Raw genomic sequence first — 56651 nt, forward strand, 5'->3', positions numbered from 1 at the left:
CAGCATCACCGGCAATAGCGGCGCGAACCGGATCGATGGCGGCGGCGGCCTGGATACGCTGACGGGCGGCGGCGGCGCGGATACGCTGATCGGCGGCGCGGATAATGATGTGTTCGACTATAATGCGCTCGCCGACAGCCGCGGCACGGCGATCGATTATATCGTCGATTTCACGCCCGGCGCCGATCGTATCGATCTTTCGACCATCGATGCGGACAGCGGCACTGGCGGCAATCAGGCGTTCAGCTTCATCGGCACGGGTGTCTTCAGCAGCGCGGCGGGTGAGCTGCGCATCGATACGGGCCTTGGCGACCGGGCCCGTGTGCTTGCCGATGTCGATGGCGATGCGATTGCCGACATGGAAATCCAAGTCGAGGGCAGTCTCGCTCTGGCCCAGGCGGATTTCGTGCTCTGATATGCCGCCAGCTCTGAGCGCCCGGCATCGGCGGGACCGTCCGCCGATGCCATGGACGCCGGACATTCGCCCGGACGGGATCTGCCGGATCCCGTCCGGGCGATTTCATGCCGAGGATGTGGAACGGAGGTCCATTCGCATCGCATGCATCTACCTATCGTCGAGCCAAATTTGAACATTGCGAGTGGGAATAAGTTGCATTGTTGAACGCCCTCCCTCCCCCCTTCCTCCCTCCCCCTCCCCCCATTCCGTAGGGATCTGTATAAGGATTTGGCGGTGTCGCTCGCCGCTATCGCGATCCCGACGGCGCAGGCGCACCAGCAGGGTGGCGATGTGGCGCAGAGCTTTGTAGCGATGATGCCGATCTGGCATGTTTCGGAAGCCGAGCGTGGCAGAGCTTTCAGCTGCCGATCAGTACCCGCAGTCATAACGTCGTTCAGACATCAACTGAGCGTGATCCCATTGGTGCGAGGACCGACAAGCAGAACCGTCGCCCCTCCTGTTGCGAGCAGTACCATGGTGGCGGCGAAGACTCCGCCGAAGCCGAGCGCCGGATAGAGCGCCCCGACAAGGATCGGCGAGACCATCGCACCCACGCGCGAGGTAGCGGTGGCGATCCCTTGCGCAGTGGCGCGCACCGCCGTCGGAAACAGCTCGGGCGTATAGCTATAGAGGCCCGAGTAGACGCCGTTCAGCGCAAAGGAGAGCATCACGCTGGCCCACAGCAGGCCGGTCGGGGTCTGTACTTGCGACAGGAACAGCGCACCCGCCGCGCCGAGCGCGAGGTAGAGGGCTATGACGTTGCGACGGCCGATGCGGTCGTTGGTCCAGGCAGCGGAGAAATAGCCCGGCACCTGCGCGCCATAGATCGCGATGGTGAAGCCGAAGCTCTTGGTCAGCGTCAGCCCGCGCGCGACGAGCAGGCCAGGAATCCAGGTCATGAAGGCATAGTAGCAGCAGCCCATCACGCCCCACAGCGACCAGCGTAGAGCGCAACAGCGGCGCACGAAACAGTCCGCCGATGCCGATCTCCTCGAGCCCGGATGCGCAGGAGGCCGCGACGGCGGTCGGCGCGGGCGGCACGTCCGCCTCGTCACGGCCGCATTCACCTTCAATGGCATCGACGATGGCGCGTGCCTCGGCCTGCCCGCCGCGCATCTCCGGCCAGCGCGGGGACTCAGGCAGCGAGCGACGCCACCACAGCAGCAGCACGATCGGCAAGGCGGTAATCGCCAGCGCCCAGCGCCAGCCACTGTCGCTCATCGGCACGACCAACCATCCGACTTCTTGATCTGCTTCTGAGGTAGCTCCCAAAATCACCTGACAGGTCGTCGCTCTTAGATAAGAGTGAGGCATATGACTGACGATATTCCTAGATGCCGTAATGGGCCGGCATCTCAAGAGTAGCCATGCTGGGTGGCTGTTCCTCAGAATGATGGTGTTGGAAACGAGGTCCGAGCGATCGGCCTCAAGCATCATGAGAGGAACAGCCATGGAGCATTATGCAGGGATCGACGTCTCTCTGAAAGAGAGCAGCGTGTGCGTCGTCGATGCGAAGGGCAAGGTCGTCCGAGAGGTCAAGGTCGCCAGCGAGCCGGAGGCCCTGGTCGAGTGCTTCGATGAGCTGGAACTGCTGGTGGTCCGCATCGGCCTCGAGGCCGGTCCGCTCTCGCAGTGGCTGCATGCGGCTCTTGTCGCGGCGGGTCATGAGGTCGTTTTACTGGAGACACGTCACGTGAAGGCGGCCCTTTCGGCGATGACGGTGAAGACCGACCGGAAGGACGCGCGCGGGATCGCGCAGCTGCTGCGGATGGGCTGGTATCGCCCGGTCCATGCAAAATCGGCAGCGTCCCAGGACAGCCGTGCCCTGCTGGTTGGACGCAAGCTCCTGCAGAGCAAGCTTCTTGATGTCGAGCTCAGCATCCGCGGCATTTTACGGGGCTATGGACTGAAGGTCGGTGAGGTCAGCCGCGGACGGTTTGAGGCGCGCATTCGCGAGCTGATCGCCGGGCATGTGACATTATCGATGGTGATCGGCGGGATGCTGGCGGCGCGAGCGACGCTGTGGAGCGAGTTTACGAAGCTTCATCGGGAGATGCTCAAGATCGCGAGGGGCGACAAGATCTGCCGACGGTTGATGTCGACGCCCGGCGTCGGTGCGCTGGTTGCCCTGACCTATCGCTCCGCCGTGGATGATCCCGCACGATTTGGGAAATCCAGCACCGTCGGCGCCTACTTCGGACTCACACCGAAGAAATATCAATCCGGCGAAACCGACCGGGACGGAGGCGTCACCAAAGTCGGCGACGCGATGGTACGAACCGCGCTGTTCGAGGCGGCGCATATCATGCTGACGCGGGCGACCCGCTTCTCAAGCCTGAAGCGCTGGGCGCTCGACGTGGCGCAGTGCCGCGGCATGAAGCGCGCCAAGGTCGCTCTCGCCCGCAAACTGGGCGTGGTGCTCCATCGCATGTGGGTCGACGCGACCGACTTCCGCTGGGGGGCTGTGCCGATGGCCGCGTGAGGACAAAATATGTGATTGAGGCGGCGGACCAAAAGAAGAACCGCCTCTATTGAGGTCCCGTCGCTGGGGCGAGGGCTTGGCAAGGTCGGGTGTAGTGCTGTGATTGCCTCGGCAAACCACGCTTCCTAGATTGACCTGCCGGCTCGAGCATTTGATGGCATGGTGTGGTAGCCCTCGTGCTGACCACGACAGAAGCATGATCCCGGCGACGAGATATCATTCAGAGGGACTTGACGATCAAAGGCCCATTACAGAAGGCGCTACGAGCGCGTGGAGGTCCTCTCCGGTGTCCAGCGCGGGAGGCGATGGACACCGGAAGAGAAAGTCCGAATGGTCGAGGAGACGTACATGCCGGGCATGAGCGTCTCGCTCGTTGCGCGGCAACATGGCGTTGGCGCCAACCAGCTGTTCACCTGGCAGCGCCTGATGAGCCAGCGCGCGCTCACCGCCGCCACCGCCGGCGAGGAGGTCGTCCCAGCTTCCGACTACCGTGCTTTGGAGGCGCAAGTTGCCGAGCTGCAGCGCCTTCTGGGCAAGAAGACCATGGAGAACGAGACGCTACCCGACACCTGATAGGTACAGCGCAGACCATTAGCCGTGATATTCTCACTGCTGTGATCGAAAGTGCGGGAGCCTGACGGCCGCCTCGCATCTCTTGGCTTGAGTGCGGTTCGGTTTCCGTTTCGTGTGCCTGCAGAAGCGCATCTAACATCGAGGTGAGTGTTAACATCACCACTGTTAGATAGGCGAAGAGGCACCCATCGTTAGCTACGCAACGCATGTCGGAACGGTGATTACCTGGTGATTACAATGTCAAATTTTCGGGATCAAAATTATCAAAAACACCGTTTAATATCAAAGTCTTGTTATTATATTTCGCATGATGTCTGGTACTTCCGCTACCGGCGACTGTAAGGCTCAGGGCGGCGACGAGGCAGCAGGGAGACGGAGACGGGCGCACATGCCGCCCAGATCCTCGCTTTCCTCCAGGCTGATCGTGCCGCCATAGATTTCGACCACGTCGCGGACGATGGCGAGGCCGAGGCCCGTGCCGGGCTTGCCCGTATCGAGCCGCGCGCCGCGCTCGAATATCTTCTGGCTCATTTCGGGGGGGATGCCGGGGCCGTCATCCTCGATCAGGAACTCGACGAAGCCCGCCTCGCGCCGGACCGTGACGAACACCCGGCCGCCGCCATATTTTGCGGCATTTTCGACGAGATTGCCGAGCAGCTCGTCCAGATCCTGCCGCTCGACATGGACGGCGGCGTCCTTGTCCCCGGCAATATCGACGGTGACATGGCGATAGAGACGGCTGACGGCGCGCTCGACGGCTTTTAGCGAGGGCCAGACTTCGGCATAGCTTTGCGCGCTGCCGCGACGGCCGACGGCACGCGCACGGGCGAGATGATGATCGACCTGGCGGCGCATCGTCGTCGCCTCGCGAATCACCGTTTCGGCCAGATCGGGGCTGCGCGCGGTCGCCTCGTTCATGATCACGGTGAGCGGTGTCTTGAGCGCATGGGCGAGATTGCCGGCATGGCGCCGCGCCTCTTCCGCCTGCTTCTCATTATGGGCGAGGAGCGCGTTCAGCTCCTCCACCATCGGCGCGACCTCGACCGGCAGGCGCGCATCGACACGGCTCAAGGCGCCGGTGCGGACGAGCGCGATCTCACGCCGGACCCGGCGCAGCGGCCACAGGCCGAAGGTTGCCTGGAGCGCGGCGATCACGAATAGGCCCAGTCCCAATATGACGAAAGAGCGGACCAGCGTGTGGCGGAGCACCCCGATCTGATCGTCGAGCCCGCTGCGTACCTGCGCCACCTGGAAGCGCCACAGCGTAGGCGATCCGGGCAGGCGCACGTCGCGTTCGAGCACACGCAGCGTCTCGCCCGGAAATTCGCGGCTGTCATAGACATGGACATTGCTGTCCGGCCCGGAAGGGCCGGTGGCGAGCGCGCGATCCCAGAGCGAGCGCGAGCGGAACGGCTCATGCCCCTTGCCGGAGACCTGATAATAGAGGCCCGAAGAGGGTTCGAGGAAACGCTGATCGCCCAAGGGCCGGTTGAAGAACACCTCGCCATCCGGCCCGATCTCGGACGAGGCGATCATCGCCGTCATGACATATTCGAGCTGGGCGTCGAAATTGCGGGTGATCGCGCTGTTCAGCACGCGATCGAGCGCCAACCCGCCGCCGACCAGAAGGATGAAGATCCAGAGCGCGGCGATGCCGATCATCCGCCGGGTGAGCGACCCCGTCGTACGCCGGGTGGGCTGATCCCTCCGCCCCTCCTCCGTCGCGGCGACGGGCGGAAGGGACGTGGCGGTGGCTTCGTCAGCCATGCCGCTCACCCAGCGTCAGCATGATGCGTCCGCCTCTTATGCGGCCGGATCTTCGAGGCAGTAGCCGAGGCCGCGTATGGTGGTGATCACATCCGGCCCGAGCTTCTTGCGGATGCGCGTGACGAACACCTCGATCGTGTTGGAATCGCGATCGAAATCCTGATCGTAAATATGTTCGATCAGTTCGGTGCGGCTGACGACCTTGCCCTTGTGGTGGAGCAGGTAGGACAGGAGCTTATATTCCTGCGCGGTGAGCTTCACCGGCTCGCCCGCGAGCGTGACCTTGCCCGAACGCGTGTCGAGCCGCACGTCGCCGGCGATGAGCTCCGAACTGGCATTGCCCGAGGCGCGACGGATCAGCGCGCGCAGCCGGGCGATCAGCTCCTCCGTCTGGAAGGGCTTGGCGAGATAATCGTCGGCGCCCGCATCGAGCCCCGCGACCTTGTCCGACCAGCTATCCCGCGCGGTGAGCACCAGCACGGGCGTTTCCTTGCCCTCGCGGCGCCAGCGATCGAGCACCGTCAGCCCGTCAATCTCCGGCAGGCCGAGATCGAGCACGATCGCGTCATAATTTTCGGTGGAGCCGAGAAAATGGCCATCCTCGCCATCGGTGGCGAGATCGATCGCATAGCCCGCGCCTTCCAGCGTGGCGCGGAGCTGGCGCCCAAGATTCGGCTCATCCTCGACGATCAATACGCGCATATCCTGCTCAATCTCCCGAACGGCCGATAATGGCGCCGGTACGGCCATCCACATCGACCCATATCACCGATCCGTTGCGCATGAACTTCAAACGATAGGTCGCAGATCCCGGATCGAATTCGGGGCCGAGATAGGTGGCGCCGCCCATCCGCGGCAAGACCCGCCCCTCAATCTCGCGCAGCGGGCGGACCTGACCGGTACGCATCGCGGCGAAGGCGGCGTCCTGATCCCGGCGCGGGGGATCGGCCTGCCCGGCCGCGGGCATGAACAGGACTGTTCCCGCAAGCAGGGCGGCAAGAGGCTTCGTCATCGGCATGGGCTTGTGGCATAGGCCCCAAGCGTTGAATAGCGCATGAATAGTCCGCCCATCTTATCTACAACAGTGTTGCATCATGTCCGCACCCATACTCGCTTATGAAAATCTGGGGCTCGTCCAGGGCTCAGGCTGGCTGTTCCGCGGCCTCGATATCCATATCGCCCCGCGCGACCGGCTTGCGCTGATCGGCCGCAACGGCGCGGGCAAGACGACTCTCCTGAAACTCCTGGCCGGCCGGATCGATGCCGATGAGGGGCGGCGGACGATCGTGCCGGGAAGCAAGGTGATCCTGCTGGAGCAGGAGCCATCCATGGCGAGCTATGCAACGCTGCGCGATTTCGCGCTTTCGGGCAACGATGCGCCGCCCGCGCATGAGGTGGAGGCGATTGCCGATCAGATCGGCATCGATCTTTCGCGCGAGGCGGCCACGGCGAGCGGCGGCGAACGGCGCCGCGCAGCGATCGCGCGCGCGCTGGCGCAGGATCCGGACGTGCTGCTGCTCGACGAGCCGACCAACCATCTCGATCTCGCCGCGATCGAATTTCTGGAGAGCTGGCTCAACCGCTACACCGGCGCCTTCGTGGTGATCAGCCATGACCGCACTTTCCTGACGCGGCTCACCCGCCAGACTTTATGGCTCGACCGGGGCAATATCCGCCGCGCCGAGATCGGCTTCGGCGGCTTCGAGGCCTGGACCGAGAAGGTCTATGAGGAAGAAGCGCGCAATGCCGAGCGGCTGGATGCGAAGCTGAAGCTGGAATTGCACTGGCTGCAGCGCGGTGTGACCGCGCGGCGGCGGCGCAATCAGGGGCGACTTGCCAAGCTCAACGAGATGCGCGCCACGCGCAAGGCAATGCTGGGGCCACAGGGAACCGCCAAGCTCGTCACCGCGACCGACGATGTGCGCACCAAGGTGGTGATCGATGCGGAGCATGTCAGCAAGCGCTTCGGCGATCGCACGGTCATCAAGGATTTCAGCTTCCGCGTGACGCGCGGCGACCGGATCGGCCTCGTCGGATCGAATGGCGCGGGCAAGACGACGCTCTTGAAGCTGCTGACGGGCGAGCTGGTGCCCGACGAAGGCAGGGTGAAGCTCGCCAAGACGCTCGACGGCGTGATCATCGACCAGCAACGCAAGCTGATGGCGCCCGACAAGCGCGTACGCGACATTTTGGCGGATGGCGGCGACTGGATCGAGGTGCTCGGCGAGAAGAAGCATATCGCCGGCTATCTCAAGGACTTCCTGTTCGATCCGAACATGGTGGACGCACGCGTGGGGACGCTTTCGGGCGGCGAGCGGTCGCGGTTGCTGCTCGCGCGCGAATTCGCCCGGCGGTCCAACCTGCTGGTACTCGACGAGCCGACCAACGATCTCGACCTGGAAACGCTCGATCTGCTGCAGGAGGTGATCGCGGATTATGATGGCACGGTGCTGATCGTCAGCCACGACCGCGACTTCCTCGACCGGACGGTGACGGTGACACTCGGGCTCGACGGATCGGGTAAGGTGGATATCGTTGCAGGCGGCTATGAGGATTGGGAACGGCAGCGTACGCCCAAAATGGAGCCGAAGAAGGCGCCGGCCAAGGCCCCCGCGCCCGCCCCGGCCAGGGCCCGCACCAAGCTGAGCTACAAGGATCAGCGTGAGCTCGACAATCTGCCCAAGGAGATAGAGACGATCGAGGCGGCCATCGCGCGGGACGAGGCGAGGCTGGCCGATCCGGACCTTTATGCCAAGGATCCGGCCCGGTTCGACGCGCTGATGAGGGCGGTCGAAGCCGCGCGGGCGCGCAAGGAGGAAGCGGAATTGCGCTGGCTGGAACTGGCGGAAATGGCGGAAGCGCTCAACTGAGCCTTAGCCGGCAGAGGAGAGCGATTTCCCTTCCCGGCCGGCCAGCTCGACCACATATTGCCAGGCGACGCGGCCCGAGCGGCTGCCGCGCAGCGTCGCCCAGGCAATGGCGTCCTGCGGATCGAAGGGCAGGCCGTAACGCTCCGCATAGCCGGCGACCATCGCTACATAGGTCGGCTGGTCGCAGACATGGAAGCCGAGGCTCAATCCGAAGCGATCGGCCAACGCCAGCCTGTCGTCGATCACGTCGCGCGGATTGATCGGGCTGTCCTGCTCGCGCAGGTCGCGCGAGACGATATGGCGGCGGTTGGCGGTGACATAGAGGCGGGCATTTGCGGGCCGGGCCTCCGCGCCCCCTTCCAGCAGCGAGCGGAGCAGGCGCGGCGCATCGCTCCCCTCCTCGAAGCCGAGATCGTCGATGAAGAGGATGAAGGCGCGTGGCACATCCGCGATGCGGGCGAACAGCGCGGGCAGATCGTGGAGCCCGTCCCCGGCCAGCTCGACGATCGCGATCGCGGCGCCATCGGCCTGAAGCGCACCGACGGCGGCCTTGACGAGCGCGGACTTGCCCCCCCCGCGCGCGCCCCACAGCAGCACGTCATGCGCGGCATGGCCGGCAGCGAGACGGCGGCTATTTTCAACCAGCGCCGCCTTCTGCGCGTCGATGCCGGCGAGGAGCGGCAGCGGCAGCGGCGCGAAGGCGCGCGCCGCCTGGAGCGTGCCGGAGCGCCAGAGATAGGCGGGATGGCCAAGCGGATCGGCTGAGGGCGGCGGCGGTGGAGCGACACGCTCCAGCGCGGCGGCGATACGGGCGAGCGGATCGGACGGATCGGTCATATTGCTTCCGTTAGCGGATGCGCGCGATGCTGCAAACGGCGAGCACACATGTTCGCGAGTCGCACGCCGGCCGTCTTCGCGGCGAGCGGGACCGATATTTACAAACCTAAGACAATGACGGGAGTTTTTTTTCGTTGAGACTTCGGAAAATCTTGCCGTGCGCGCCGAGGCAGGCATACTGATCTTCCAAGATGGAGTTGGCATGAACAAGACGAGGCCGATTACGCCGGTTATCCTGTCCGGCGGTTCAGGCACCCGCCTCTGGCCGCTTTCCCGGACGGGTCGCCCCAAGCAACTGCTCAGCCTCACCAATGCGGAGACGATGCTGCAGCTCACTGCGCGCCGGAGCGCCGATTCGGCCCGCTTCACGGCACCGATCGTGGTCGCCAATGCCGCACATGCCGAGATGATCGAGGAGCAACTCGAAGCCGTGTCGTTGCCTGCCTCCGCGCTGTTGCTGGAGCCGGTAGGACGCAATACCGCGCCGGCGATCGCGCTCGCAGCACTTTGCGCGGAGCCGGACGCGCTGCTGCTGGTGATGCCGAGCGACCATATCATCACCGATGTCGGCGCCTTTCGCGCTGCGGTCGAGGCCGCGGTTCCAGTGGTGGAGGATGGCTGGCTCGCCACCTTCGGCATCACGCCGACCGCGCCCGAGACGGGCTATGGCTATATCTGCCGCGGCGGGGAGATCGCGCCGGGCGTCCATTCCGTCGAGCGATTCGTCGAAAAGCCCGATCGGGTGACGGCGCAGGCCTATCTGGACCAGGGCTGCTATAGCTGGAACGGCGGCATCTTCCTGTTCCGCGCTGATACCTTTCTGGCTGCACTGGAGGCGAACGCGCCGGAGATGGTCGCCGCCGTGCGCCTGTCGCTGGCAAAGGCCGTCCGGCAGGGCGCGCGCGTCTATCCCGACGCGCAGGCCTTCGCCGCCTCCCCGTCCGATTCAGTCGACTATGCGGTGATGGAAAAGGCCGATCGCGTGGCGGTCGTGCCCGTCGAGATGGGCTGGTCCGACGTCGGCAGTTGGGATGCGCTGCATGAGATCGCGCCGCGCGACGAGGCGGACAATGCCCATCATGGCGAAGTGCTGTCGATCGACACCAGCGGCTGCCTGATCCGCAGCGACGGGCCGCTGGTGGCAGCCGTGGGCGTGAAGGATCTGATCGTGATCGCGACGGGCGATGCCGTGCTGATCCTGCCACGCGGCAGCAGCCAGGAAGTGAAACGCGCCGTCGAGGAGCTCAAGAAGCGGAGCCATATCACGCTCGACCGCGCGCTCTGAGGCCCCGCCGCCCTCCCCGCGCGGGAGGATCCATCAGTCCTCGACGAAGCTGAAGGGGGCGATGCCGCGCTCGCGCTCATTGAGGAGCAGGGCGCGGCCCGCGGGCGGCACGGCGCGTTGGGGACAATCGATGCGCAGGCAGCGGCGGCAGCCAAGCCCGATCGGCGTGGCGGCCTGCTCGCCCAGATCGAGGCCGCGCGCATGGACGAGCGAGCTGGCCTGATCGGCGGCGATGCCGAGGCCGATCGCGAATTCCGCACGCACGCCACCAAGCGAACGGACCTGCGAATGCACGGTGCGGGCGAGCGTGAGCCAGCGGCTGCCATCTTCCAGCAGCACGAGCTGGCGCACCAACTCGCCGGGGCGATCGAAGACGTTGTGCAGCCGCCAGAGCGGGCAGCGTCCGCCGGCCTCGACCAGCGGCGCGGCGGACGCGCCGGCATAGCGTTTGGAGACCTGCCCCGCCCGATCGATGCGGAGCATGAAGAAAGGCAGGCCGCGCGCGCCGACCCGTTGCAGGGTGGTCAGCCGATGCGCCACCATCTCGAACCCGGCGTTGAAGCGGCGCTGGAGCAGCTCGACATCATAGCCCGTCGCCTCACAGGCACGCAGGAAGCGGCCATAGGGCATCATCAGCGCGGCAGCGAAATAGGAAGTGACCGCCCGACGGAAGAGGCGCTCGGCCCCACGCTCGCTGAAGGAGGCCCCCTTCACCAGCGCGTCCAACTCCCCCCGCGCCTCGATCAGGCCGAGCTGGAAGGCGGCCTGGAAAGTGCGCGACGCCGGATCGAGCATCTCGGACAATTGCAATTGCCGGGAATGGAGATCGAGACGGCGGAGCCGATCGGGCATCACATCCACCGGCAGGATGCGGATGGTGAGCTGGTGCCGGACGCGCAGCCGCTCGGCGATCGCGCCATAAAGATCGCCCGCGCCAAGCCGGAGCTCGTCTGCCAGCGCCTCGGCCTGCGCGTCGAGATCGGCGAAATGGTTGCGCCACCGCTCAAGCTCGCGCCGCGCGGCAGCCACCGCATCGCTATCCTCGGTCGGCACCTCGCCGACGCCCTCGCGCAGTCGATCGAAGGCGCGAGCGAAGGCCTCCGCCCCGCCGGGCGCGGCGGCAATCCATTCCTCCACCTCCGCCCGATCGACGGAGAGATCGGCGAAGAGCGGATCGGCCAGCCGCCGGCGGAGCGCATCCGCCCCGCCCCCCGGCTCGTCCGCCACAAGCGCGCGCGGATCGAAATCGAACAGCTCGGCGAAGCGCAGCAGCAACGCCGCCGTCAGCGGACGCTGATTGCGCTCGATCAGATTGAGATAGCTGGGCGAGACCTCCAGCAACTCCGCCATAGCCACCTGGGTGAGGCCACGGTTGCGGCGCAGGCGACGGATATGAGGGCCGGCAAAAAGCTTCCTGTCTGCCATAGATGTGTAAATCCATTTACAATCTGACAGAATGATAGCGCATCTGATCGGACCGCGCGACACGAAATCCAGAACGATCCACTCGCCATAGCCGGATTCGACCGATTATCTCCTTTACCAGGCGCAGCGATACCGCGCGATCTTCCATAATCTTGTAAAGGATGAGACATGGCTGACTTTCTCGATCTCGTCGCCGCTCCTCCGGGCCGCTTCGACGGCATCAGGCGGACCTACAGGCCGGAAGATGTGGAGCGGCTGCGCGGCTCGCTGGCCATCGAACATACGCTGGCGCGCAAGGGCGCGAACAGGCTGTGGGAACTGCTCCACAACGAGTCCTTCATCAATGCGCTGGGCGCGCTTTCGGGCAATCAGGCGATGCAGATGGTCCGCGCCGGGCTGAAGGCCATCTATCTTTCCGGCTGGCAGGTCGCGGCGGACGCCAACACCGCTGGCGCCATGTATCCGGACCAGTCGCTTTACCCGTCCAACGCCGGGCCGGAGCTGTGCCGGCGGATCAACCGCACCCTGCAGCGCGCCGACCAGATCGAACATTCGGAGGGCGGCGCAAAGCGCGACTGGTTCGCACCGATCGTGGCGGATGCGGAGGCCGGCTTCGGTGGGCCGCTCAACTGCTTCGAGATCATGAAGGCCTATATCGAGGCGGGTGCGGCGGGCGTCCATTTCGAGGACCAGCTTGCATCCGAGAAGAAATGCGGCCATCTGGGCGGCAAGGTGCTGATCCCGACGCAGGCGCATATCCGCAACCTGAACGCGGCGCGGCTGGCCGCGGACGTGATGGGCGTGCCGACGATTCTGGTCGCCCGGACGGACGCGGAATCGGCCAAGCTCATCACCTCCGACATAGATGAGCGCGACCATGAGTTCATGACGGGCGAACGAACGCCGGAAGGCTTCTTCCGCCTGCGCGAAGGCACGGGCGTCGATCATTGCATCAGGCGGGGCCTGAGCTTCGCCGAGCATGCCGACCTGCTATGGTGGGAAACGAGCCATCCCAATCTGGAGGATGCCAGGCGCTTCGCCGAGGCGATCCACCGGGATTATCCGGGCAAGCTGCTCGCCTATAACTGCTCGCCCTCGTTCAACTGGCAGGCGAAGCTGGACAAGGAGACGATCGCCAGCTTCCAGCGCGAGCTGGGCGCCATGGGCTATAAATATCAGTTCGTGACGCTGGCGGGTTTCCACCAGCTCAATCACGGCATGTATGAGCTGGCCCATGGCTATAGGGATCGGGGCATGGCGGCCTATTCGGAGCTGCAGCAGGCGGAATTCGCCAGCGAGGCAAAAGGCTACACCGCGACGCGCCATCAGCGCGAAGTGGGCACCGGCTATTTCGATCTGGTCGCGACTGCGGTGAGCGGCGGCACCTCCTCCACCACGGCGCTCGCGGAATCGACCGAATCCGATCAGTTCGCGACGGTGGCTGCCGCCGAATGAGGATCGACCAAGAGCTTTTCCTGGGGAGGAGAAGGACGCCCGCCGGAAATCCGGCGGGCGTTTTTACCTCCGCGACGCATAGGACGTAATCTGCGATTGGCAGGATCGCTACTCCAGGAGGCCGACATATTGGCGATGACGAATTCCGGGACGATGACAGGAGCGATGCGGATCCCGCTTGACCGGTCTGGCTGGCGTCACGCGCCGAGCCTCATCGCATGACGCTGCCGCTCGCGCCGAAACCGGACACGCCAAAGACAGGCACCAGGGTGCTGATCGTGGAGGATGAGCCGATGGTCGCGCTGGCGGCGGAAGAGATGATCGACAGCCTGGGCTGCATCGTCGCCGCGAGCGCTGCCACCCTGGCCGAGGCGCTGGCCGTCGTGGCCGCGGGCGAATTCGACGTGGCGCTGCTCGACATCAACCTGAAAGGGACGCCGAGCCTGCCCGTGGCGACCGCGCTGCGCAAGACGGGCAAGCCGTTCCTCCTCACCACCGGCTATGGCAGCGCGGGCCCGACGGCCGAATATGGCGACGTGCCGCTGCTCGCCAAACCCTATCGGGTAGCCGCGCTCGGCGCCGCGATCGCGGCGCTGCTGGACGACTGAGCGCCGGCGCGGCTGGGCCATCCGCCCAGCGGCGCTCAGCCTGAGCGCGGTGATTTCGGGCTATTTCTTCGCGAGCACCGCCAGCGCCGCGCTGGTCATCGCCTCGGTCGCGGTGCCGACCACGCCTTCCGCATCCGGCGCCCAGAAGGGGCTGTGGATCGACGGCAGCTTGGTGATGTCGCCTTGCGCTGCCTGCCACTTGTCGTGCGGCACGCCGCCGACCCAGAAGAGCAGGCTCTGCACGCTCTTGTCCGCCAGATAGAGCTGGCTGAAATCCTCGCCACCCATCTGCGCGCGCGTCACGACCACGCGATCCTTGCCGAAGCGGCGGACGAACAGATCGGCCACCTGGCCGGTGAAGGGCTGGGTATTGAAAGTGGCGGGGGTATATTCATCCTTGATCGTCACCACCGGCAGCCGGTCCTCCGGCATGCCGGCGGCAAGCGCCTCCCCCTTGGCGATGCGGGCGATGCCATCGAGCAGGATCTTGCGCACTTCCGGCGTATAGCTGCGCACGGTAAGCTGGAGCCGGGCCTCGTCGGGGATGATGTTGTGCTTGGCACCGGCGATAAAGCTGCCGACCGTCACCACCCCCGATTCAAGCGGATCGACCTCGCGCGCGACGAGCGTCTGGAGCGCGGTGACGATGCGCGCGGCGAGCACGATCGGGTCCTTCGCCAGATGGGGATAGGCGCCATGGCCGCCGACGCCCTTCACCACCAGATCAACCGAATCGACATTGGCCATGGCATAGCCATCGGCATAACCGACCGTGCCCGCCGGCAATTGCGCGGAATCATGGAAGGCGATCACCGTCGAAGGCTTGGGAAAGCGGGTATAGAGCCCGTCCGCCAGCATCGCCCGGGCGCCCGAGCCGATCTCCTCCGCCGGCTGGCCGATCATCACCAGCGTGCCCGACCATTGATCCTTCATCGCCGCCAGCCTGCGCGCCGTGCCGATCCAGGCGGTCATATGCGTATCATGGCCGCAGGCATGCATCACCGGCGTCTCCGCGCCTTCGCGGGTGAGCGACTTCGCCTTGCTGGCATAAGCCAGGCCCGTCTGCTCGGGCACGGGCAGCCCATCCATGTCGGCGCGCAGCAGCACGACCGGACCGGGGCCGTTGCGCATCACCGCGACCACCCCCGTCCGGCCCACGCCGGTCGTCACCTCGAAACCGAGCTTCCTGGCCTCCGCGGCGAGCTTCGCGGCGCTGCGCGTTTCCTGGAAGCTGAGCTCCGGATTGGCATGGAAATCGCGATAGATGGCGAGCAGGTCCGGCATGTCGGCCTTGATCGCATCGCGGAGCGGATCGGCGGCGGCGGCCGGCGTGGCGGCAAGGAGCAGGGACAGAGCGATGAGCGGGCGCATGGATACTCCGGTTCAGCCTCGGGATGCGTCACTCTGCCGATTCGATCGCGCAGCGCAACATATCAGTCGCGCGGCAACAGCTCGATCACGTCCAGCGTCGATTCCCAGCGCGGATAGGGCAAGACGAGGCGCCAGCGCCTGGGGCCAACCCGCTCGACCAGCCCCACCATGTCCCGATCGGCATCGCGGCCATAAGCGAGGCCCCGCTTCTCGTCGCCCAGCACCATCGTGCCGAGAAAGATCATGCGGCGATCGCTATCGGGATAGATCAGGCCTGCGGGCCGCTGCGAACCATCCAGCTTGCGCAGGCTGCGCTCCCCATCCGCCCCGGCGATGCGGCAGGCGAAATAGGGATAGGCGATATAATCGGGAAGCCCCGCCGATTGCGCGCCGAGCTTGATGACACGACAACGATAGTCGCCGGGCGGCGGCGCGGGATCGACCAGCGCCGCATCGGGCGCAAGGAGCGCCCCCTGCGCGACGATGCGCATGCCGGCCCCGGCATTTCTCGCCTTGGCAAGCGCGTCCATCCAGGCGGTGCGCCAGTTTCTAAGCCGGGCGCGATCGGCCTCGGTGGCGACCGCACGCCAGCCGCTCACCTGCGGCGGCGCACTCGGCACGGCGAGCGGCGACGGCAGCACGGCCGGCCTCTCCCCCCCGCGATCACCGTGCGAACAGCCCGCTAGTCCCAACGAAGCCGGCAGCAGCGCCGCACACAGCATGCTTCTCAAATCCGGCCTTTCCACAACGGCTATCGGGAAGCCAGAATATCGCGCGCCGCGCCCGCCGCAATCCCGAAGCGCGGATCACCCGATCGGCTATTGCGCGGTCCAGCCGCCATCGACCGACAGGTTGGCGCCGGTGATGCCCCTCGCCTCATCGCGGCAGAGATAGAGGACAAGGCTCGCCACCTGCTCCACCGTAACGAATTCCCGCGTCGGCTGGCCGGCGAGCAGCACATCGTTCATCACCTGCTCGCGCGTCATGTTGCGCGCCTTCATCGTGTCGGGGATCTGCTTTTCGACGAGCGGCGTCCAGACATAGCCGGGGCTGATGCAATTGGCGGTGATGCCGAAGGTGGCGGTTTCGAGCGCGACCGTCTTGGCAAGCCCGGCAAGGCCGTGCTTGGCGGTGACATAGGCCGATTTGAAGGGCGAGGCGACGAGCGAATGGGCGGACGCGGTGTTGATGATCCGGCCCCATTTGCGCGCCTTCATGCCCGGCACGGCGGCGCGAATGGAATGAAAGGCGGAGCTGAGATTGATAGCGATGATCGCATCCCATTTCTCGATCGGAAATTCCTCGATCGGGGCGACATGCTGGATGCCGGCATTGTTGATGAGGATGTCCACCGCGCCGAACCGCCCTTCGGCATCATGGACCATCGCGGCGATCTCGTCCGGCTTCGTCATGTCGGCGGGAGAATAGGTGGCACCCGCGCCGCTCGCCTGCTCCAGCGCCACGCGCTCCGCCTCGATCGCGGCGGCGTCGCCGAAGCCGTTGATCACGATATTGGCGCCCTCTGCGGCCAGCGCCTTGGCATAGGCCAGGCCGATCCCCGAGGTGGAGCCGGTGATGACGGCGGTCTTGCCTTTCAGGAACATATCGATCTCCCACGATTCGACCCCACATGCAGGGAGCCTGTCTGTGCCCCGCAGGTTCAACAAGGGCCGACGCCGCGTCAATCACTTCCGGCGGACGCGCTCACCGTCTGGTCAGATCGAAGGCCGCGGTCTTGCCGTCCAATATGTTGCGCGCCAGCAGCTCGGACTTGGTCATCGTCTGCGCGACCGAGGCGCGGCCGGACATCCAATGTTCCGCCATGGTGCGCGCCGAAAATTCATAGTCGCGCGAGCCGCCTTCCCAGGCATTGGCACGATAGATGAGGTGAACGAGGCTGACCGCATGCTGGCGCGCCGCCTCGCGCAGCAGCGCCGCATCGGGGCGTTGCCGCAATTCCTCGGGCAAGGCATCGAGCAAGCGGGCAAGTGCCTCGCGCTCCTTGCGATAGCGCAGAAGCATATCCGAAACCTGCCTGGTACGGCTGGAAAACTGAATCTCCTTGGCGCGCGAATAGACGTCGGTGATCGTTTTGGGCGCCTCATTCGCGGCAGGGAAGAGATCCACCTGGAAGACGAGCATGTCGCTCGCCTGCCGCTCCAGCACATGGCTGAGCGGCGTGTTGGAGACGAGACCGCCATCCCACCACAGCTTGCCGTCTATCTCCACCGGCGGCAGGCCGGGCGGAAGCGCGCCCGAGGCCATGATGTGCCGCGCGTCGATCCGCCCATTGGCGGTGCAGAAATAGTGGAAGTTACCGCTCTCCACCTCGACTGCGCCGACCGACAGTCGCACTGGCCCGTTGTTGAGCAGATCCCAGTCAACCAGCTCGTCGAGCGTTTCGGCGAGCGGTGACGTATCATAGAAGCTCAAAGCATCGGATGTGCCGGGAATGGCGAGGGTGGGCGGCACCAGACGGGGGCGGAACATGCCGGGCACGCCCAGCGCGGCGACCATCCCGGCGGACCATTCATGGATCAGCTCGCGCCCGAAATCGGCATGCCAGATGGGGAAGCTCGGCTGGGCCGAGGTGACCCTGTCCCAGAAGGCACGAAGCCTTTGCACCCGCAATTCCGGAGGATTGCCGGCTATGATCGCAGCGTTGATGGCGCCGATCGAGATGCCCGCAACCCAATCCACCTCGATCGCCGCCTCGTCCAGCGCCTCATAGACTCCAGCCTGGAAGGATCCCAGCGCGCCCCCGCCCTGGAGCACCAGCGCCACCTGATCCGGCAGCGGAACGGCCCGGGCCACACGCTGGGGATGGGCCGCGCCAGGATGGGGATCCACATCTGCCATGCATGATTGATGCGCCCATTGCTGCAGCGCGACAAGGGCGGAAGTTTCGCCCATGCAACCCCTGCCCCACCCAGGCATTCAGCCCCTGACGAATGGAGACTGGCGATGCGCCTCGACGATTACCGGACCAGCGACAATGTGGAAGATCAGCGGGGCATGAACTTCGGCGGCGGGGGCAGTGGCGGCCTCGGCCTGATCGGCATGCTGCTGGGCGGCGGCAAGATCGGCGTGGCGATCGCCATATTGCTGATCCTCGGCACCATCTTCTTCGGCGGCGACATATTCGGCGGGGGCGGCCAGCGGGCCGTGCCGCAGGCCGGCCAGTCGGCGGGCCGTGATGCTGCCGCGGCCTGCGCGGTCGATCAGGCGAGCACCTTTTCCTGCCGCGTGCTGGCCAGCACCGAAGACACATGGGCACGCATCTTCCAGGAAGAGGGCGGCCGCTATACGCCTGCCAAGCTGGCCTTCTATGGCGGAACGGGCCAATCGGGCTGCGGCGCGGCGCAGGCGGCGATGGGCCCCTTCTACTGCCCGAGCGACAATGGCATCTATCTCGACACCAGCTTCTTCCGGGAACTCGAGCAGCGTTTCGGCGCGGCGGGCGATTTCGCCCAGGCCTATGTCATCGCGCATGAGGTGGGCCATCATGTACAGGCGCTGACCGGCGTCGCTGATCAGGTCCGCCGGGCGCAGGCGCGATCGAACGAGGCGACAGGCAATGCGCTGCAGGTGAAGATGGAATTGCAGGCAGATTGCTATGCCGGCGTCTGGGCGGCACGCAATCGCGACCGCATCGAGCCGGGCGATGTGGAGGAAGGGCTGCGCGCCGCACAGGCGATCGGCGACGATACGCTGCAGAAGGCCGCCGGCCAGCGCCCCGTGCCCGAAAGCTTCACCCATGGCACCTCGGCCGAGCGGATGCAGTGGCTGAAGCGCGGGCTGGACAGCGGCGATCCGGCGCAGTGCGACACCTTCGCCGGATAGGCGCCGGAGAAGCCGCCCCGGCACGCGAAAAGGGCCCGGCCTGACGGCCGGACCCTTCGCGCACAGCGCATGACGCCGTCCGGAGGCCGATCAATAGGTGCCGGAAAAGCTCCGGTTTAGGACATGAGCACCGCCGCGTTCCTGCTCTCGATCACGCTCCGTGTCGCTCCAGAACATGCTGCGCTCCTCGTCCCGCCACTGGGCATGCGCCTCCTCGGCGGTCTTGTTGAGCTCGACCTTGTCGCCGACATTCTTGATCCAGGAGCAGGGGATGGAATGATGATGGCCCGCCGCGTCCTTGTCGCTCTTTGTGAGGATGATCCGGTCGCCACGGACCTTGTCGACCGTGCCAACATGCTGGCCTTCCGAGCCGACGATCTCCTGATGCTCGCGTACCTTGTTCAGCGCGCTGCGCTGCGTCTCGCGATTCTGCCGCCAAGTGCCGAATTCGGTATCGAAACGGGTCTGATGCTCGCGCTGATATTCATCATAGTCGCGATCGAGCATCTCGATCTGGCGATCGCGCCACGCACGATAGTTGGGATCCTGGCCCCGCTCTCCGCGTTCCCGGCTCGCACCATATTCGGCCTGGCCCTGCCTCATCCCGCCACGGCTCCCGCCATAGCCGGCCGTGCCATAGCCCGAGGCGCCATAGCGGCCGCCGCCGCCATATTCGCGCTCAGATTCCCGTTCCCGCTGACCATAGCGCTCATCGGAGCGGCGGCGGCGTTCCGCCTCGTCATCACCGAACCAGGAACGGACCTCGTCCCCGGCCCGCTCGAAAAAGCCGCGATCTTCCTCACCCCGAGGTTGCCGGCCATAATCCCGCTCGCGCCCATAGTCGCGCTCGCGGCCATAATCCCGTTCCTCGCGCCTTTCGCGAGCGCGCTGCTCGTAACGACCACCATAGCCGCGATAGCGATCCTCGTCCGAATAGCGTTCACCGGAGCTGCGTTCGCCATAGTCACGGTCGCGGCCGTAGCGGCGATCGCTGCGTTCATACTCCATCGGATCCTCCTGATCATTTTCGGATGCCGCGCGGAAACGTAAAGGGAGTAAGTCCCCGTACGGCCAGGCGAAAAGCGACCGCGAGAAGGGATGGTTCCAGCCCCAAAGACGAGTCGCCCGCCCAAATCGACGAGCCGCCCATCCACCATGAAATGACCGGAACCGCCGGTAAAGAGAGGCTTTTCCGCCGCCGCCACGATCTTTCGCACACGCCTTTCACGCAGACGTTGCATCGCGCGAAACAGCCCGCTAAAGGGAGCGCCCCGGCGGGTGCGGGGCTGTAGCTCAGATGGGAGAGCGCTGCAATCGCACTGCAGAGGTCAGGGGTTCGATTCCCCTCAGCTCCACCAACCCCGCCGGGACTTTTCCGCCAGATCTGATCGATGAGCCCCAAAGGGCAATCACTTAAATTCCGCCAATCCGGGACCGCCTTGGGACCGCAAATGGGCGGTAGCCAGATGGCGGGGCCTCAAGCCGCCTTTTCGGGCGCGAGCAGCGACTCGAGCTTCTCCAGGCTCTCCGTCCAGCCCTCGATCCTCCCCATCCCCACCATCGCATCACGCAGAGATGCGGATTTGAACAGCGACCGGATCGTCAACTTCGTCCTTTCGCCCTGCTGCTCGAAGATGACGGTGGAAAGCGTTTCGAGCGCGGGCCGGCCCGCCACTCTGTCGCGGCCGGGATTCAACTGGTCGTGCCATTGCTCGGGAAGCTCGGAACAATTGTCGGTCATGACCAGCCGCTCGGGCGGCGCGATCTCGCGATAGACGCCCTTCACCGGATAATCGGTGCCGTCGGGCCCGCGCATGACGATGCGATAGGCGCCGCCCGGCCGCAGATCCAATTCGCAGACCGGAACGGTGAAGCCATGCGGGCCCCACCATTTCATCAGATGCACGGGATCGGTCCACGCCCTGAACAGCCGTTCGCGCGGCACATCGATCAGGCGGGTGATGACGACCTCGCGCTCCGGATTCGATTCCCTCGCCAGGATCATGCGCCCTGCTCCTGTGTCTGGAACTGATCCTGTGCCTGAACCTCGCGGACCCATTCGGCCTTTTCGCAATTGACCATCCACTTGATGCCGAACCGATCGGCCAGCATGCCGAAACGCTCGGCCCAGAAGGTCGGCTCGAGCGGCATCTCGACCGATCCATTTTCCACCAGCGCGTTGAACAGCCGCTCCGCCTCGGCCGGATCGTCGACATTGAGGGTCAGATAGCAGCCCTTCATTCCTTCATAATGTTCGGGTGGGGTATCCGACCCCATCAACACCCAGTCGCCGGCCGTCAGCCGGGCATGCATGATCTTGTCGCGCCGTTCGGGCGGCATCTTCTCCACCTCCGCCCCCGGCATGTCCGACTGCTTCATCATGACTTCGATCTTCCCACCGAGACATTGTTCGTAGAATTTGAAAGCCTCCTCGCACTGGCCGTTGAACATCAGATAGGGGTTCATTTTCATGGGACGCTCCTCTCACTGATCGATTATCGGAATCTTCCTGGTACCGCCGCTCCACGCGCATATCCGCCACGCATGCGCTTCACGGTCCGGATGACCGGGAGCATCACCGGCACCTCCACCAGCAACCCACCGCCGTCGCTGGCCCACCGTCGCCAGCGCCGCGCCCGAATTCAGCCCGAACGGGGGATATGGCGGCAGCCACGGCCAGCTCGAAAAAATTGGACGCCCCGATCAGCGCAGCGGGCGCGGCCGCGCTACGATCTACTCGCTCTGGAAACCGAACAGCAGGGCCAATGTTCCCGGCAGCCGGCTCATTCGACGCCGACCGAGCCATGATTTCATGGAAGATCGGGCGTATTGGTTCCGGCCCCAAACATGCTCGGCGAAAACACCTACAGCTATTCCGTAGTCAAGGATCGGGCGACCCATTACGAGAATGTCGGCTGGCGCTTCCCGTTCGGCAGGCGTGCACGATAATGAAGCGGCGGATCGTTCGGGGCAGCGCCCCGTCTCGGACGACGGGCCCAACTGCGATTATCTGGTTCGAATAGGTTTGCCGTCATGTCGACAGAAGGTTCCAAGACCGTGAAGCTCGAGGATATCGCCCGCAAGGCGGGCGTCTCCGTATCCACGGTCTCGCGCGCGTTGAGCGGCAGTGCGGCGGTGAATGCCGAAACGCGGCAGCGCATCCGCGATCTGGCGGAAGAACATGCCTATGACGCGCCCTCGCGACGCAGCCGGAACGCCGCCAGCCGGCCGATGCCGCCGATCACCATCGTCATGGCCCCGCCCCATTCCGACAGCAGCCAGATGGCGGAGCCCTTCTCGCTCGGCCTGCTCGGCGGGATCGGGAATGCGATGCGCGAATATGAATGCGATTTCACCGTCTCGCATCGCGTTCCCGCCGATCCCGACTCGCTCGTCCGATTCATGGAATCGAACCCGGCCGAAGGCATGATCTTCCTCGGCCAGAGCCAGTTGCACGCCTCGCTCAACCGGCTTGCCGCGCGGGGCCGGAAATTCGTGGTCTGGGGCGCGGAGATCGAGGATCAGGCCTATTGTTCGGTCGGCAGCGACAATCTGCGCGGCGGGCAGCGCGCGACGAGGCACCTCATCCGCCTCGGCCGGCGCCGGATCGCCTTCATCGGCGACGGCGACAGCCGGGAGGTCGCCCAGCGCCAGCAGGGCTATCGCGACGCGCTGGAGGAAACCGGGATCGCGATCGACCACAAGCTGATCCGCCCGACCAGGCTCTATCCGGATTCCGCGGTAGAGGCGATCGACGACCTGATCGACCGGGGCATCGCCTTTGACGGCATCGTCGCCGCCAGCGACATGATCGCGCTCGGCGCGATCCGGGGGCTGGAGCGGCGGGGACGCCGCGTGCCGGACGATGTTTCGGTCGTCGGCTATGACGATATCGACATGGCGGCGCATATGCGGCCGGCGCTGACCACCATCCGACAGGATACCGCCAAGGCCGGCCGGCTGCTGGTGGCGAAGGTCATGCGCATCCTCGGCGGCCATCCGGCATCGTCCGAACGGCTGACTACCGATCTGATCGTGCGGGAATCCTGCGGCGCCTGACGCCAACGCTGCATTCCGGGGGTGAATCCACCCTCTTGCATTGCGCGACATCAAGGGATCGCGGACGGCACAAGCATCCGCATGAATCATTTCTGGTCGACTTCTGATCTTCATGATCCCTGACTGATGCAATTCTTCGCAAATCTGATCCTCTTTTTGTTGCAATTGCAAAAGCCGCTGATAGGATGAGGAGAGTCGACACAGAAGCGACTTCAAGGAAGCGGGGAGGATATGGCGAAGAACTGGCTGGCCGATATGTCGATCGCGGCGCGGATCTGTTCATCCGGCGCAGCTGCCGCTCCCAAGTCCTCCATGCTCCCGCCGCATCAGGTGGAAAAGGCACCGGCATCGACCCGTCCGATCGCCGCTGCGGCCGGGCTTTGATGATGGGCGAGATCGTCACGGTCGATATCGGCGGCACCCATGCCCGCTTCGCCATCGCCGAGGTGAAGGACGGGCGCGTCGTGTCGCTGGGCCGCGAGATCACGCTCAAGACGGCCGAACATGGCAATTTCAGCCTTGCCTGGGAGGCTTTTGCGGGGCGGATCGGACGTCCCCTGCCGCGCGCCGCCGCGATCGCCGTCGCGGCACCGATCAACGGCGAGGCGATCAAGCTCACCAACAATCCCTGGACCATCCGTCCCGCCCTGCTGCGCGAACAATTGGGGGTGGACAGCTTCATCCTGGTCAATGATTTCGGCGCGGTCGGCCATGCCGTGGCGCAAGTCGGACCGGAACATCTGCGCCATCTGTGCGGGCCGGATATCCCTCTCCCGCCCGAAGGCGTCACCACCATCGTCGGCCCCGGCACAGGCCTCGGCGTCGCGCATGTACTGCGCCGGGGGCGCCATTCCGCGATCGTCGAGACGGAAGGCGGCCATGTCAATTTCGCGCCGCTCGATGCGATCGACGATTCGATCCTTGTCCGGCTGCGCGCGCGCTATCGCCGCGTCTCGGCCGAGCGGATCGTCTCGGGCCCGGGCCTCGCCAGCATCTATGAGGCGCTCGCCGCGATCGAGGGACAGCCGATCCAGCCGCTCGACGACAAGAGCCTGTGGACCGTAGCGCTCGAGGGCAGCGATAGCCTTGCGGCGGCGGCGCTCGACCGCTTCTGTCAAAGCCTCGGCGCGGTGACGGGCGATCTCGCCTTGGCGCAGGGGGCGCAGGGCGTCGTCATTGCCGGCGGGCTCGGCCTGCGCCTTGCCAAGCATCTGCCGCGCTCCGGCTTCCGCCAGCGCTTCGTCGCCAAGGGACGGTTCGAATCGCGCATGGCCAGGCTGCCGGTAAAGCTCATCATCCATCCCCAGCCCGGCCTGTTCGGCGCGGCTGCGGCCTTTGCGGAGGCCCATGCATGAGCCATTGGCGGAGGGCGGGCCGATCACGCCCGCCTCCGCCCACCCTGCACGAGGGTAAGCGCCGCTAAAAGAGCGCGAAATCACACAAGCCCTTAGGACGAGGATATAAAACCCATGTCGATCTTTTCCGCGCCCCATCGCCGTTGCCTGCTGCTGCTCGCGGGCGCGCCACTGGCATTCATCAACAGCGGCTGCGCCCAAGCCGTTCCCCCCGCCGCGACGGGCGCGGCCAGACCAGCCCCGACCGTTTCGCAGGACTATGCGCCCTATCCGGGCGATCCGGACGGACGGACGGAGCGCGTCACCGTGACGGTCGATCCGAGCGAGGGTCCGCTCAGAAGCTTCACGCTGCGCTCGACCGCGCCGCAGCGCGACAATGGCCCATCCGAACGGCGCATCGCCGAGCAGGCGGATCGTCCCTCCGTCCATAGCGGCAGCCTGCTGTTCGATGCGCTGTTCGCGCTGGCGCTGGACGATGCTCGGCTCGACAGCGCCAGCAGCATTCGCGACGACGCCTATAATGACGGCAGGGACATTGACTGCAACTGCTTCCAGACGGGCGAGAAATGGCCCTATGTCTGGACGCGCGACCTTTCCTATGCGGTCGATCTGGGGCTGGCCGGGATCGATCCCGCGCGCGCGGTGAACTCACTATTGTTCAAGACGAGCGGCTTCCGCGACGGCGCAGCCATTCCCTCCACCTTGCCGGCCGGATCGACGCAGATCATCCAGGATACGGGGTCGGGCGGAAGCTGGCCGGTCAGCACCGATCGCACGAGCTGGGCGCTGGGCGCGGAGGCCGTGCTGGCGCAACTGCCCGATGCCGAGCGCGCGGCCTTCGCCGAAAAGGCCTATGCCGCGCTGCGCGGGACGGTGGAGGCGGATCGGGAGGCCGCCTTCGATCCCCTGACGGGCCTTTATGGCGGCGAGCACAGCTTCCTCGACTGGCGCGAGCAGACCTATGCGCCCTGGATCGTCGATCATCTCGCGAAGATGTCAGCATCCAAGGGGCTTTCGACCAATATCGTTCAATATCGCGCGCTGCGCCTTGCCGCGCGCCTCGGCCGCGAGCGCGGCGATGCGGCGGAGGCGACGAAATATGACGGCTGGGCCGATGCGCTGAAGAGCGCCATAAATGATCGTTTCTGGATGCCGGAGGCGGGCCTCTATGCCAGCCTCACCACCGCCGATCCGACCGCCGCGCCGATCGCCAAGTTCGACATGCTGGGCAGCGCGCTCGCCATAATTTCCGGCATCGCCGATACGGATCGCGCGCTGAGCGTCGTTTCGCGCTATCCCCATGCGCCCTATGGCGTGCCGGTCTATTTCCCGCACCAGCCGGGCATGGTGCCTTATCACAACCGTGCCATCTGGCCGTTCGTCACCGCCTACAGCCTGAAGGCGGCGGCGCGGGTGCGCAATGTCGCCGTCGCGGATAATGCGGTCGCCTCGCTGATGCGCGGCGCGGCGCTTCATCTGTCGAACATGGAAAATCTCGAATGGCTCACCGGCAAGTCCGAACATGATGGCGGGCCGGTGATCAATTCGCGCCGCCAGCTCTGGTCGGTCGGCGGCTATATCGGCATGGTGACGGAAACGCTGTTCGGCTATCATGTCGATGCATCCGGCGTCCGCATCGATCCCTTCCTCACCACGAGCAGCCGGCGCCTGTTGGGCGATGGGAACAACGCTACGCTCGATCGCCTGTCCTATCGCGGCAAGCCGCTGCGGATCTTGCTGCATCTTCCGGCGGCGGCCGGCGGCAGCGGCTATTATCCGGTCGCCTCGATCCGCCTGAACGGCGCGCCGAGCGACGCGCAGCTCGACCTGACGAAGCTCCGCACTGAGGACAATCTGATCGAGGTGACGTTCGGCGCGGTCCGGCCCGGCGAAGGCGGGATCACGCTCGCCCCCGCCGTACCGAGCCGCAGCCATGACGATCCCACGGTCTTCTCCCCCTGGACCCCGGCGATCGCGGCGGTCCGGCGCGCGGGCAATGACATCGTGCTGGATATCGCCCCATCGCAGGGCAGACAGAAGCTGCGCTATACGGTGCTACGCGACGGCGTGGCGGTAGCGAGCAATGTGGAAGGCCCCTCCTGGCGCGACCCGCATGCGCCCGATGCGGGCCTGACGGTCTGCTATTCGGTGACGGCGGTGCATCCGGAAAGCCGGATCCAGTCGCACCCCTCGCTCGATGCCTGCCTCCGGGGTTCGCTCGCCCAGACCATCGCGGTGACGGACGCCCGCGTCGAAACGAGCGCGCCGCTCGTCCCCGCCTCGCCGACGCTTATCCAGCCAACGCGCCTGGTGGGTCGCGACACGTCTTTCTCGATCCGGGACATAAATATCCCGAAAGCGGGCACTTACGCTTTCCGCTTCGCCTATAATAATCATCTTTTCGATATTAATACGGGCGTCACCAATGCCGTGAAGCGGCTACGCCTTGTCGATATGAAGGGAGCGACGACCGGTCAGGCGATCGTCCAGATGCCGCATGTCGGGCCGGTGGACGGCGTTCATCCGCTGCGCGAGTCCACGGTTGCCTATTTCACCTTGCCGAAGGGCCGCTATCGGCTCGACCTCTCCGACTATTTCAATATGAGCTATTTGGCGGTGAACAGCGTCTATGCGCGCCCCGGTGGCACCGAAGGGCCGCGCAACGAAGCCTCGATCGCCGCGCTGCAGATCGACGCGGTTTCCACGCCGACCGAGACAGCCGCAAAATAAGCGCTCCAGCCCGTCATGCGATTGACGACCGGATGTTCCGGGCGGGAGCGCAGCGTCGCGACGAGCACCGGAATGATCGAAATTCCGGTGCCCGTCACCTGCAATAAGCTCGGGAGCCTCAGGCTTCCGCCGGCTCCGGCGCCTTGGCGGCCTTGCGCGACGCGCGGGCCTTGGGCGCGGGCTTTGCGGGCTCCGGAGCCGCCTTGGGCTTGCGGCCGAGACCGATCTTGTGCGCCAGTTCCTTGCGCTGCGCGGCATAGTTGGGCGCGACCATCGGATAATCGGACGGCAGGTTCCAATAAGCGCGATATTCGGCCGGCGTCATATTGTGATGCGTGGCGAGATGACGCTTCAGCATCTTGAGCTTCTTACCCGTGAACAGATCGACGATATAGTCGGGCTTCACGGACGCACGGATTGAGACGGCCGGCTCCGGCTTTTCCACCACGCTTTCGGCGGCGGGCGCGCCCAGCGCGATCAACGCTCCATGCACGCTGCGGATGAGCGTCGGAACGTCCGACACGGACACGTTGTTATTGGAAACATGGGCCGAAACGATGTCGGCAACCAGTTGGATGATGTCGTCGTTTGAGTCAGACACGATTGCTTCCCGGGAGATTGTGATTTGCATAAGCCTGCTGCGGCAGCGCGCTATGTAGTTAGCGAACGCCAGAACGCAACTGATATATGTTACCTCAGATCACATAAACAATACTATGCCATCCAAAACTCTCTTTTCCGTCGATTATATTCGTCGACAGGAACATCGCCCGGAGGACGGCACTGAGGCCAGAGATCAAGAACAGGGTTGGAACAGCGCGAACATCGATCTGAATTTTATCAGATCGGACAGCGCCTTTCCGGCCGCTCTTGTGCCGACTCGGCCTGCCGATATCGGAACCACCAACGAACTTGTCAGCGCGAACATCCCGATCCACGGCATGAGGCTTCGATGGGCGATGGCCTGCCTGCAACTCATCATCGCAACCATTTAGATGGGGTGCGCAATCATCGGACGATCCCCGCCGCGCCCTGCCGCCGATTGGCCACGGCATCCCCAAGGCATCCGTAGACTTGCGGATTACGGCGCACATTCTCGTTTCCTAGCCTCGATGCGAACGATATCCGCCGAAGGAGGCCAGGATGAAGAATATCCTGCTGCTGGTGCATGATGATGCCGGACAGGAGGCTCGGCTGCAGACGGCGCTCGACCTCACCAGGGCATTCAATGGCCATCTCAAATGCGTCGACATAGTGCAGATGCCGGCCGTGATCGGCGATTATTATAATGAAGCCGGCGAAGCGATGCTCCTGGCGGATGAACGCAACCGTGAGGCAAGCAATCGCGAGGCGCTCGAAGCCCGGCTGGCCCATGAGGACATCGCCTGGGATTGGGTGGACCTGGTCGGGGACATTGCCGACTGCGTCATCGCCGCGGCGGGACTTGCCGACCTGATCGTCATCAACCGGAAGCTGGACAGTCCCGCCGGACCGGACATGCAGGGAATTGCCGGCGCCATCGCGACGCATGTGCGCAAGCCGCTCGTCGCGATATCCGAGGATTGCCCGCGCTTCGACGTGACCGGCCCCGCGTTGATCGCCTGGGACGGCTCGCCGCCGGTCATGGCGACGATGCGCGCCTGCACTCCGCTCCTTGCGCTTGCCGCCAATGTCCACCTGCTCACGATCGGCGACGAATCCGAAGGCGTTTCGGCGGAGGAAGCGGCTGCCTATCTCTCCCGCCACGACATTCCGGCGACGATCCAGCGCATCGAACAGAGGGAGACACCCATCCACGTCCACATCCAGGAGGAATGCTCCGGCCAGGGCGCATCCTATTGCCTGATGGGTGCCTTCGGCCATTCGCGCGTAACCGAAGCCCTGTTCGGCGGCGTGACACAGCAGATGCTGAAGACAAGCAGGATCCCGCTAGTCCTGGGGCACTGACGGGATCGCATATCCCCAGGCCGGCCGATCGGGAATCGCTCCGCAGCGCCCCGGAGCAGCATATATGCGCCCGCCTTGGCGCTTCCCCCGGCGGCGGGCGCAACAGTTCATCTTGCCCATTTACCATGTTCGGCAATGGATGATCGTCACTGATCCGAAACAATGATCACCGTCCGATCGATTCGGTGATCATCTTTACTTGGCGTAAAACCGGCGCCACAGCATTGGGCGATTCGGATTCTCTGCAACACCAATAGAGACTTTTACCCCCCGGATTGACACCGGGCTGCGGATCCTCGTGCCCCGATCAACGGCCTGCCTTGCTCCGTCATCCTCGCCCCCGCTGATCGACCCGAGAATTTCTCACTTAACTTCAATCATTTGCGCGACTTTAGAATCCCATGGCAGGTCCCGGCCTCCGCGCGGCCGACGGATTGAACAAATGCGACGCACCCCGTCATGAGATGTTCGGGCGCATCGAACATCATTTCAATATTGCCCAAGGCATGATTAACTGGCATTTAAGAAATGCGGCAGCGCAGCAAAAGCGACCCAGAGGGGGACGTCGTGATGTTCAAGCAATTCTTACCGGTTGATGGCAACACGCCGGAGCGAGCCTCCCGGCAAGAAGATATTGTTATAAGAACCATCGGCGCATCGCCTTCGGCACGGCAGGAAGCAGCCATCCGGATGCTCGATATCGTGATAAGCCTGCTGGCGATCCTTGCACTCGCACCACTATTCCTGGTCATTGCCGGGATGGTCAAGGCAGCCGATCGTGGGCCGATCTTCTTCGCCCAGCCACGAATCGGGCGGAACGGCAAGATCTTCCGCTGCCTCAAATTCCGCTCCATGGTGGTCAATGCCGAGCAGCGGCTCGCCGAACTGCTCGAAAAGGACCCCGTCGCCCGTGCGGAGTGGGCGCGCGATCACAAGCTGCGCAAGGATCCCCGCATCATCCGCGGCGGCGAATTTCTCCGCAAGGCGAGCTTCGATGAACTGCCCCAGCTTTTCAACGTGCTGCGCGGCGAGATGAGCATCGTTGGCCCGCGCCCCATCGTCGCGGCCGAAACCCCGCGTTACGGCCGCTACTTCTCCAGCTATTGCGCGGTCCGCCCCGGGCTTACCGGCCTGTGGCAGGTCAGCGGGCGCAACGACGTCTCCTATCGCCGCCGGGTTGCCTGCGACGTGACCTATGCGCGCCGCAAGTCCGTGCAGAACGACCTCCGCATCATCGCCATGACCGTGCCGGCCGTGCTGCTCGCCAAGGGCTCCTACTAAGCCGGCTTCCGTCAATCTCCGGGTCTCGGGGACCGGCCGCGCTGGCATCATCGGCCCGCGGGCGCCCCTCCGAGAGCTACCGATACCGATCTTCCGATACCGATCCTCAATGCCGGCGAAAGCCGGCATTTTCGATTCAATCCACCCTCCTGCCGACGGGCGACATGGTGGAAGGAGGGGGCAGCTACCGCCGCCCCACGAATATTCAGGCTGCCTGCCCGAGCCCCTTCTCCCGCGCCGCCTCCGCGATAATCCGGTAAGAGCGCAGGCGTGCGGCATGATCGAAGATGTCGGATACGATCATCAGCTCGTCTGCGCCCGTCCGGCGCAGGAAATGATCGAGGCCGCTGCGCACCGTCTCCGACGATCCGACGATCGAACAGGCGAGCATGCGCGACGCCTGCATCTTCTCGGCCGGCGACCAATAGCTGTCTATATCGTCGATCGGCGGCTTGCTGAGCCCCCGCGCGCCGCGATGCAGATCCGCGAAGGACATTTGCTGGGTGGTCGCCAGCCGCTTCGCCTCCGCATCGCTTTCCGCCGCGATGATATTGACCCCGACCATCGCATGCGGCGCCGCAAGCTGTTCGGACGGCTTGAAGCGTGCGCGATAGATCTGCAGCGCCGTCTCCAGCGCGTCCGGCGCGAAATGCGAAGCGAAGGCATAAGGCAAGCCCAGCTCCGCCGCGAGCTGCGCGCCGAAGCTGCTCGATCCGAGGATCCAGACCGGCACGTCGCCCGCCGCATTGGGCACCGCCTGGACGCGCTGATCGGGCCCGGCCGGCGCCAGCAAGGCCTGCAGTTCCAGCACATCCTGCGGAAAGCTGTCAGCGCTGGCAGCATAGCGGCGCAGGGCGCGCACGGTGATCTGGTCCGTACCCGGCGCACGGCCGAGGCCAAGATCGATCCGGCCCGGAAACAGCGCCGCCAGCGTACCGAACTGTTCGGCGATCACGATCGGCGCATGATTGGGCAGCATGATCCCGCCGGCGCCGACGCGAATGCTGCGCGTGCCCGCGGCAATATGCTGGATCACCAGCGAAGTCGCGGCGCTGGCGATGCCCGGCATATTATGATGTTCGGCGACCCAGAAGCGACGATAGCCCCATTGTTCCGCATGACCTGCAAGATCACGCGAATTGTCGAGCACGGCGCGGGCATCACTTCCTTCACGCACACGGACCAGATCGAGAATGGAAATGGGGATCATGCAAGAACTCCTTCCCGCTCGATTTAGGGAGCTGCAGCCGAAACGAAAGATGATGAGCCAAAGTGATGCCGCTACGGACGGGATGAAACTTTCCTGAGTTCCACCTCCGAGGCCGTAAAAAAGCCCGGCGCACTTTCCGGAACCTAGCCGACAATCGTCCGTTAGAAGCTGTCGCCTGCGATCGAGAATGCCGCAGGCCGTTCCATCCGCGATGCTTCCCGACGATCGAGTAGCCGAGAGCTTCGCGCGATCGGTTTGCTGCGATCATTCAAGAATGATGGAGGCGATCCATGGCATTGGAGGATATGTTCAAGGGCGATCTCGGCACGGGACTACTCGTCGGCTTCGGTGCGCTGGTGCTGGCGCCGATTGCCGGGCGGGTGCTCCGTCCTGCCGCGAAGGCCGTGATCAAGGGCGGCATGACCCTTTATCGCGATACGGGGATCGGCGATGCCGCCGAGGATCTCGTGGCCGAGGCACGGACGGAGCTCGATCACTCCCGGCATATGGCCGAACGGCACGAAGCCGAGCATGAAGGCGCGCCAGCCCGGCGCGGCAGGCGGGTGGAGCAGCCAGCCTGAACACCAACCGCCTCGCCGCGCGCGGGAAACAGCCTGGAGGATGATCCATGGCCCGACTGTTGAGCGGGACGACCGCGACCGGCTTTTTTGCCGGGATCGTCGGCGGGCTCGTAGCACCCGCTCTGGCGCGCGGATCGCTGTTGCGCCCCGCCGCCAAGACACTCGTCAGGACGGGCTTCGTCCTGTTCGAACAAGGGCGGGAGGCGGTGGCGCGCTGTTCCGAAAATCTGTCCGATCTGATTGCCGAGGTGCAGGAGGAAAGGCGACGGGAAGCGGCGCGAACCACCCAGCCGGCGGGCGGGGGGAACGGCTCCGCCCCGGCCGGCCGTGGCTGATCTGCCGCGCGCCTATGTTTCGCATCGTCTGCCGGGGCGGATTCGCCTGCGCGTTCCGGAACGGCGCGGCGATACAGGCTTTTTCGAAGCGATAAGGGAAAGGCTTGCCGGCGCCGCCAATATCGCGGCCGTCACCATCGCCCCCGCTACGGGCAGCATCCTCATCCTTGGCACCGGTGCGGACAGGTTGACCGAAATAGTGGGCGAGACCGGCCTGCTCGCCCTCGTCGAACCCCCCGCCGAAACGACACCACGCACCGGCGATGGATCGCGAGGCACGGTGATCGAGCGGGTCCGACAGAATATGGACGCGATGGACCAATGGCTGGCCGGCACCACCGGCAGCAGGGACAGCTTTCGCTCCCTCGTCTATATCGGGCTGATAGGGGCGGGATTCTATCAGCTCGCCCGGGGCAATGTCTTCGGCCCGGCGACAACGCTGTTCTGGCGCGCGGGCGAGCTGATCGACATCTGGCGCGAACGGGATGCGCGAATGAGATCGGCCAATGGCGCTGGCGCGGACCAGCTTGAGAGCCTGGGATGAGGATGGCGGTCCCTCGATGAACACCGCCCCGGACGAGGCCGAACTAAGGCTGATCCACGCCGCCATTCCCGGGCGGGCGCGCTTCCATCTCGCCCGGCTGAAAGGGAATGGGCAGCTGGGCCAACAGCTCCTGGCCGATCTGCCCGGCCGGATGATCGAGCATGTCTCGGCGAACCCGATCACCGGCAACATCCTCATCTTCTTCGATCCCGACGTCCCGCTCGACAGGATTGAGCGCCTGCTGCGCCAATCCCTGCGAGAATCCACGAAAGCCCCATCCCCCAAGGTCGGCATCGCCGCAAACCGGGCGGAAGCATGGCATGCCCTCCCTGTCACCAACGTGCTGGCGCGGCTCGACACGACCGAAGCAGGCCTGAGCGGGACCGAGGGGCTGAGGCGGCTGGCGCGACATGGGCCGAACCGCCTCGGCGAGCTACACGGCCGCAGCGCGGAAGAGATATTGCTCGGCCAGTTCCGGAGCCTGCCGGTGGCGCTGCTCGGTGCAAGCGCGCTGCTGTCGCTCGCGACCGGAGGGCTGGCCGACGCGATCGTCATCGCCGGCGTCATCGGCCTCAACGCCGAGATCGGCTATGTCAGCGAAAGCCGGGCGGAACGGACGATCACCGCGCTGACGAAAGGCAGCCCGCAATTCGCCACGGTGATCCGCGACGGGAGCGGGCGCGAGATCCCGCTGGACGATATCGTTCCTGGCGACATCCTCGAGCTCGCCGCGGGAACGCTCGTCCCGGCCGATGCGCGGCTGATCGCGACGGATGGACTGAGCATCGGCGAAGCGCTGCTGACGGGCGAGAGCCTTCCCATCGAAAAGTCCGCCGACAGGCTGCTTCCCCCCGATTGCCCGCTCGCCGAACGCACGAACATGGTCTTTCGCGGAACGCTCGTGACGGGTGGCGCGGGCCGCGCGGTCGTGGTCGCGACCGGCCGGATGAGCGAGATCGGCCGGATCCAGTCGATGATCGGCGCGGTCGAGCCACAGCAGACGCCGTTGCAGCATCAGCTCGCCCGGCTCGGCCGCGAGCTGGTCGGCATCTCGCTCGCCGCCTGCGGCGCGGTCTTCGCGCTCGGCATGGTCCGGGGACATGGCATGTTGCCCATGCTGCGCGTGGCGGTATCGCTGGCGGTGGCCGCGGTGCCCGAGGGGCTGCCGACGCTTGCCACCACCACATTGGCGCTGGGCATCGATTCGCTGCGGCGCAAAGGCATATTGATCCGCGCCCTCCCCGCCGTGGAGGGGCTTTCCACCATCCAGATCATCTGTTTCGACAAGACCGGCACGCTGACGCTCAACCGCATGGAAGTCGCGCGGATCATCACGCCGCAGGGCGATTTCCGGATGACCGGGCCGCATGTGCTGCGGATGGAAGGCGATGTCGGCACGGCGATCGATCCGGGCGAGCAGCAGGATCTCGTCCAGCTCCTCGAACTCTGCGCCCTCTGCAACGATGCCGAGCTGAACGAGGGCGGGACAGAGCAGGAGGTGACGGGATCGTCCACCGAAACGGCGCTCCTCCAGGCGGCATTGCGCAGCGGGCTCGACGTGGCGGCGCTCCGCGCGCGCCGGCCCCGCCTCTCTGCCTCGCAGCGGAGCGAGAATCGGCGCTACATGACCACCCGCCACGGGCTCGAGACGGGCGCGACGCTGAGGGCGGTAAAGGGCAATCCGGAGGATGTGCTGGCGCTATGCCGCTGGACGCTGGCCGATAGCGAGCGCCGCCCGCTGGACGCGGCGGAGCGCCGCAGGATCGAGGCCGAGAATCAGGCGCTGGGCCAGGCGGCGATGCGTGTGCTGGGTGTCGCCTCGGCGCTGGATGAGGGCGAGCTCGCCTGGGCGGGGATGGTGGCGATGATGGATCCCGTCCGCTCCGATGCGGCAAGGGTCATGACGCGCTTTCACGAAGCGGGAATCGGCACGGTGATCGTGACGGGCGATCAGGCCGCCACTGCCGCGGCGATCGCGGACGAGCTGGGGCTGAGCAACGGCATCACCCCGCAAGGCGCCCTCGCGCGCAACGGCATCGCCACCCTTCCGCCGAACGGGCCGGGGATGATCGCGGACCATGTCTTCTCCCGCGTCACACCTGCGCAGAAGCTGCAGATCATCGAGACATTGCGGCGCGCGGGGCTGGTCGTCGCGATGGTCGGCGACGGGATCAACGACGCGCCGTCGCTGCGCGCCGCCGATATCGGTATAGCGCTGGGCGGCGGCACGGACGCGGCCCGGCAGACGGCGGATGTCATCCTGCTTACCGACGAGCTCGAAGGCCTCGTCACCGCGATCGAGAATGGGCGGGCCACCTATGACAATATCCGTCGCGCGATCGCCTATCTGCTGGCGACCAATCTGAGCGAGATAATGCTGATGCTGGTGTCGGTCGCGAGCGGCATCGGGCAGCCGCTCACTCCGGTGCAACTGCTCTGGCTGAACCTCGTCACGGACGTGCTGCCGGCGATCGGGCTGGCGCTGGAGCCGCCCGCGGCGGGCCTGATGCAGCGGCCACCCCGCGACGCGCAGGAACCGATCGTCTCGCGCGCCGATTATGGGACGCTCGGCCGCGACGCGGCGATCATCACCGGGACGGCCCTGGCGGGCGGGCTCAGCGCCACGCTGCGCCATGGGGCGGGCGTGCGGAGCGGCGCGGTCGGCTTTGCGAGCCTGATCGCCGCCCAGCTCCTCTATGCCCTGCCCTATCGCGCCGCGCGCCCGGCCGGGCAGAAGAGCGAAAATGGCAGGGACTATCTGCCCGGGGCGCTCATGCTTTCGGGCACGGCGGCGGCCGCCGCGCTATTCCTGCCTGGCCTGCGCCGCCTTTGCGGCGGACCGATCGACCTGATCGACAGTGGAATTGCCCTGGCCGCGGGCGGCGCGGCCATGGCGCTCGGTTCGGGCGGAGGTGAAAAGCTGCGCTAGATCAGCGCGCACAGCAATGCGCCGGCCGACCGTTCGGCGAGCTTGGTAAGCAGCGTCCGCGACGCCGCCTCGACCAGCGCCTGGCCCAGGTCCGGGCCGTCACCCGCCCGTGCGGGCCCGGCGCTTCCGAAACCCACCAGCCGGGCTTCGAGGAGATGATCCCAAAGTTCATCGAAGGACAGGCTGTAACGATCATACCAGATGACATAGCTGCCGGTCGCGCCATTGGTCGTCACACGTTCCACGCCGGCGATCTGGAGCAGCTTGCGCCGCACCAGCCCGGCCGTGCCGGGATCCCGATCGAAGGGCCTGCCCTGCAGCCGGAGCCGGCCGGGAACCGAATGGGCAAATTCCAGCATCATTGTCCTGCGAAATCCTGTCTTGGTCAGGCGCCCAATAATCCCTTTATGTTACAAAGAGATGGCGCCGCGATTCGGCGGGACAGGACGATATCTGCCTCCACCTCCCCCCATGTCGCGCAGGGCGTGCGCGCCTTGGCCTATTCCGGTATCGGCGATCCCCCTTTTCTTCGGTCGCCTATCCGGCTATCGAAGCTTTGCCCGTCGCAATTTCGACGGGATCACCGTCGAAACAAGACGCCGGTGAGCAAGCCTAAGAGGTTGATCCGATTGGGTTTTGCGGGTGTAGCTCAATGGTAGAGCAGAAGCTTCCCAAGCTTACGACGAGGGTTCGATTCCCTTCACCCGCTCCAAAATCCTGTCTGGCCATGGTTGCCAGAAGTTGAAAAACCCCTGATTTCCGCTAGTTTTGAGGCAATCACTGGTTGTCGGTGATCGCCTCTGCTTGCCCATAATTGCGCACGATGGGGGCCTAATTTGGGGGCCTCGAGAGGCCTCCGCAGAATCGAGGCCCCCAATGGCGCTGACCGATACCGCGATCCGCAACGCCCGCCCCAAGGCGAAGCCCTACAAGGTGGCCGATTCTCAGGGGCTTTACCTCTTGGTCAATCCGAGAGGCAGCAAGCTATGGCGCGTTAAATACCGCATAGACGGAGTGGAGCGGAAACTGGCGTTGGGGTCATACCCTGAAATCACTTTGGCCGAGGCGCGAACGGCTCGCGACGCGGCCCGTAGGCAACTGGCCCATGCGGTTGATCCCAATGCCGCCAAGCGGCAGGCACGCATTGAAGCGAGCGTCCGTGCAAGCAACAGCTTTGCGACCGTCGCCGAGGAGCTGATCGAAAAGAAGGGCCGCGAGGGCATCGCGCAAGCCACGTTGGAAAAGCAGCGCTGGCTTCTCAAACTGCTCGGCACCGACTTCGGCAAGCGGCCAGTCGCAGACATCACACCGCAGGAATTGCTTCACGAACTGAGGAAGCACGAACGGCGGGGCCGGTTGGAAGCTACCAAGCAGTTGCGCTCATTCGCCAGCCGCGTGTTCCGTTACGCAGTGGCAACCGCACGGGCCGAGCGCGACCCCGCTCAATTGCTGCTGGGCGCGCTGACCACGCCGAGGGTCAAGCACTTCGCTGCGATCACCGACCCGGTCGAGTTCGGTGCCTTGCTTCGAGCGGTGGAGGATTATCAGGGCGACCCGTCCGTCATGTATGCCTTGAAGCTCACGCCTCATGTGTTCCAGCGTCCCGGTGAATTGCGACAGATGGAATGGGCGGAGGTCAATTTCGAGAAAGCCGTCTGGATCATTCCGGAGGGGAAGATGAAGATGCGCCAGCCCCATTCAGTGCCCTTGTCCCGGCAGGCGCTGGCGATCCTCACCGAGATGCGCCAGCTATCCGGCTCGGGCCGCTACGCGTTCCCTTCCGTCCGGACACGGGCGAGGCCGATCAGCGACAACACGATCAACGCGGCGCTGCGGCGCATGGGCTATTCCAAGGAGCAGATGACCGCCCACGGCTTCCGCACATCGGCATCGTCGCTGCTGAACGAGTCGGGAAAGTGGAACCCCGACGCGATCGAACGGGCGCTGGCCCATATGGTGGCGGGAAGTGTTCGGCGTATCTACAATCAGTCCGCCTATTGGCGGGAGCGTGTCGAGATGGCCCAATGGTGGAGTGACTATCTGGATGAGTTGCGGGAGGGAGGAAATAGGTGACGGGCAATCCCGCCGCAGGATGGAAGATCGCCTCTGACACGGAGGATTCCGAGAACGTCCCTCTCTGGAAAGCCTTGGCCCAATTCACATCGGAGGATTTGGACGAGGGATTGAAAGCAAATGCGGCCGTCATCAAGCGTGAGAAGCCAGTCTTTCAGCGATATTACAATCTCGCTTTCGTCACCAGCCTGCTGTTCGGTTTCTTGTTTCTGGTGTTCCTGCTCGGCTTGCTAATCTCGATACATTCAAAATCGGCAAACGCCCTATTCCTTCTCGTGCTGGCTTTCTTGGTCGCCACGGTTGCGCCGCACCTCTGGCGCCAAGCCTACCAGTATGGCTTGACGACGCCCGACGCCCCGCTGGCTTTGCCTCACGCTGCCGATCGGCATTTTGACGAATTTCTAGGCCATCTGCAGAAAGCCTCTGGCCCCAAAGCCTATTACCTGTCTCGTTTCGGTAAGAAGCGGAAGCTTCTCAATCGGCGGCAGTTTTTTGGTCGGCTGCGCTACTTCCTCTTTTCCGAGCATAGCAGGGATCGCGGCATGGTCATGCGGTTTCCGACCGCAATGTCTATCCCTGCTGATCTTTACGTTCATCGCGACGACGTTGAGAAGATGATCGCAATGAGCAAGCCCAAGCGGAAGGCTGGCCCGGGCCGCAACCCCAAGTACGGCTATGCCGACGCGATCATTTCGCTGATGAACGATCCTCGGCTGGACAGTCTCGATTTGAGCGATCGGGCGAAATCGGTCCGCACGATCAAAGACTGGCTCTCTGAGTGGTTTGAGGCCGCCGCTGACTCGTCCGGCGATGTGCCGCGTGGCGACCAATTGGCGCCTTACGCCGAGAAGATTTTTTATCGCTTGAAGACCATTGCGCCGTAGTCGCCGGTCGGGTCACCGGTCGGCGACCGGAACGGCAATGAATCACTTACGGCCTTGCTCGTCTTCCAACCGCTCGACCTCCCGTTCCAGCACGTCCCGTATGAAGGCTGCCCGCCGCTGCCGCCCCACCAGTTTGTCGATCCGCTCACCGAGACCTTCCGGCAGACGGATGTTGGTCGATTTCACATTGAGTGGCGGTCTTCCCATGGGAGCGTCGTAACCGCGCATCAGGCTCGATCAATCGTAAGCAGATTAAGCGGTGCCGGTTATTGAAAGTTTGCCGCCTTTAGCGCTATAAGCGGTGCCGCTTATAGCTTCCCGGAGCGTCGAGCGGCTTTCCGGGACGATGCTGAGGAAGGCAGGCCCATGACGCCACGCGATCTTTCTTCCGGTGATTCGACTGGCGGCACCTCCCGTCGTGCGCTGCTGCGCGCGCTGACCGTGGCGCCCGTCGTCATTCCCACGATCGCCTCGCCTTGGGGCGAGGCACTGGCGGCCCTTCATCGGGATCATGACGACGAGCCGGTATCCATCGGCCGGAGCAAGGCAGGGCGCTCACTCAGCCGCTCCCGCTATCATACCGCCGAGAGCTTCTTTACCAGCATCGAGGCAGGCTTCCCCTTCCACCGGAAGGAAATGCTTTACCATGCCGGCATCGTCGCCCAATTGGCGTTGAGCGCGCATCTGCTCGATGTCGGTTTCCCCGATGCGTGGTGCGCCCGTCATATCGGCCTGCGCGTCGCAAAATCGTTGGCCTACGCCAATGCGACCGGGCTTGCCCACGACTGCCCCGACATGGCGCGGCTCGCGACGATTCTCACGCCCTATTGGAAATGGAACCGTCCCCGCTGGGATGAACCCGAGCCGGACGATGGTGGCTTCACCGTGCATCAGGTTCGCCCCTTGCTGCGCGCCCTGCTGGACCGCGTGCATGACGTGACCGGGCATCCACGCCCAAAGGGCTGGCGCCGCCATCGGCGGGAGGCGCGGACATGACGCTGCGCACCGACATGGACCATCTGCCGATGCCGATCCGTCAGGAGCTTCACCGCATCACGGCGATGCTGTTCGAGGCGTTTGCCGAAACGACCAAGGGCAGGCTGTCCGAACAATATCGGGCGGGCCGCATCCTCACGCTGATCCTGCATGGTCCTCACGCAACGCGGGATTGGGAGCATGTCGCGCCGGGAGAGGCTTTCCGCCTGCTGGCGATCGTCAACTATCCCCGGCTGGCTCGCAGCGAACGGGACTGGCGCATGGTGCGCGACCGACTGCGCCGTGCATGGGAGTTCGGCGAGATCACGCATCCGGTGCGCCTGACCGTCGAGAGTCTGGAACGGGTCAACTGCGCGCTGATCGAAGGCGTGCCGCATTTCGTCACCATCGCGACCGAGGGAATCGCCCTCTACCGGATGGAAGGCCTGCGGTTGCAGGAGCCGCGTCGTCTGCCGGCACCGGAACGGCGAACGCACGGGCTGGCGAAGTTCACCCGCTGGCACCGAAGCGGCTGCGATTTCCTGCTGGGCGCGGCCTTCTACCGGCATCAGGGCAATGCGCCGATGGCAGCGCTATTGCTGCATCAGGCGTGCGAGCATTTCTATCTGTCGGTGCTGTGGTCGATCACTCTGCACGCGCCCCGCACCCACGCGCTGGACGAGTTGCGCGAGGCCGCCGAGGCGCTGGACGCGCGCCTGTGCGCGGCATGGCCGCGAGAAACGCCGTTCGCGCGCCGGGCCTTCGGCTGCATCCGGCGTGCCTATGTCGAGGCCCGATATGGGCGATCCTACCGCATCACCGCGCAGGAACTGGCATGGGCGTTCGCACGGGTCGAGATATTGCGATGCCGGGTGCTTGAGGCGTGCGCGGACCATCTGGATTCCCTTGCTCCGGCCTCGCCGACCCCCTTGCTACAGTCATCGCCGGGAAAGCTGCCAGCGATGCCGCTGCCCCTGCTTGTTGAGCCCTCCAATCTGCCGCAGCAGATATGGCAGATCGCTCGCCGTGCATCGCCGTCGCAATTCCGCTGGAATCGCCTTATCCCCGACCGTGGATTCTGGCGCTCGGATGCGTTCGGGCTGTGGTCCGAGCGCATTGCGTTAGGCGCGCTCGGGCTATGCCTGTTTCTGGCCGGGGCGGAAGCCGCACTGTGGCAAGTGCAGACCGTTCCCTCCGAGCAACCCAGCCGATCGACACCGGCCGATCCTTCCGCCGTGCTGGATTTTGACGTTCACGCCGACACGGTGCTGGGAGCGGTCGGGAAGGTCGCGGATCGTGCAGGCTATCGGATCAAGGCCAACGAGGACATTTGGGCGGTGCGCTGGACCGGCGCCTATCGCGCCAAAGCCACGACCTTCGATGCGCTCGCCGACATTCTCTACGGCTCCGGCCTGTGTCCCGCGATCCGGAACGACGTCATCACCGTGCGCTATTGCGACAAGAGCCGCCCGCCCACAGTGGCGACGATCGAATATCAGGCGCAGCCGGGATCGATCGTGCGGATGCAGAATGAGCCTTGATTACACAGAATGGCCATGGGGGTGGTGAACGATCTGGCCGCCTCCGAGGGCAAGGTGAGCAATAGCTGCCGCTATGGTCGGGGCGCTGAATCGCTATAGGTGTAGGCCGAGGAACGATGCGCCGGGAACCGGATTGAACGAGATCGCCTCTGCGGGGACGAAGCCAAAGGCCGAATAAAGCTTTCGAGCGGAGAGGGACTTTTCCTGCACGTCGAGCCTCATTTCGCGATATCCAACGCCACGGGCCTCCGCGATCAGTCGTTCCACCAACATGCGGCCCACGTTGCTGCCGCGTGCATGGGGACGGACATACAGCCGCTTCATTTCGCATATGGTGGTGCTGACTTCCCGTAATGCGACGCAGCCTTCGATTTCGTCACCTCGCTCCGCAAGCAACACGAGTCCCTTCGGTGCTGCATACTTGCCGGGCAAACTCGCGAACTCTGCGCCATTTCGTTGATAGTCGAGATTGACCGGGGAGTTTGCGACAAACTCGCGCCAGATGCTCAGCACCGAAGCTGCGTCATTGGGAAAGATCGCGGGCCTGATGATCGTCATGGCATGAAAGGTTAGCGACGATCATGGCGGCAATCGGACGCCGTGACGGCAGTTCTGGAACGGCAAAGACGGGGGCGCTTGCCGAACGGCAGCCCCGACCCTGCGCGACTCCGGTAGCTCCAAAGGGCATTTCTGGGAGGCTGCGTTCTTTTCTGTATTTGCAAAATTTTGCGGATTTCTGCGGCTTTTTTCAATGCTGGACGACACACCAGCGACCATGTGCAACTTGAAGCGTCTCCCGCCGCGAATCGGCAACCACGGAGACGCACATGGAACCGCTTGCCATCTCGATCAACGCCGCCGCCAAGGCTCTGAGCATTGGCCGTTCGTCCATATACGGGCTAATAAAGTCCCATAGGCTTGAGGCGATCAAGATCGGAACCAGAACGCTGGTGACGACCGCATCGCTCGCCCGGCTGGCCGAGTCCCGCAAGGACGCCTGACCCGAAGGCGCTCCGTGGCCCTGCCTTTTGAATTGGCGGGCCACTCCACGCCGCCGGGCCAGCCCTCCCGACAATCCGCACACCCGCACCTGATTCCAAGAAAGGATGCCCCATGCCTGTTTTCCGCAAGGCCATGGACTGGCTTGCCGACCTGCCGCGCCGTGATCGCAAGGTCACCTATCGCGCATCCATCAACGCCCGCGTCGCGCCCCATGTGATGCCGTTGCTCAACAGGATCGTTGCCGACGACGAGGACGGCGACACGCTCCGCAATTCGCTGATCCCGTGGCAACGCGCCGAGCGCCCGCCCATCGCTATCTATCGTGGCGACCTGTCCACCTGCCGGATCGATGGCCCGTGGCAGGTGGCGGGCGATCACTGGTTCCCGCTGGGCGGCCTGATCCTCTCCCCCGGCGTGACCGCCCACCTCAATCCGTTCGAGGCGCAAGCCCTCCACAGGCATATGGAGAAGGCCATCGAGGACGCCATCGTCGCATGGGTCCGGGACCATGATCTTCACGCCATGCGGCCTGTCCCGGAAGAGATCGACCGCAAGCCCGCCGACCGTGCCGCCAAGGCGATGATCGCAGCATGGGCGTCCGGGCAGCGCGAGGCCGATGCCGTGCCGGATACCAGCCCCGGCGAGGCCGGAGATTGCTGCTCCAGTGAGGCGGCCAGCGCCATGTGCAAAGCCTGCCGGAAAGGACCGGACCATGTTTGAGCCGGTCGCCCATGAGGCAAGGTCGCGGGGCTGCGATGCTACGCATCGAGCCAACAATTCAGAAACACACCTCACGCACGGGTGCATCCCGCTTTTCCGCCATTTTTCGAGAGTGCGCCGCGAGTGCGCGGGGTCGGCGGATTGGCGAACCGTCGCATTTGCGCGGCTTTTCGAGAGTGCGCGGCGCACTCTCGGGGAAGCGGCGCTATGAAGCCGGTGCAATACACCGTCCGCCTGCCCGTTTCGCTCGACAAGGCGCTCCGAGCGCTGGCCGAGCGGCACGGTATCAGCGCCTATGCCGTGCTTCAACGCAGCGTGAAGGCTGGCGTCGCGGCGCTCGCCAACCCGCCATCCCCCGACACCAGCAACCGGGAGATCGTCGCCGAACTGGCATCCGTCAGCACTCGCATCGTGGACGTGGAGCGGATGCTGGACCGGGCGCTGTTCACCGCCTGCGCTTCCTATTGCTACGCCCGCAGCGCGGCGCTGGGCGCGCGCAAGACCGATGAGATCATCACCGCCGAGATAGAAGCGGCCTACGATCGCCAGCGGCGGCTCAGCCGGGAGAAGCGGCCATGACACAATCCCATGACCGCCGCATCCATGCCGACGCCTTGCGCCGACAACATCGCGGCAACCAGTGGTCGCGGTTCAAGCGGCAGGCCGGTATCATGCTAGCAACCGTGGCCCTGGGCGCGGTGGCCGCGCCCTATGCGATGCTGGACAAGGACCAGCAATGGGCCGCCGGCGTCTATGCCTATGCGCGGGGAACGCTCTGGATCGCCAGCAGCTTCTCCCCCGATCCGGCGATCAGGGTCAGATATAAGGGGACGGCCTACCGCTTGTCTGCCCGCGCTGTCGCCGCCGACCGCTATTATCGCGAGGCGCTATCGGATGCCATATCCGAAGCCTGCGTGGGCGGCCTGCTGGCCTTCACCGCTTGGCTATCGTGCCTGTTCCTGTTTCGCGGAGCCGTGAAGCGGCGGCGCGAGCGCGCCTTGCAGGATCGCGTCATCGCCGGGACCTTGGTTGTGGACGAGAAGCAGCTTGCCAAGCTAACCGGCACCGAAGCGGATGCCCGCGCGCTCGCCATCGGCACGGTGCAGATCCCGTCGCGGCTGGAAACGCGGCACCTGTCGATCATCGGCACGACTGGCAGCGGCAAGACCACGGCACTGCGCCAGATGCTCGACGGGATCGAGGCGCGAGGTGAGACTGCCTTGGTCTATGACACCAGCGGCGAGTTCATCGCGCATTACTACCGGCCCGAGCGCGGCGACGTGATCCTCAATCCCTTCGATGCCCGGTGCGCCTATTGGTCGCCGTTCGCCGAGATCGCCCACCCCGCCGATGCCGACCGCATCGCTCACCAGCTTATCACCGAGACGGGGCAGAGCGACCGCGACGTGTGGCTTGAAACCAGCCGCATCCTTGTCGCCAACATGATCCGCGCCTTATGGCGGGAAGGCAAGCGCACCCTGCCTGACCTGTTGGACGCGCTTCAGAAGCGGACGAAGGACGACCTCAAAATCTGGCTGGCGGGCAGTTCGTCGGCCCGGACCTTCGCCGAGGATGCCGACCGGGCGACCGGCAGCGTGTTGTTCATGCTGGCGAAGGCCGCCAACCTGATCCAGTTCCTTCGCGTGGACGGCAGTGGCGGCGCACCCTTCGCCTTCCGCGACTTCATTCACGGGCTGGATAAGCGCAGCGGCGCGCGGCCGTGGATATTCGTGCCGCGCAAGGAGGATTATTTCGAGGCGTCCAAACCTCTGCTCGCCTGCTGGCTGGAATGCGCGGCGAGTGCCGTGCTGGGGCTTTCTCCCTCGCCCGACCGGCGCATCTGGTTCGTGCTGGACGAGCTGGCCGACCTGCCCCGCGTCGATAACCTCGCACGGCTCTTGCCGGAGGGCCGCAAGTTCGGCGCGGCGGTGGTGCTGACCTTTCAGGCGCTGGGCCAGATGCGGCACCGCTACGGGCCGCAGATCGCGGAATCCATGCTGGGCTGCTGCAACACCAAGCTGTTCCTGCAAACTATCGACAGCGAAACCCGTGTCTGGGCCAGCCAGACCATCGGCGAGTGCGAGGTCGAGATTCAGACCATGACCGACGCGCTGGCCGATGGTGACGACGAAGCCCGCACCACCTTGGGCCGGATGCGGAAAATGCGCCCCGCCGTGCTGGAAAGCGAATTGCGCCTGCCCAAGTTCGAGGGATATTTGCTGTTCCCCGATGGCTTGCCCGTGGCACGGATCAAGCTGACCGCCGATCATATCGCGCGGCGAGGCCCTGCCCGCCAGCCGGGATTCGTCGCGGGCGATCCCGACACCACGCTCTGGAAGCAGACGGGGAGCGCAGCGCCGCAGCCATCACCGCCGCCCCCGCCAGCCCCCGCCAGTCAGGGGCCGGTGTGATGGTCGCGTCGGTTTTCGCGCTGACCAGTTCGGCGCAGGCCGCCAGCTATTACGAGGCCGACGACTATTATTCCGCAGGCGGTGTTTCGCCTTCGGAGTGGCAGGGCGCTGGCGCGGAGGCGCTGGGCCTGTCCGGCGAGGTGAACCATGACCAGTTCCGGGACTTGCTGGACGGCAAGGTGGCGGGCGAGCAGCTTGGCACCTTCCGCGACGGGCAGCTTGAGCATCGCCCCGGCTGGGACGTGACCCTGAGCGCGCCCAAGTCGGTGTCAATCATGGCCGAGGTGGCGGGCGACCGGCGATTGATCGCGGCGCATGGGCAAGCGGTCAGAACAGCGATGGCCCATGTCGAAAAGCATATGGCCGCCACCCGCATCCGTGACGGCGGCACCGTCGCCCGCGAGGCGACCGGCAATCTGGTTATCGCCAGCTTCCAGCATGGCACCAGCCGCGCGCAAGACCCGCAGCTTCATACGCACAATGTCATCATGAACGCCACCCGGGACGAGGACGGCGCGTGGCGCAGTCTTGAGCCGCGCGCCATCTACCAGCTTCAAAAGCAGATCGGGGCCATCTACCGGCAGGAACTGGCCTTGAAGGTGCGCGAACTCGGCTATGAGATCGAGACGGGCAAGGACTCGCTGTTCGAGATCAAGGGCGTGTCCGCCGAGGTCATCGGGGCGTTCAGCACCCGCAGCGCCGAGATCGAGGCGGCGCTTGCCGAGCGCGGCACCTCTCGCGATGCCGCCAGCGCGGCCGAGAAACAGATGGCGGCGCTCGACACGCGCGAGGCCAAGGTTGCTGTCGATCATGTCTCTCTTGTCTCGGACTGGCGCGAGACGGCCAGCCAGGCCGGTTTCGGCGCGGCGGTGCGGCTGGCGATGGTCGAGCGGGCCGAGGCCAAGGCCGCCGATCCCTCGCACCGGGCCGATATGGCGACGCAGGCCACAATGGCGGATCGCGCCGTCGCCCATGCCGCCGACAAGCTGGGCGAACGACAGTCGGTGTTTTCCGTTGCCGCCTTGCAGGAGGAAGCCGGACGGATCGCATTAGGCAAGGTCAGTTATGAGCAGATCGGGGCCATGATCGACGCAGAGACGAAACGGGGCGAGTTGATCGACCGGACCTTTCAGGACCGGCGTGGCGCGGAGTTCGCCGGATTTACCACCCGGCAGAATGTAGAAACTGAAGCCAGAATGTTGCGGATCGAGGCCGAGGGGCGCCGCGCGCTCGCCCCCATCGCATCGCCGCTTGCCGCCGCCAAGGCTATAGCCAGCGCGACCGCGCAATCGGAGCGTGCGGGTTTCGGCTGGAACGCCGACCAGCGCCAAGCCACCGAGCAGCTTTTGACCAGCCGCAACCGGATCACCGCCTTGCAGGGCTATGCAGGCACAGCCAAGACCACGACAGTCCTAGCGACCTTCGCCCGCGAGGCCGAGGCGCGCGGTGCATCTGTCATCGCGCTTGCTCCCACCGCATCGGCGGCGATGGTGCTGGGCGAGGCGCTGGACGCACGAAGCGATACCGTGGCTCGACATCTGTTGTCGCCGGAGCGCCCCGACCCCACCCACCCCGCAGCGTGGATCGTGGACGAGGCATCGCTTATGTCGGCGCGCGATACCGCGCGGCTGTTCGACCTGGCCGGCAAACATGATGCCCGCATCATCCTTGTCGGCGACGTGAAGCAGCTTGGTTCGGTCGAGGCAGGCGCGGCCTTCGCGCAGTTGCAAGGTGCGGGCATGGAAACCGCCAAGCTCGCCGAGATCGTCCGGCAGACCAATGACGCCGCTAGGCAAGCGGTGCTGGCGTCCATCGAGGGGGACGCCAAGAAGGCGCTGGCCACGCTGGACAGGGGCGGCGGCCAGATCGTCGAGAGTGCCGACCGGGCCGAGCGGTTTACAGCTATCGCCGAGCGGTATGCGGCGCTGGACAATACCGACCGCGCCCGCACCCTTGTTATCGAGCCATCCCGCGAGGGGCGCGACGCGCTGACCGCCGACATTCGCGCCGCGCTGACCAGATCGGGCGCGCTGACCGGCCCCGCCGTCACCGTGGAGAGCCTTGCCAACAAGGGGCTGACCCGCGCCGAGGCCCGTGACCCGATGAGCTACGACAAGGGCGATGTTGTCCGCTTCACCCGCGATTATGCCGACAAGGGCGTGACTCGCGGCGAAGCCTATAGAGTGGAGAGCATCGACCCCGCCAAAGCCGCCATCACGCTCAAATCGGAGGATGGCCGCGAGGTGGATTGGCGGTTGCGGCAATGGGGCGCGGGCAAGGTGCAGACGTTCGCGCCGCAGCCGATGAACCTGAAAACTGGCGACAGCATCCGGTTTACCCTCAACGACCGGGAGGCGGGCCGGATCAATGGCGGGCGCGGCGAGGTGATCGCCGTGGACGAGCGGACTCGCACCGCCACCATCCAGACCGCGCGAGGGACGACCGAGACGCTCAATCTCGATTCCGCCCGCGACCGGCATATCGCCCATGCCTATGTGGACACCGCCTTTGCAGCCCAAGGCCGTACCGCCGATCACGTCATGATCCATGCCGACAGCAAGGCGACCAATCTAGTCGATCAAAAGAGCTTCTATGTCGGGATTTCCCGCGCGAAGGAATCGGCGACCATCTTCACCAATGATCGCGGCAAGCTGGTATCCGCCATAAACGAACGCGCGGGAAAGGTGCAAACCGCCATCGCGCAGGCCGTCATGCCCACGCCTGCCGCCGACAAAGCAGCGGGGGCCGGGCTGGGTTGACCCGGTATATCACGCCATTCAAACCGTATTGCGTCACTTGACACCGAACGGCTCGCGGGATAGGAGCAATCATGAAGATCAGAAACGTGATCCACAAGGGATTGCGGCGATTCATCGAGGATGACGATGAAAGCGGCCTTCAACCCGCCGTTGTCGCCAAGGTCCGGCGCATGGTCACTTTCCTTCAGGACATGGAGCGCGAGGACGAGCTTCGCACCGTGCCGAGCTGGAAGGCCCATATGCTGAACGGCGACCGCAAGGGAACGTGGAGCCTGTTCGTCACCAAGAACTGGCGGATGACGTTTCGGATCGACCGCGACGAGATCGAGATCATCGACCTCGATTATGAGGATTACCACTAGGAGGTGGCTATGGCTTCGATTGCAGGCATCCGCTTGAAGAACCCGGCCCATCCCGGCGGCTTCATCAAGCATGAGATCATCGAGCCGCTGGGCCTGTCGGTCACGGCGGCGGCGGACGTGCTGGGCGTGACGCGCGCCACGCTTTCGACCTTGCTCAATGAGCGCGCGCACCTGTCGCCCGAAATGGCGCTGCGCGTCGAAAAGGCGTTCGGCGTGTCGATGGACACCCTGATGCGGATGCAGAACAGCTACGACATCGCGCAGACCCGCAAGCGCGAGGGCGAGATCAAGGTGGCGCCGTTCAAGGGCAAGCCGGTGGAGCCGCACGCTGCGGCCTGACCGGACAGGCGAATGAGAATGGATTGCCCTGAATGAACGCCGTTGAGATTGAAGAAGCCGTATCCGCGCTGGCCGAACGTCCCTTTGACGCTGAGGAGTTCCCGTTCGCCTTCCTCGCCGCCTTCGGGAACAAGGACACCACGATCAAGCGGCTGCGTGCCGCCAAGGGATCGACCAACGCATCCGACCTGCCCGGCGGCGTGCTGCAACGGAACAACATCCACATCGCCGTCGCCGCGCCCGGCGCGGTGACGCAGACTCTTGCCGCGCTTCGGGCCAGCCCCGCCACCGCGAAGGCGAAGGCCAAGTTCATTCTGGCGACGGACGGTGACACCTTCGAGGCGGAGGACGTGGACAGCGGCGAAACCGTCGCCTGCCCCTATGCCGACTTCCCCAACCATTTCGGTTTCTTCCTGCCGCTGGCCGGGATCACCACGGTCAAGCAAATCCGCGAAAGCTCGTTCGACATCCGGGCGACCGGCCGCCTGAACCGGCTGTATGTGGAGTTGCTGAAGGACAACCCCGATTGGGGCGCGGCCGACCGCCGCCCCGACATGAATCATTTCATGGCCCGGCTGATCTTCTGCTTTTTCGCGGAGGATACCGACATCTTCCACCGCAGCTATCCCTTCACCGGCACGGTCGAGAAGATGAGCGACCGGGATTCGTCCAACACCCATGAGGTGATCGGCGAGCTGTTCCGCGCCATGAACACCCCCATCGCCGAGCGCGAGGCGGCCGGTATCGCCCGCTGGGCCAATCCCTTTCCCTATGTGAACGGCGGGCTGTTTTCGGGCAGCCTTGCCGTGCCGCGTTTCAGCAAGATTGCGCGCTCCTACCTTCTCCATATCGGGAATCTCGACTGGACGAAGATCAACCCGGACATTTTCGGGTCGATGATTCAGGCGGTGGCGGATGACGAGGAACGCGGCGCGCTGGGTATGCACTACACCAGCGTTCCCAACATCCTGAAAGTGCTGAACCCCCTGTTTCTGGACGACCTGCGCGCCCGGCTTGAGGAGGCGGGCGACAACAGCCGGATGCTGTTGAACCTGCGGCGGCGCATGGCGCGGATCAGGGTATTCGATCCCGCCTGCGGCAGCGGCAATTTCCTTGTCATCGCCTACAAGGAAATGCGGGCCATCGAGGCCGAGGTCAACAAGCGGCGCGGCGAAGCCGACCGCGCATCCGAGATCCCGCTGACCAACTTTCGCGGGATTGAGCTGCGCGACTTCCCCGCCGAGGTTGCGCGCCTTGCCCTTATCATCGCCGAGTTCCAGTGCGACGTTCTCTATCGCGGCCAGAAGCTGGCGCTGGCCGAGTTCCTGCCGTTGAATGCGCAGAATTGGATCACCTGCGGCAATGCCCTGCGGCTCGATTGGTTGAGCGCCTGCCCGCCGACCGGAACCGGCGTGAAGCTGATTGGCGATGACCTGTTTCGGACACCACTCGATCAGGCGCAGATCGACTTCGAGAACGAAGGCGGGGAGACGTATATTTGCGGGAATCCGCCGTATCGTGGCAGTTCGTGGCAAACAAATGAGCAAAAGTCCGACTTAGAGTATGTGTCAGGCGGCAAAATCAAATCATGGAAGAGTCTCGATTATGTGGCCGGATGGTTCATAAAGGCTGCACTATATCTTAAATCCGCAACGGGCCGTTTCAGCTTCGTCGCTACCAAGTCGATATGTGAAGGTGAGCAAGCTCCCATTCTCTGGCCGTTTGTTTTCGAGCGGGGGCTAGAAATCGAGTTCGCGCACACGTCTTTTAACTGGGCAAACTTGGCATCAAACAAAGCGGGTGTAACCGTTGTGGTCGTCGGTGTGGGAAGTGGGTCAAGCGAGAAGCGAATATACGAGGGATCGGCATATCGGACGGTCGATGTAATCGGGCCATATTTGGCGCCCGGCTCTCAGGCCATCGTGTCGAAAACAATGCAGCCTATTGGGCCACAATCCAAAATGTTGAGGGGGAATATGCCCACGGACGGCGGCAACTTCCTGCTGTCCGCCGACGAAGCTCATGCGAGCCTCTTAAAAGACATCGTCTCTGACGGCTTCATCAGACCGTTCATGGGAGCTAGCGAGGTTCTTAACGGAAGGCCGCGCTTTTGCATCTGGATTGAGTCCCACGAGCTAGATCGCGCAATGGCAATCCCCTTCATTCGCCAAAGGGTAGAAAGTGTGCGTGAAATGCGCCGGAGCAGCAGCGCGCCTACGACTAGGAATACCAAAGTACCGCCATATCGCTTCATGCAGATAGAAGGTGTTTCTGAGAAGTTTTCGATAGCCATTCCTGCAATAACGTCTGAAAATCGGGATTTCTTGCCGATTGCCCTACTTCCGGGTGAGGTGATATTATCGAACAAGTGCTATGCACTTTACGATGCTCCCTTATGGAATCTCGCACTTGCGTCATCAAGCTTGCATCGCATTTGGATCGGAACGGTGTGTGCGCGTATGCGCTCAGATTACTCGTATTCCAACACTTTGGGCTGGAACACGTTTCCGGTTCCCACGCTGACCGAGAAGAACAAGGCTGACCTTACCCGCTGTGCCGAGAACATCCTGTTGGCGCGCGAGGCGCATTTCCCGGCCACCATCGCCGACCTCTACGACCCCGACGACATGCCCGCCGACCTGCGTGAAGCCCATGAGCGCAACGACGAGGTGTTGGAGCGCATCTATATCGGGCGGCGCTTCCGCAACGATACCGAACGGCTGGAAAAGCTGTTCGACCTCTATACCAAGATGACCGCATCGGCGGGCGCGACGAAGAAACAAAGGGCGGGGGCAAGCGCGTGACGAAAGAAGTGAAATCCGTTCCGTCCGTTTCGGTATCCTATACCCGGAACGGCAGCTCCACCAAGGCCAATGCCCTTGGGATGCGCTCCATGCAGGAGCGCGCCTATGAGAAGCGCGGCGAGCAATATCTGCTAATCAAGTCGCCCCCGGCGTCGGGCAAGAGTCGCGCGCTCATGTTCATCGCGCTGGACAAGCTGGCCAATCAGGGGCTGAGACAGGCCATCATCGTCGTGCCGGAAAGGAGCATTGGCGCGAGTTTCCATGATGAGCCATTGAGCCAGTTCGGTTTTTGGGCCGACTGGTGGGTGGAGCCGAAATGGAATCTCTGCGACGCGCCTGGCACCGATGGCGGCAAGGTCAATTCGGTCGGCAGCTTCCTTGAGAGCGGCGATAAGGTGCTGGTCTGCACCCATGCCACCTTCCGCTTCGCGGTGGACAGGTTCGGCGTGGAGGCGTTCGATGAACGGCTGATCGCGGTGGACGAGTTCCACCATGTTTCCGCCAACCCCGACAACAAGCTGGGCTTGCACCTTGGGGCCTTTGTCGCCCGCGACAAGGTGCATATCGTCGCCATGACCGGCAGCTATTTCCGGGGCGACGCCGAAGCCGTGCTGGCCCCGCAGGACGAGGCCAAGTTCGATAGCGTCACCTACACCTATTATGAGCAGCTCAACGGCTACCAATATCTGAAACAGCTCGACATCGGCTATTTTTTCTATTCCGGCTCCTACGCCGATGACATCCTGAATGTCCTCGATCCCGATCAGAAAACCATCATCCACATTCCCAGCGTCAATTCGCGCGAAAGCACGAAAGACAAGATCAGGGAGGTGGAGCATATCCTTTCGGCGCTGGGCGATTGGCAGGGCATTGACCGGGCCACCGGCTTCCAGTTGGTCAGGACGCCGGAAGGCAAGGTGCTGCGGATCGCCGATCTTGTGGACGACGACGCCAGCAGGCGCGACCGCGTATCCGCCGCGCTGAAAGACCCCGCGCAGAAGAACAATCGCGATCATGTGGACATCATCATCGCCCTTGGCATGGCCAAGGAGGGCTTTGACTGGATTTGGTGCGAACATGCCCTGACCGTGGGCTATCGTTCCAGCCTAACCGAGATCGTCCAGATCATCGGCCGCGCCACCCGCGATGCGCCGGGCAAGGCCCGCGCCCGCTTCACCAACCTGATCGCCGAGCCGGACGCTTCCGAGGAAGCCGTGACCGAGGCCGTCAACGACACGTTGAAGGCCATCGCCGCCAGCCTGCTTATGGAGCAAGTGTTGGCACCTCGCTTCGAGTTCAAGCCGAAGAACCCCGCCAGCGGCCCGGTGGAGGGCTTCGACTATGGCGAGGGCGGCTATCAGGCGGACAAGTGCAATGTCGGCTTCAATGAGGAGCGTGGCACCTTCCAGATCGAGATCAAGGGGCTGACCGAACCCAAGAGCGAGGAAGCCACCCGCATCTGCCAGCAGGACTTGAACGAGGTGATCGCTGCCTTCGTGCAGGACAAGACCGCCATCGAGCGCGGTCTGTTCGATCAGGAGCTTGTGCCGGAGGAATTGACCCAGCTTCGCATGGGCAAGATCATCAAGGACAAATACCCGGAGCTGGACGAGGAAGATCAGGAAGCCGTGCGCCAGCACGCCATCGCCGCCCTGAATCTCACGCAGAAGGCCAAGGAGGTCGCCCTGGGCGGCGCCGAGGGCGACGGCGAGAAAAGCCCCAACACCGCGTTCATCGAAGGCGTCCGCAGATTTGCGATGGACGTGCGTGAGCTAGACATCGACCTGATCGACCGGATCAACCCGTTCGGCGAAGCCTATGCCATACTATCCAAGGCGATGACCGAGGAGAGTTTGAAGCAGGTTGCCGCCGTCATATCCGGCAAGCGCGTGACCCTGACCGTGGAGGAGGCGCGCGAGCTGGCCAAGCGGGCCTTGAAGTTCAAGCAGGAGCGCGGCCGCCTGCCCTCCATCACATCGGCCGACGCATGGGAGAAGCGCATGGCCGAAGGCGTTGCCTTTCTCGCGCGGATGAAGGCGGAGGCCGCGCGTGGCTAACGGCTTCACCGACGAGGATGACGCGCTGCTGGCCGAGCTTGGCATCGAGGTCGAGACGAAGAAGGAGGCCGCCCGGACGCCGCGCGAGGAACGAATCATCGTGGGCTTTGAGGAGATTCATCGTTTCGTGGCGGAGCATGGTCGCGCGCCGCAGCACGGCGAGGACCGCGATATTTTCGAGCGGCTTTATGCCGTGCGGCTCGACCGACTGCGCGCGCAGGCGGATTGCCGCGCCTTGCTTGAGCCGTTGGACGATCAGGGGCTCTTGGCGGGGGCGGAACCGGCCCTTGCCGACACCCCCGACGACATCAGCGACGATGAATTGCTGGCGCAGCTAGGCGTGGACGCCGCCGCCCCGGACGACATCACCGAATTGCGGCACGTCCGTTCCGTTGCCGACAAGCGCGCGGCGGAGGAAATCGCCAACCGGGAGCGGTGCGAGGACTTCGACCGCTTCAAGCCTCTGTTCGATGCCGTGCAGAACGACATCGACAGCGGCGCGCGCATCACCCAGCCGATCCGTAAGGATGCTGGTTTCCTGAAAACCGACATCCGGGTCGGGGAGTTTTTCATCCTTGGCGGCCAGATCGCCTATGTCGCCGAAGTCGGCGAACTCTTCAAAGCGCCGAACGGCGAAAGCGATGCCCGCTTGCGCGTCATTTATTCCAACGGCACCGAGAGCAACCTGTTGCTCCGTTCCCTCCAACGCGCGCTCTATAAGGATGATACGAGCCGCCGCGTGTCGGAGCCGAGCGCCGGGCCGCTATTCTCCAGCGAAAGTGAGGCCGACGACCTCGCCAGCGGCACCATCTATGTGCTGCGCAGCCAGTCCGATAACCCCATCGTTGCCGCCAACCGCGATCTTGTTCACAAGATCGGCGTCACCGGCGGCGATGCCGCCAAGCGCATCGTCAATGCCAAGCTGGACCCAACCTTTCTGTTGGCGGACGTGGAGATCGTGGCGACCTACAAGCTGTTCAACATCAGCCGCACCAAGCTGGAAAACCTGATCCACCGCATCTTCGATCCGGCCCGGCTGAACATTGAGATCAGGGACCGGTTCGGCAACCCGGTCCTTCCGCGCGAATGGTTCCTCGTGCCGCTGTTCGTGATCGACGATGCCGTGGAGAAGATCAAGGACGGCACGATCACCGAATATATTTACGACCCGACAGCGGCGCGGCTGGTGCGGCAAAAAGAAAAATCAGGGGAACGCACATGACTTCGATGCGGGGGGATATTGTCAACCGGGTGAAGCGGTTGCCGAAGCCTTCACTGGCGGCGGAGGCGCTTCAACCCGTGTTCGAGGCGGTCAGTAATTCGCTTCACGCAGTTGAGGACGCTTTCGGCGACCAGTATCAACAAAAGGGCAAGATCACCGTCACCATCACAAACCCCCGCTCGCCGGATGACATCGAAATCACTGTTGATGATAATGGCGTCGGGCTTGAACCGGCCCGATTTGAGGCATTTTGCACCACCGATACGGACTATAAAATCTCGCGCGGCGGCAAGGGTGTCGGGCGGCTTCTCTGGCTTGACGCCTTCGATAGCGTCAAGGTTGTGAGCATTTACCGCGACCGAGGAACCCTGTTCCGCCGGTCCTTCACGTTCCGCTTGGAAGCGCAGGACCAGATCACAGAGGAGCAGACCGAAGCGGTGTCCGGCGCATCCAACACCGGCACGGCGATCACATTCAAGCGGCTGCGCGGAACGGCCTACCGCGACAAATTTCCGAGCCAGCCCGCCACCATCATCAAGCATTTCGGGTCACACTTTTTCGCGGATTTCATCATGGGGCGATCCCCGACCGTCATTGTCGACATAGATGCCAACGCGACGAGCTTCCCCGAGGAAATCCAGAATCTCCGGGTCGAGGATCGTGGCGTTGCCACCATCGAGAGCCAAGAGTTCGGCACTCTGTCTCTCGCAAGTTTCGTCTGCGACAAGGCCGCAAGCGCTAATTTCGACGGCCTGCATCAGATGCACCTGGTCGCCAACGGGCGCACGGTCACGACCCGGAAGATTGACGGATTGATCGGCATTGGCCGTTTCGGCGACAACGGCGACAATGTTTATCATGGTTGCGTCACCGGCGATTTTCTCGATGAGCGCGTCAATCAGGAACGGACACAATTCAACTTCGATGAAAGCATCGTCGTCGAGATCGTGCGCGAGTGTTCCGATCATGTGCGGGCGAACGCCATCCACGAGGAAATTACTCAATTCGACAATCAGCGCCTCGGGACGATGCAGGAGTTCATGCAGGAATATCCGTCCTTTGCCTTCGAGGAGGCGCAAGACCTGTTGGCGAAAACGCCGAAGAACGCCGTGAAGCCGGAGCAATTCGCCCAAGCTCTTATCCCTATTCGAATTCGCCGCGACAAGGAACGGAATGATACGATTCAGAAGATCGTTTCGCAGCTTAGAGGAAATGGCGACGTTTCTGCTAATTTCGCTGAATCGGTCCGCAAGGCCGCTGATGAAATTCGGGCGGAAGAGCAACGACAACTCACGGAATACGTGCTGCGGCGCAAGACCGTCCTTGACGTTATGGAAGTTTTGACTCGCCGCATCCGCGAACGCGAAGACGGCTCACAGGACTTCCATCTGGAAGAAACCCTCCACCAGTTCATCTGCCCGATGAAGCTCAGGGGCGACGATCCATCCAAGGTGGAGCGGTCGGATCACGACCTATGGATCATCGACGAACGCCTGACCTTCACCAAGTATTTCGCGTCGGACGTGCCGTTCACGCAGATCGTTGATGGCGAAACCAG

Annotated in this window: 50 protein-coding genes, 2 tRNA genes and 3 pseudogenes (1 of these 55 running past the window's edge); 35 read left to right on the top strand and 20 right to left on the bottom strand. The window is 64.3% G+C overall.

The window, feature by feature from the left end:
• Positions 1-415 (top strand): M10 family metallopeptidase C-terminal domain-containing protein (locus tag CLG96_RS00190; protein ID WP_207796516.1); only part of this gene is annotated, 415 nt, incomplete at its 5' end.
• A gap of 443 nt (positions 416-858) precedes the next feature.
• On the opposite strand, the gene CLG96_RS00195 is transcribed toward CLG96_RS00190, so the two are convergent.
• Both CLG96_RS00195 and CLG96_RS19390 read right to left on the bottom strand, forming a co-directional pair.
• A complete protein-coding gene (locus CLG96_RS00195; RefSeq protein ID WP_165799465.1) occupies positions 859-1422 on the bottom strand; it encodes an MFS transporter in 564 nt (187 codons plus the stop codon).
• 142 nt (positions 1423-1564) lie between these two features.
• Positions 1565-1909, bottom strand: a pseudogene (locus CLG96_RS19390) (hypothetical protein); the annotation flags it as partial.
• On the opposite strand from CLG96_RS19390, the gene CLG96_RS00205 reads away from it, so the two are divergent.
• Both CLG96_RS00205 and CLG96_RS00210 read left to right on the top strand, forming a co-directional pair.
• Positions 1908-2939, top strand: coding sequence for an IS110 family RNA-guided transposase (locus tag CLG96_RS00205; protein WP_107965871.1), 1032 nt, complete (start codon positions 1908-1910; stop codon positions 2937-2939). The pseudogene CLG96_RS19390 and the gene CLG96_RS00205 sit on opposite strands and share 2 nt — an antisense overlap.
• Positions 2940-3209: 270 nt before the next feature.
• Positions 3210-3506: pseudogene (locus CLG96_RS00210) on the top strand (transposase); the annotation flags it as partial.
• A gap of 351 nt (positions 3507-3857) precedes the next feature.
• On the opposite strand, the gene CLG96_RS00215 reads toward CLG96_RS00210, so the two are convergent.
• From CLG96_RS00215 to CLG96_RS00225, 3 genes are read right to left on the bottom strand one after another with little or no spacing between them, the layout of a single operon-like run.
• Positions 3858-5279 carry a sensor histidine kinase gene (locus tag CLG96_RS00215; RefSeq protein WP_423828175.1) on the bottom strand — a complete coding sequence of 474 codons (1422 nt, stop codon included), beginning with the start codon at positions 5277-5279 and terminating at the stop codon, positions 3858-3860.
• Between the two features lie 36 nt (positions 5280-5315).
• Complete coding sequence (locus CLG96_RS00220; protein ID WP_107965873.1) at positions 5316-5981, bottom strand: response regulator transcription factor; 666 nt, start codon at positions 5979-5981, stop codon at positions 5316-5318.
• Positions 5982-5988: 7 nt separating this feature from the next.
• On the bottom strand, positions 5989-6291 hold the full coding sequence (locus tag CLG96_RS00225; RefSeq protein WP_341476930.1) for a hypothetical protein: 303 nt from the start codon (positions 6289-6291) through the stop codon (positions 5989-5991).
• An 82-nt stretch (positions 6292-6373) separates the two neighbouring features.
• Between CLG96_RS00225 and CLG96_RS00230 the strand changes: the two genes are divergently transcribed.
• Positions 6374-8149 carry an ABC-F family ATP-binding cassette domain-containing protein gene (locus tag CLG96_RS00230; protein ID WP_107965875.1) on the top strand — a complete coding sequence of 592 codons (1776 nt, stop codon included), beginning with the start codon at positions 6374-6376 and terminating at the stop codon, positions 8147-8149.
• 3 nt (positions 8150-8152) lie between these two features.
• Here CLG96_RS00230 and CLG96_RS00235 read toward each other — a convergent pair whose 3' ends face one another.
• Positions 8153-8986, bottom strand: a complete 834-nt coding sequence (locus CLG96_RS00235) for an ATP-binding protein (RefSeq protein ID WP_107965876.1) — start codon at positions 8984-8986, stop codon at positions 8153-8155.
• Positions 8987-9188: 202 nt separating this feature from the next.
• On the opposite strand from CLG96_RS00235, the gene CLG96_RS00240 reads away from it, so the two are divergent.
• Positions 9189-10271 carry a mannose-1-phosphate guanylyltransferase/mannose-6-phosphate isomerase gene (locus tag CLG96_RS00240; protein WP_107965877.1) on the top strand — a complete coding sequence of 361 codons (1083 nt, stop codon included), beginning with the start codon at positions 9189-9191 and terminating at the stop codon, positions 10269-10271.
• A gap of 33 nt (positions 10272-10304) precedes the next feature.
• Here the strand turns inward: CLG96_RS00240 and CLG96_RS00245 are convergent, their stop codons facing one another.
• Entirely contained in the window at positions 10305-11696 is a 1392-nt protein-coding gene (locus CLG96_RS00245) for a helix-turn-helix domain-containing protein (RefSeq protein WP_107965878.1), read from the bottom strand.
• A 168-nt stretch (positions 11697-11864) separates the two neighbouring features.
• On the opposite strand from CLG96_RS00245, the gene aceA reads away from it, so the two are divergent.
• Complete coding sequence (aceA, locus tag CLG96_RS00250) at positions 11865-13151, top strand: isocitrate lyase (protein ID WP_107965879.1); 1287 nt, start codon at positions 11865-11867, stop codon at positions 13149-13151.
• A 218-nt stretch (positions 13152-13369) separates the two neighbouring features.
• Positions 13370-13759, top strand: a complete 390-nt coding sequence (locus CLG96_RS00255) for a response regulator (RefSeq protein WP_107965880.1) — start codon at positions 13370-13372, stop codon at positions 13757-13759.
• Between the two features lie 60 nt (positions 13760-13819).
• Here the strand turns inward: CLG96_RS00255 and CLG96_RS00260 are convergent, their stop codons facing one another.
• The 4 genes from CLG96_RS00260 to CLG96_RS00275 form a co-directional block, all read right to left on the bottom strand.
• Positions 13820-15130, bottom strand: a complete 1311-nt coding sequence (locus tag CLG96_RS00260; protein ID WP_107965881.1) for an amidohydrolase — start codon at positions 15128-15130, stop codon at positions 13820-13822.
• 62 nt (positions 15131-15192) lie between these two features.
• Positions 15193-15771: a DUF4893 domain-containing protein gene (locus CLG96_RS00265; RefSeq protein ID WP_243395543.1), complete on the bottom strand. Its 579-nt coding sequence runs from the start codon at positions 15769-15771 to the stop codon at positions 15193-15195.
• A 177-nt stretch (positions 15772-15948) separates the two neighbouring features.
• Positions 15949-16734, bottom strand: a complete 786-nt coding sequence (locus CLG96_RS00270) for a 3-hydroxybutyrate dehydrogenase (protein WP_107965883.1) — start codon at positions 16732-16734, stop codon at positions 15949-15951.
• A 100-nt stretch (positions 16735-16834) separates the two neighbouring features.
• The gene (locus CLG96_RS00275; protein WP_107966738.1) at positions 16835-17989 is read right to left on the bottom strand and encodes a patatin-like phospholipase family protein; all 1155 of its coding nucleotides are present in this window, start codon (positions 17987-17989) and stop codon (positions 16835-16837) included.
• A 105-nt stretch (positions 17990-18094) separates the two neighbouring features.
• On the opposite strand from CLG96_RS00275, the gene ypfJ reads away from it, so the two are divergent.
• Entirely contained in the window at positions 18095-18973 is an 879-nt protein-coding gene (gene ypfJ / locus CLG96_RS00280) for a KPN_02809 family neutral zinc metallopeptidase (RefSeq protein WP_107965884.1), read from the top strand.
• Between the two features lie 90 nt (positions 18974-19063).
• Here ypfJ and CLG96_RS00285 read toward each other — a convergent pair whose 3' ends face one another.
• Positions 19064-19981: a DUF2171 domain-containing protein gene (locus tag CLG96_RS00285; protein WP_107965885.1), complete on the bottom strand. Its 918-nt coding sequence runs from the start codon at positions 19979-19981 to the stop codon at positions 19064-19066.
• 274 nt (positions 19982-20255) lie between these two features.
• Between CLG96_RS00285 and CLG96_RS00290 the strand changes: the two genes are divergently transcribed.
• A tRNA-Ala gene (locus tag CLG96_RS00290) sits at positions 20256-20331 on the top strand.
• 119 nt (positions 20332-20450) lie between these two features.
• On the opposite strand, the gene CLG96_RS00295 is transcribed toward CLG96_RS00290, so the two are convergent.
• The 3 genes and pseudogenes from CLG96_RS00295 to CLG96_RS19040 form a co-directional block, all read right to left on the bottom strand.
• Positions 20451-20978 (bottom strand): SRPBCC domain-containing protein, encoded by a 528-nt coding sequence (locus tag CLG96_RS00295; protein ID WP_107965886.1) that lies wholly within the window; start codon positions 20976-20978, stop codon positions 20451-20453.
• Positions 20975-21445 (bottom strand): VOC family protein, encoded by a 471-nt coding sequence (locus tag CLG96_RS00300; RefSeq protein ID WP_107965887.1) that lies wholly within the window; start codon positions 21443-21445, stop codon positions 20975-20977. Before CLG96_RS00300 ends, CLG96_RS00295 begins: the two co-directional genes overlap by 4 nt.
• A 23-nt stretch (positions 21446-21468) precedes the next feature.
• Positions 21469-21695, bottom strand: a pseudogene (locus CLG96_RS19040) (hypothetical protein); the annotation flags it as partial.
• A gap of 311 nt (positions 21696-22006) precedes the next feature.
• Here CLG96_RS19040 and CLG96_RS00310 point away from each other — a divergent pair.
• From CLG96_RS00310 to CLG96_RS00320, 3 genes are all read left to right on the top strand, one after another.
• The gene (locus tag CLG96_RS00310; RefSeq protein WP_107965888.1) at positions 22007-23032 is read left to right on the top strand and encodes a LacI family DNA-binding transcriptional regulator; all 1026 of its coding nucleotides are present in this window, start codon (positions 22007-22009) and stop codon (positions 23030-23032) included.
• A gap of 386 nt (positions 23033-23418) precedes the next feature.
• Entirely contained in the window at positions 23419-24387 is a 969-nt protein-coding gene (glk, locus tag CLG96_RS00315) for a glucokinase (RefSeq protein ID WP_107966739.1), read from the top strand.
• Positions 24388-24501: 114 nt separating this feature from the next.
• Positions 24502-27117 (top strand): MGH1-like glycoside hydrolase domain-containing protein, encoded by a 2616-nt coding sequence (locus CLG96_RS00320; protein ID WP_107965889.1) that lies wholly within the window; start codon positions 24502-24504, stop codon positions 27115-27117.
• A 118-nt stretch (positions 27118-27235) separates the two neighbouring features.
• Here CLG96_RS00320 and CLG96_RS00325 read toward each other — a convergent pair whose 3' ends face one another.
• A complete protein-coding gene (locus CLG96_RS00325) occupies positions 27236-27748 on the bottom strand; it encodes a Ros/MucR family transcriptional regulator (RefSeq protein WP_107965890.1) in 513 nt (170 codons plus the stop codon).
• An 85-nt stretch (positions 27749-27833) separates the two neighbouring features.
• On the opposite strand from CLG96_RS00325, the gene CLG96_RS00330 reads away from it, so the two are divergent.
• The 3 genes from CLG96_RS00330 to CLG96_RS00340 all read left to right on the top strand — a co-directional run bounded on the left by CLG96_RS00330 (position 27834) and on the right by CLG96_RS00340 (position 30345).
• Positions 27834-28112, top strand: coding sequence for a hypothetical protein (locus tag CLG96_RS00330; RefSeq protein ID WP_107965891.1), 279 nt, complete (start codon positions 27834-27836; stop codon positions 28110-28112).
• 148 nt (positions 28113-28260) lie between these two features.
• Positions 28261-29064, top strand: coding sequence for a universal stress protein (locus CLG96_RS00335; RefSeq protein ID WP_107965892.1), 804 nt, complete (start codon positions 28261-28263; stop codon positions 29062-29064).
• A gap of 528 nt (positions 29065-29592) precedes the next feature.
• On the top strand, positions 29593-30345 hold the full coding sequence (locus tag CLG96_RS00340; protein ID WP_243395544.1) for a sugar transferase: 753 nt from the start codon (positions 29593-29595) through the stop codon (positions 30343-30345).
• A 205-nt stretch (positions 30346-30550) separates the two neighbouring features.
• Here the strand turns inward: CLG96_RS00340 and CLG96_RS00345 are convergent, their stop codons facing one another.
• Complete coding sequence (locus CLG96_RS00345) at positions 30551-31555, bottom strand: LLM class flavin-dependent oxidoreductase (RefSeq protein WP_107965893.1); 1005 nt, start codon at positions 31553-31555, stop codon at positions 30551-30553.
• 290 nt (positions 31556-31845) lie between these two features.
• Here CLG96_RS00345 and CLG96_RS00350 point away from each other — a divergent pair, with 290 nt between their 5' ends.
• Genes CLG96_RS00350 through CLG96_RS00360 form a run of 4 tightly spaced genes read left to right on the top strand, consistent with a single transcriptional unit; the run spans position 31846 to position 35944 of the window.
• On the top strand, positions 31846-32136 hold the full coding sequence (locus tag CLG96_RS00350) for a hypothetical protein (RefSeq protein ID WP_207796518.1): 291 nt from the start codon (positions 31846-31848) through the stop codon (positions 32134-32136).
• Between the two features lie 47 nt (positions 32137-32183).
• Positions 32184-32471 carry a DUF5132 domain-containing protein gene (locus tag CLG96_RS00355; RefSeq protein WP_107965894.1) on the top strand — a complete coding sequence of 96 codons (288 nt, stop codon included), beginning with the start codon at positions 32184-32186 and terminating at the stop codon, positions 32469-32471.
• Positions 32464-33015, top strand: a complete 552-nt coding sequence (locus CLG96_RS18430; RefSeq protein WP_133175310.1) for an HMA2 domain-containing protein — start codon at positions 32464-32466, stop codon at positions 33013-33015. Before CLG96_RS00355 ends, CLG96_RS18430 begins: the two co-directional genes overlap by 8 nt.
• A gap of 16 nt (positions 33016-33031) precedes the next feature.
• Complete coding sequence (locus CLG96_RS00360) at positions 33032-35944, top strand: cation-translocating P-type ATPase (protein ID WP_165799466.1); 2913 nt, start codon at positions 33032-33034, stop codon at positions 35942-35944.
• Here the strand turns inward: CLG96_RS00360 and CLG96_RS00365 are convergent.
• Positions 35941-36306, bottom strand: a complete 366-nt coding sequence (locus CLG96_RS00365) for an HMA2 domain-containing protein (RefSeq protein WP_107965896.1) — start codon at positions 36304-36306, stop codon at positions 35941-35943. The genes CLG96_RS00360 and CLG96_RS00365 overlap by 4 nt on opposite strands.
• Positions 36307-36582: 276 nt before the next feature.
• Here CLG96_RS00365 and CLG96_RS00370 point away from each other — a divergent pair.
• The 3 genes from CLG96_RS00370 (at position 36583) to CLG96_RS00380 (ending at position 38901) form a co-directional block, all read left to right on the top strand.
• Positions 36583-36656, top strand: a tRNA-Gly gene (locus tag CLG96_RS00370).
• A gap of 164 nt (positions 36657-36820) precedes the next feature.
• The gene (locus tag CLG96_RS00375; RefSeq protein ID WP_107965897.1) at positions 36821-38017 is read left to right on the top strand and encodes a tyrosine-type recombinase/integrase; all 1197 of its coding nucleotides are present in this window, start codon (positions 36821-36823) and stop codon (positions 38015-38017) included.
• Positions 38014-38901 carry a hypothetical protein gene (locus tag CLG96_RS00380; protein WP_107965898.1) on the top strand — a complete coding sequence of 296 codons (888 nt, stop codon included), beginning with the start codon at positions 38014-38016 and terminating at the stop codon, positions 38899-38901. The genes CLG96_RS00375 and CLG96_RS00380 overlap by 4 nt, the downstream gene beginning before the upstream one ends.
• Before the next feature lie 42 nt (positions 38902-38943).
• Here CLG96_RS00380 and CLG96_RS00385 read toward each other — a convergent pair whose 3' ends face one another.
• The gene (locus CLG96_RS00385) at positions 38944-39129 is read right to left on the bottom strand and encodes a hypothetical protein (protein ID WP_107965899.1); all 186 of its coding nucleotides are present in this window, start codon (positions 39127-39129) and stop codon (positions 38944-38946) included.
• 138 nt (positions 39130-39267) lie between these two features.
• On the opposite strand from CLG96_RS00385, the gene CLG96_RS00390 reads away from it, so the two are divergent.
• Positions 39268-39897 carry a hypothetical protein gene (locus tag CLG96_RS00390; RefSeq protein WP_107965900.1) on the top strand — a complete coding sequence of 210 codons (630 nt, stop codon included), beginning with the start codon at positions 39268-39270 and terminating at the stop codon, positions 39895-39897.
• A complete protein-coding gene (locus CLG96_RS00395; RefSeq protein ID WP_107965901.1) occupies positions 39894-41417 on the top strand; it encodes a HEPN domain-containing protein in 1524 nt (507 codons plus the stop codon). The genes CLG96_RS00390 and CLG96_RS00395 overlap by 4 nt, the downstream gene beginning before the upstream one ends.
• Before the next feature lie 93 nt (positions 41418-41510).
• Here CLG96_RS00395 and CLG96_RS00400 read toward each other — a convergent pair whose 3' ends face one another.
• Entirely contained in the window at positions 41511-41975 is a 465-nt protein-coding gene (locus CLG96_RS00400; RefSeq protein WP_107965902.1) for a GNAT family N-acetyltransferase, read from the bottom strand.
• Positions 41976-42244: 269 nt separating this feature from the next.
• Here CLG96_RS00400 and CLG96_RS00405 point away from each other — a divergent pair, with 269 nt between their 5' ends.
• The 11 genes from CLG96_RS00405 to CLG96_RS00455 all read left to right on the top strand — a co-directional run.
• A complete protein-coding gene (locus CLG96_RS00405) occupies positions 42245-42418 on the top strand; it encodes a helix-turn-helix domain-containing protein (RefSeq protein ID WP_107965903.1) in 174 nt (57 codons plus the stop codon).
• A 112-nt stretch (positions 42419-42530) separates the two neighbouring features.
• Positions 42531-43139, top strand: a complete 609-nt coding sequence (locus CLG96_RS00410) for a hypothetical protein (protein ID WP_107965904.1) — start codon at positions 42531-42533, stop codon at positions 43137-43139.
• Between the two features lie 207 nt (positions 43140-43346).
• Positions 43347-43718: a hypothetical protein gene (locus tag CLG96_RS00415; protein WP_107965905.1), complete on the top strand. Its 372-nt coding sequence runs from the start codon at positions 43347-43349 to the stop codon at positions 43716-43718.
• A 92-nt stretch (positions 43719-43810) separates the two neighbouring features.
• Positions 43811-45550: a type IV secretion system DNA-binding domain-containing protein gene (locus CLG96_RS00420; RefSeq protein ID WP_341476931.1), complete on the top strand. Its 1740-nt coding sequence runs from the start codon at positions 43811-43813 to the stop codon at positions 45548-45550.
• Positions 45550-48309: a MobF family relaxase gene (mobF, locus tag CLG96_RS00425; protein ID WP_107965907.1), complete on the top strand. Its 2760-nt coding sequence runs from the start codon at positions 45550-45552 to the stop codon at positions 48307-48309. Before CLG96_RS00420 ends, mobF begins: the two co-directional genes overlap by 1 nt.
• A 71-nt stretch (positions 48310-48380) precedes the next feature.
• Positions 48381-48671 (top strand): type II toxin-antitoxin system RelE/ParE family toxin, encoded by a 291-nt coding sequence (locus tag CLG96_RS00430; RefSeq protein WP_107965908.1) that lies wholly within the window; start codon positions 48381-48383, stop codon positions 48669-48671.
• 9 nt (positions 48672-48680) lie between these two features.
• Complete coding sequence (locus tag CLG96_RS00435; protein WP_107965909.1) at positions 48681-49010, top strand: HigA family addiction module antitoxin; 330 nt, start codon at positions 48681-48683, stop codon at positions 49008-49010.
• 32 nt (positions 49011-49042) lie between these two features.
• Positions 49043-51814, top strand: a complete 2772-nt coding sequence (locus CLG96_RS00440) for a class I SAM-dependent DNA methyltransferase (RefSeq protein ID WP_107965910.1) — start codon at positions 49043-49045, stop codon at positions 51812-51814.
• A complete protein-coding gene (locus CLG96_RS00445; protein WP_107965911.1) occupies positions 51811-53871 on the top strand; it encodes a DEAD/DEAH box helicase in 2061 nt (686 codons plus the stop codon). The genes CLG96_RS00440 and CLG96_RS00445 overlap by 4 nt, the downstream gene beginning before the upstream one ends.
• Entirely contained in the window at positions 53864-55093 is a 1230-nt protein-coding gene (locus CLG96_RS00450; RefSeq protein WP_107965912.1) for a GIY-YIG nuclease family protein, read from the top strand. The genes CLG96_RS00445 and CLG96_RS00450 overlap by 8 nt, the downstream gene beginning before the upstream one ends.
• On the top strand, positions 55090-56651 hold the 5' portion of the coding sequence (locus CLG96_RS00455) for an ATP-binding protein (RefSeq protein ID WP_107965913.1). It continues 448 nt past the right edge of the window; 1562 of the gene's 2010 nt are visible here — the first part of the coding sequence; it begins with the start codon at positions 55090-55092; its stop codon lies beyond the right edge, outside the window. Before CLG96_RS00450 ends, CLG96_RS00455 begins: the two co-directional genes overlap by 4 nt.

The organism is Sphingomonas oleivorans, from assembly GCF_003050615.1.
GTDB classification, from domain to species: Bacteria; Pseudomonadota; Alphaproteobacteria; order Sphingomonadales; family Sphingomonadaceae; genus Sphingomonas_H; species Sphingomonas_H oleivorans.

What these genes read in the sequence shown, in the direction of transcription:
- CLG96_RS00345 (WP_107965893.1), bottom strand. Translation starts at nt 31,555, where the DNA reads ATGATCCCCATTTCCATTCTCGATCTGGTCCGTGTGCGTGAAGGAAGT.
- CLG96_RS00230 (WP_107965875.1), top strand. Translation starts at nt 6,374, where the DNA reads ATGTCCGCACCCATACTCGCTTATGAAAATCTGGGGCTCGTCCAGGGC.
- CLG96_RS00360 (WP_165799466.1), top strand. Translation starts at nt 33,032, where the DNA reads ATGAACACCGCCCCGGACGAGGCCGAACTAAGGCTGATCCACGCCGCC.
- CLG96_RS00255 (WP_107965880.1), top strand. Translation starts at nt 13,370, where the DNA reads ATGACGCTGCCGCTCGCGCCGAAACCGGACACGCCAAAGACAGGCACC.
- CLG96_RS00275 (WP_107966738.1), bottom strand. Translation starts at nt 17,989, where the DNA reads ATGGCAGATGTGGATCCCCATCCTGGCGCGGCCCATCCCCAGCGTGTG.
- CLG96_RS00205 (WP_107965871.1), top strand. Translation starts at nt 1,908, where the DNA reads ATGGAGCATTATGCAGGGATCGACGTCTCTCTGAAAGAGAGCAGCGTG.
- CLG96_RS00400 (WP_107965902.1), bottom strand. Translation starts at nt 41,975, where the DNA reads ATGACGATCATCAGGCCCGCGATCTTTCCCAATGACGCAGCTTCGGTG.
- CLG96_RS00335 (WP_107965892.1), top strand. Translation starts at nt 28,261, where the DNA reads ATGAAGAATATCCTGCTGCTGGTGCATGATGATGCCGGACAGGAGGCT.
- CLG96_RS00220 (WP_107965873.1), bottom strand. Translation starts at nt 5,981, where the DNA reads ATGCGCGTATTGATCGTCGAGGATGAGCCGAATCTTGGGCGCCAGCTC.
- CLG96_RS00365 (WP_107965896.1), bottom strand. Translation starts at nt 36,306, where the DNA reads ATGATGCTGGAATTTGCCCATTCGGTTCCCGGCCGGCTCCGGCTGCAG.
- CLG96_RS00330 (WP_107965891.1), top strand. Translation starts at nt 27,834, where the DNA reads ATGCCATCCAAAACTCTCTTTTCCGTCGATTATATTCGTCGACAGGAA.
- CLG96_RS00390 (WP_107965900.1), top strand. Translation starts at nt 39,268, where the DNA reads ATGACGCCACGCGATCTTTCTTCCGGTGATTCGACTGGCGGCACCTCC.
- CLG96_RS00340 (WP_243395544.1), top strand. Translation starts at nt 29,593, where the DNA reads ATGCGGCAGCGCAGCAAAAGCGACCCAGAGGGGGACGTCGTGATGTTC.
- CLG96_RS00430 (WP_107965908.1), top strand. Translation starts at nt 48,381, where the DNA reads ATGAAGATCAGAAACGTGATCCACAAGGGATTGCGGCGATTCATCGAG.
- CLG96_RS00225 (WP_341476930.1), bottom strand. Translation starts at nt 6,291, where the DNA reads ATGACGAAGCCTCTTGCCGCCCTGCTTGCGGGAACAGTCCTGTTCATG.
- CLG96_RS00420 (WP_341476931.1), top strand. Translation starts at nt 43,811, where the DNA reads ATGCTAGCAACCGTGGCCCTGGGCGCGGTGGCCGCGCCCTATGCGATG.
- CLG96_RS00285 (WP_107965885.1), bottom strand. Translation starts at nt 19,981, where the DNA reads ATGGAGTATGAACGCAGCGATCGCCGCTACGGCCGCGACCGTGACTAT.
- CLG96_RS00245 (WP_107965878.1), bottom strand. Translation starts at nt 11,696, where the DNA reads ATGGCAGACAGGAAGCTTTTTGCCGGCCCTCATATCCGTCGCCTGCGC.
- CLG96_RS00355 (WP_107965894.1), top strand. Translation starts at nt 32,184, where the DNA reads ATGGCCCGACTGTTGAGCGGGACGACCGCGACCGGCTTTTTTGCCGGG.
- CLG96_RS00435 (WP_107965909.1), top strand. Translation starts at nt 48,681, where the DNA reads ATGGCTTCGATTGCAGGCATCCGCTTGAAGAACCCGGCCCATCCCGGC.
- aceA (WP_107965879.1), top strand. Translation starts at nt 11,865, where the DNA reads ATGGCTGACTTTCTCGATCTCGTCGCCGCTCCTCCGGGCCGCTTCGAC.
- CLG96_RS00385 (WP_107965899.1), bottom strand. Translation starts at nt 39,129, where the DNA reads ATGCGCGGTTACGACGCTCCCATGGGAAGACCGCCACTCAATGTGAAA.
- CLG96_RS00260 (WP_107965881.1), bottom strand. Translation starts at nt 15,130, where the DNA reads ATGCGCCCGCTCATCGCTCTGTCCCTGCTCCTTGCCGCCACGCCGGCC.
- CLG96_RS00350 (WP_207796518.1), top strand. Translation starts at nt 31,846, where the DNA reads ATGGCATTGGAGGATATGTTCAAGGGCGATCTCGGCACGGGACTACTC.
- mobF (WP_107965907.1), top strand. Translation starts at nt 45,550, where the DNA reads ATGGTCGCGTCGGTTTTCGCGCTGACCAGTTCGGCGCAGGCCGCCAGC.
- CLG96_RS00270 (WP_107965883.1), bottom strand. Translation starts at nt 16,734, where the DNA reads ATGTTCCTGAAAGGCAAGACCGCCGTCATCACCGGCTCCACCTCGGGG.
- CLG96_RS00310 (WP_107965888.1), top strand. Translation starts at nt 22,007, where the DNA reads ATGTCGACAGAAGGTTCCAAGACCGTGAAGCTCGAGGATATCGCCCGC.
- CLG96_RS00215 (WP_423828175.1), bottom strand. Translation starts at nt 5,279, where the DNA reads ATGGCTGACGAAGCCACCGCCACGTCCCTTCCGCCCGTCGCCGCGACG.
- CLG96_RS00415 (WP_107965905.1), top strand. Translation starts at nt 43,347, where the DNA reads ATGAAGCCGGTGCAATACACCGTCCGCCTGCCCGTTTCGCTCGACAAG.
- CLG96_RS00410 (WP_107965904.1), top strand. Translation starts at nt 42,531, where the DNA reads ATGCCTGTTTTCCGCAAGGCCATGGACTGGCTTGCCGACCTGCCGCGC.
- glk (WP_107966739.1), top strand. Translation starts at nt 23,419, where the DNA reads ATGGGCGAGATCGTCACGGTCGATATCGGCGGCACCCATGCCCGCTTC.
- CLG96_RS00295 (WP_107965886.1), bottom strand. Translation starts at nt 20,978, where the DNA reads ATGATCCTGGCGAGGGAATCGAATCCGGAGCGCGAGGTCGTCATCACC.
- CLG96_RS00375 (WP_107965897.1), top strand. Translation starts at nt 36,821, where the DNA reads ATGGCGCTGACCGATACCGCGATCCGCAACGCCCGCCCCAAGGCGAAG.
- CLG96_RS00235 (WP_107965876.1), bottom strand. Translation starts at nt 8,986, where the DNA reads ATGACCGATCCGTCCGATCCGCTCGCCCGTATCGCCGCCGCGCTGGAG.
- CLG96_RS00320 (WP_107965889.1), top strand. Translation starts at nt 24,502, where the DNA reads ATGTCGATCTTTTCCGCGCCCCATCGCCGTTGCCTGCTGCTGCTCGCG.
- CLG96_RS00300 (WP_107965887.1), bottom strand. Translation starts at nt 21,445, where the DNA reads ATGAAAATGAACCCCTATCTGATGTTCAACGGCCAGTGCGAGGAGGCT.
- CLG96_RS00405 (WP_107965903.1), top strand. Translation starts at nt 42,245, where the DNA reads ATGGAACCGCTTGCCATCTCGATCAACGCCGCCGCCAAGGCTCTGAGC.
- CLG96_RS00395 (WP_107965901.1), top strand. Translation starts at nt 39,894, where the DNA reads ATGACGCTGCGCACCGACATGGACCATCTGCCGATGCCGATCCGTCAG.
- CLG96_RS00325 (WP_107965890.1), bottom strand. Translation starts at nt 27,748, where the DNA reads ATGCAAATCACAATCTCCCGGGAAGCAATCGTGTCTGACTCAAACGAC.
- CLG96_RS00440 (WP_107965910.1), top strand. Translation starts at nt 49,043, where the DNA reads ATGAACGCCGTTGAGATTGAAGAAGCCGTATCCGCGCTGGCCGAACGT.
- CLG96_RS00240 (WP_107965877.1), top strand. Translation starts at nt 9,189, where the DNA reads ATGAACAAGACGAGGCCGATTACGCCGGTTATCCTGTCCGGCGGTTCA.
- ypfJ (WP_107965884.1), top strand. Translation starts at nt 18,095, where the DNA reads ATGCGCCTCGACGATTACCGGACCAGCGACAATGTGGAAGATCAGCGG.